This is a genomic window from Pedobacter terrae (assembly GCF_900100705.1).
GTDB lineage: Bacteria > Bacteroidota > Bacteroidia > Sphingobacteriales > Sphingobacteriaceae > Pedobacter > Pedobacter terrae.
Map to the genome: position 1 here is coordinate 1 of NZ_FNCH01000032.1, position 49,356 is coordinate 49,356.

37 protein-coding genes and 1 pseudogene are annotated in these 49,356 nt (G+C 38.4%); 15 read left to right on the forward strand and 23 right to left on the reverse strand.

Annotated features, from left to right (window positions below; genetic code table 11):
- Positions 1-305: 305 nt before the first annotated feature.
- Together BLR60_RS23385 and accD are read right to left on the reverse strand one after the other, a co-directional pair.
- On the reverse strand, positions 306-1,853 hold the full coding sequence (locus BLR60_RS23385; RefSeq protein WP_090504600.1) for a M20/M25/M40 family metallo-hydrolase: 1,548 nt from the start codon (positions 1,851-1,853) through the stop codon (positions 306-308).
- Positions 1,854-2,261: 408 nt separating this feature from the next.
- Positions 2,262-3,107 carry an acetyl-CoA carboxylase, carboxyltransferase subunit beta gene (gene accD / locus BLR60_RS23390; RefSeq protein WP_090504603.1) on the reverse strand — a complete coding sequence of 282 codons (846 nt, stop codon included), beginning with the start codon at positions 3,105-3,107 and terminating at the stop codon, positions 2,262-2,264.
- 309 nt (positions 3,108-3,416) lie between these two features.
- On the opposite strand from accD, the gene fbaA reads away from it, so the two are divergent.
- The 3 genes from fbaA (at position 3,417) to BLR60_RS23405 (ending at position 5,538) form a co-directional block, all read left to right on the forward strand.
- Complete coding sequence (fbaA, locus tag BLR60_RS23395; RefSeq protein ID WP_090504606.1) at positions 3,417-4,496, forward strand: class II fructose-bisphosphate aldolase; 1,080 nt, start codon at positions 3,417-3,419, stop codon at positions 4,494-4,496.
- Between the two features lie 138 nt (positions 4,497-4,634).
- Positions 4,635-5,141 carry a low affinity iron permease family protein gene (locus BLR60_RS23400; protein WP_090504691.1) on the forward strand — a complete coding sequence of 169 codons (507 nt, stop codon included), beginning with the start codon at positions 4,635-4,637 and terminating at the stop codon, positions 5,139-5,141.
- Positions 5,116-5,538, forward strand: a complete 423-nt coding sequence (locus BLR60_RS23405; RefSeq protein WP_090504609.1) for a GNAT family N-acetyltransferase — start codon at positions 5,116-5,118, stop codon at positions 5,536-5,538. Before BLR60_RS23400 ends, BLR60_RS23405 begins: the two co-directional genes overlap by 26 nt.
- Before the next feature lie 198 nt (positions 5,539-5,736).
- On the opposite strand, the gene BLR60_RS23410 is transcribed toward BLR60_RS23405, so the two are convergent.
- The 6 genes from BLR60_RS23410 to BLR60_RS23435 all read right to left on the reverse strand — a co-directional run bounded on the left by BLR60_RS23410 (position 5,737) and on the right by BLR60_RS23435 (position 13,758).
- Positions 5,737-6,597 carry a hydroxymethylglutaryl-CoA lyase gene (locus tag BLR60_RS23410; protein WP_090504612.1) on the reverse strand — a complete coding sequence of 287 codons (861 nt, stop codon included), beginning with the start codon at positions 6,595-6,597 and terminating at the stop codon, positions 5,737-5,739.
- Positions 6,598-6,722: 125 nt separating this feature from the next.
- Positions 6,723-8,054 carry an NAD(P)/FAD-dependent oxidoreductase gene (locus BLR60_RS23415; protein ID WP_090504694.1) on the reverse strand — a complete coding sequence of 444 codons (1,332 nt, stop codon included), beginning with the start codon at positions 8,052-8,054 and terminating at the stop codon, positions 6,723-6,725.
- Positions 8,055-8,385: 331 nt separating this feature from the next.
- Complete coding sequence (secDF, locus tag BLR60_RS23420; protein ID WP_090504614.1) at positions 8,386-11,367, reverse strand: protein translocase subunit SecDF; 2,982 nt, start codon at positions 11,365-11,367, stop codon at positions 8,386-8,388.
- 505 nt (positions 11,368-11,872) lie between these two features.
- Entirely contained in the window at positions 11,873-12,376 is a 504-nt protein-coding gene (locus tag BLR60_RS23425; RefSeq protein ID WP_090504616.1) for a dihydrofolate reductase, read from the reverse strand.
- A 91-nt stretch (positions 12,377-12,467) separates the two neighbouring features.
- On the reverse strand, positions 12,468-12,827 hold the full coding sequence (locus tag BLR60_RS23430) for a four helix bundle protein (RefSeq protein ID WP_090504619.1): 360 nt from the start codon (positions 12,825-12,827) through the stop codon (positions 12,468-12,470).
- A 109-nt stretch (positions 12,828-12,936) separates the two neighbouring features.
- Positions 12,937-13,758, reverse strand: a complete 822-nt coding sequence (locus BLR60_RS23435) for a thymidylate synthase (protein WP_090504622.1) — start codon at positions 13,756-13,758, stop codon at positions 12,937-12,939.
- Between the two features lie 246 nt (positions 13,759-14,004).
- Between BLR60_RS23435 and ispE the strand changes: the two genes are divergently transcribed.
- From ispE to BLR60_RS23450, 3 genes are all read left to right on the forward strand, one after another.
- The gene (gene ispE / locus BLR60_RS23440) at positions 14,005-14,808 is read left to right on the forward strand and encodes a 4-(cytidine 5'-diphospho)-2-C-methyl-D-erythritol kinase (RefSeq protein WP_090504625.1); all 804 of its coding nucleotides are present in this window, start codon (positions 14,005-14,007) and stop codon (positions 14,806-14,808) included.
- Positions 14,809-14,887: 79 nt separating this feature from the next.
- A complete protein-coding gene (locus tag BLR60_RS23445) occupies positions 14,888-15,307 on the forward strand; it encodes an OsmC family protein (RefSeq protein ID WP_090504628.1) in 420 nt (139 codons plus the stop codon).
- A 79-nt stretch (positions 15,308-15,386) separates the two neighbouring features.
- Positions 15,387-16,553 carry a trans-sulfuration enzyme family protein gene (locus BLR60_RS23450; RefSeq protein WP_090504630.1) on the forward strand — a complete coding sequence of 389 codons (1,167 nt, stop codon included), beginning with the start codon at positions 15,387-15,389 and terminating at the stop codon, positions 16,551-16,553.
- 75 nt (positions 16,554-16,628) lie between these two features.
- On the opposite strand, the gene BLR60_RS23455 is transcribed toward BLR60_RS23450, so the two are convergent.
- Positions 16,629-17,885 carry a hypothetical protein gene (locus BLR60_RS23455; protein WP_143009139.1) on the reverse strand — a complete coding sequence of 419 codons (1,257 nt, stop codon included), beginning with the start codon at positions 17,883-17,885 and terminating at the stop codon, positions 16,629-16,631.
- A 319-nt stretch (positions 17,886-18,204) separates the two neighbouring features.
- On the opposite strand from BLR60_RS23455, the gene BLR60_RS23460 reads away from it, so the two are divergent.
- Both BLR60_RS23460 and BLR60_RS23465 read left to right on the forward strand, forming a co-directional pair.
- On the forward strand, positions 18,205-18,927 hold the full coding sequence (locus BLR60_RS23460) for a pirin family protein (protein WP_090504636.1): 723 nt from the start codon (positions 18,205-18,207) through the stop codon (positions 18,925-18,927).
- Positions 18,928-18,985: 58 nt separating this feature from the next.
- The gene (locus BLR60_RS23465; RefSeq protein WP_090504640.1) at positions 18,986-19,291 is read left to right on the forward strand and encodes a response regulator; all 306 of its coding nucleotides are present in this window, start codon (positions 18,986-18,988) and stop codon (positions 19,289-19,291) included.
- A 219-nt stretch (positions 19,292-19,510) separates the two neighbouring features.
- On the opposite strand, the gene BLR60_RS23470 is transcribed toward BLR60_RS23465, so the two are convergent.
- From BLR60_RS23470 to tgt, 6 genes are all read right to left on the reverse strand, one after another.
- Positions 19,511-19,897: a GxxExxY protein gene (locus BLR60_RS23470; RefSeq protein ID WP_090504642.1), complete on the reverse strand. Its 387-nt coding sequence runs from the start codon at positions 19,895-19,897 to the stop codon at positions 19,511-19,513.
- A gap of 170 nt (positions 19,898-20,067) precedes the next feature.
- Entirely contained in the window at positions 20,068-20,346 is a 279-nt protein-coding gene (locus tag BLR60_RS23475) for a lipopolysaccharide assembly protein LapA domain-containing protein (RefSeq protein WP_090504645.1), read from the reverse strand.
- Between the two features lie 3 nt (positions 20,347-20,349).
- Positions 20,350-23,154 carry a TolB family protein gene (locus BLR60_RS23480; protein ID WP_090504648.1) on the reverse strand — a complete coding sequence of 935 codons (2,805 nt, stop codon included), beginning with the start codon at positions 23,152-23,154 and terminating at the stop codon, positions 20,350-20,352.
- Between the two features lie 2,238 nt (positions 23,155-25,392).
- A complete protein-coding gene (locus BLR60_RS23485) occupies positions 25,393-26,271 on the reverse strand; it encodes a DMT family transporter (protein WP_090504651.1) in 879 nt (292 codons plus the stop codon).
- Between the two features lie 2 nt (positions 26,272-26,273).
- On the reverse strand, positions 26,274-27,377 hold the full coding sequence (locus BLR60_RS23490; protein ID WP_090504654.1) for an LptF/LptG family permease: 1,104 nt from the start codon (positions 27,375-27,377) through the stop codon (positions 26,274-26,276).
- A 1-nt stretch (position 27,378) separates the two neighbouring features.
- Positions 27,379-28,509, reverse strand: coding sequence for a tRNA guanosine(34) transglycosylase Tgt (tgt, locus tag BLR60_RS23495; RefSeq protein WP_090504657.1), 1,131 nt, complete (start codon positions 28,507-28,509; stop codon positions 27,379-27,381).
- Positions 28,510-28,551: 42 nt separating this feature from the next.
- Between tgt and BLR60_RS23500 the strand changes: the two genes are divergently transcribed.
- The 3 genes and pseudogenes from BLR60_RS23500 to BLR60_RS25510 all read left to right on the forward strand — a co-directional run.
- Positions 28,552-29,769, forward strand: a complete 1,218-nt coding sequence (locus tag BLR60_RS23500; RefSeq protein WP_317039674.1) for a glycosyltransferase — start codon at positions 28,552-28,554, stop codon at positions 29,767-29,769.
- 25 nt (positions 29,770-29,794) lie between these two features.
- On the forward strand, positions 29,795-30,430 hold the full coding sequence (gene rsmG, locus BLR60_RS23505; protein WP_090504660.1) for a 16S rRNA (guanine(527)-N(7))-methyltransferase RsmG: 636 nt from the start codon (positions 29,795-29,797) through the stop codon (positions 30,428-30,430).
- Between the two features lie 102 nt (positions 30,431-30,532).
- Positions 30,533-30,670, forward strand: a pseudogene (locus BLR60_RS25510) (hypothetical protein); the annotation flags it as partial.
- Between the two features lie 32 nt (positions 30,671-30,702).
- Here BLR60_RS25510 and BLR60_RS23510 read toward each other — a convergent pair.
- The 3 genes from BLR60_RS23510 to BLR60_RS23520 form a co-directional block, all read right to left on the reverse strand.
- Positions 30,703-31,677: a M28 family peptidase gene (locus BLR60_RS23510; RefSeq protein WP_090504663.1), complete on the reverse strand. Its 975-nt coding sequence runs from the start codon at positions 31,675-31,677 to the stop codon at positions 30,703-30,705.
- Positions 31,678-32,254: 577 nt separating this feature from the next.
- Complete coding sequence (gene smc, locus BLR60_RS23515; protein ID WP_090504666.1) at positions 32,255-35,794, reverse strand: chromosome segregation protein SMC; 3,540 nt, start codon at positions 35,792-35,794, stop codon at positions 32,255-32,257.
- A gap of 520 nt (positions 35,795-36,314) precedes the next feature.
- A complete protein-coding gene (locus tag BLR60_RS23520; protein ID WP_090504700.1) occupies positions 36,315-38,618 on the reverse strand; it encodes an ATP-dependent helicase in 2,304 nt (767 codons plus the stop codon).
- A 450-nt stretch (positions 38,619-39,068) separates the two neighbouring features.
- Here BLR60_RS23520 and BLR60_RS23525 point away from each other — a divergent pair, with 450 nt between their 5' ends.
- A complete protein-coding gene (locus tag BLR60_RS23525) occupies positions 39,069-39,392 on the forward strand; it encodes a DUF493 family protein (protein WP_090504668.1) in 324 nt (107 codons plus the stop codon).
- A gap of 69 nt (positions 39,393-39,461) precedes the next feature.
- Here BLR60_RS23525 and BLR60_RS23530 read toward each other — a convergent pair whose 3' ends face one another.
- Positions 39,462-39,815: a winged helix-turn-helix transcriptional regulator gene (locus BLR60_RS23530; protein ID WP_090504671.1), complete on the reverse strand. Its 354-nt coding sequence runs from the start codon at positions 39,813-39,815 to the stop codon at positions 39,462-39,464.
- Between the two features lie 81 nt (positions 39,816-39,896).
- Here BLR60_RS23530 and BLR60_RS23535 point away from each other — a divergent pair, with 81 nt between their 5' ends.
- Positions 39,897-40,781: an NmrA family NAD(P)-binding protein gene (locus BLR60_RS23535; protein WP_090504674.1), complete on the forward strand. Its 885-nt coding sequence runs from the start codon at positions 39,897-39,899 to the stop codon at positions 40,779-40,781.
- 45 nt (positions 40,782-40,826) lie between these two features.
- Here the strand turns inward: BLR60_RS23535 and BLR60_RS23540 are convergent, their stop codons facing one another.
- From BLR60_RS23540 to BLR60_RS23550, 3 genes are read right to left on the reverse strand one after another with little or no spacing between them, the layout of a single operon-like run.
- Positions 40,827-42,332, reverse strand: a complete 1,506-nt coding sequence (locus tag BLR60_RS23540) for a PH domain-containing protein (RefSeq protein WP_090504676.1) — start codon at positions 42,330-42,332, stop codon at positions 40,827-40,829.
- Positions 42,325-42,879, reverse strand: a complete 555-nt coding sequence (locus tag BLR60_RS23545; protein ID WP_167354812.1) for a PH domain-containing protein — start codon at positions 42,877-42,879, stop codon at positions 42,325-42,327. Before BLR60_RS23545 ends, BLR60_RS23540 begins: the two co-directional genes overlap by 8 nt.
- A gap of 54 nt (positions 42,880-42,933) precedes the next feature.
- Positions 42,934-43,911, reverse strand: coding sequence for an SGNH/GDSL hydrolase family protein (locus BLR60_RS23550; protein WP_090504680.1), 978 nt, complete (start codon positions 43,909-43,911; stop codon positions 42,934-42,936).
- A gap of 284 nt (positions 43,912-44,195) precedes the next feature.
- On the opposite strand from BLR60_RS23550, the gene BLR60_RS23555 reads away from it, so the two are divergent.
- Complete coding sequence (locus tag BLR60_RS23555) at positions 44,196-45,566, forward strand: dipeptidase (RefSeq protein WP_090504703.1); 1,371 nt, start codon at positions 44,196-44,198, stop codon at positions 45,564-45,566.
- Positions 45,567-46,197: 631 nt separating this feature from the next.
- On the forward strand, positions 46,198-47,178 hold the full coding sequence (locus tag BLR60_RS23560) for a glycoside hydrolase family 43 protein (RefSeq protein ID WP_090504682.1): 981 nt from the start codon (positions 46,198-46,200) through the stop codon (positions 47,176-47,178).
- A gap of 52 nt (positions 47,179-47,230) precedes the next feature.
- Here BLR60_RS23560 and BLR60_RS23565 read toward each other — a convergent pair whose 3' ends face one another.
- On the reverse strand, positions 47,231-48,457 hold the full coding sequence (locus tag BLR60_RS23565) for an MFS transporter (RefSeq protein ID WP_090504685.1): 1,227 nt from the start codon (positions 48,455-48,457) through the stop codon (positions 47,231-47,233).
- Positions 48,458-49,356: the final 899 nt, after the last annotated feature.

Consider the following 49,356-nt stretch of genomic DNA (forward strand, 5'->3'; position numbering starts at 1 on the left):
CTGATTTTAAGAATGTTCTCACTTGTCAAGAGAGGAGAAATGTATGTCGAGAATTATAGGAGAGCATCATAAAAAATAAGAAAAACTCCAAAAAAAGAGTTTTTCTTAAAATAAATTTGCAATTGTGGTAAACCTAGAATACGACTGAAACGCAGTGGGATAGAAAGATCTAAAGCAATAGATTGATCTTTGCTGAGCACTATTTGGTTCTCCACTCAGTTACACTCCGCTCGAAATTATGATGTGAGTAAAAAAAAGAGCATCTGTTTCCAAATGCTCCTTTATGTTATATTTCAATTCTTTATCTACAACCCACCTTTTCTATTCGATTTTGTTTGTATCGGCCAGGTAGCTGGTTTTCCGGTTCTTTCATTTACAGGTAAGCTGGTTGCTTTTTCGTTTGAAGTTTTCTCCGGATCTTCACAAGCCATATAAACCATAATGGCAGCCAGGATTACATTGCTTCTGATTTCGTCGAAAACCAATTTATCATAACTGTCTCGGTTGGTGTGCCAGGTATATGTTCCGTAATCCCAACTGGTAGAGCTTAACGAATACCCCAATGCCCCGGCAGCTACAAACGATGCAAAATCTGATCCCCCTGCGCCAGGTGTACCCGGGAAACTGGTTTTGATCTGGTTTTTAATCGTATCCGGCACTGCAGCTAGCCACCGGGTGATATAATCTTTCGATTTGGCGAAACCTTGTCCGCCAATGTTTACCACACGGCCTGTACCATTATCCTGGTTAAACAAAGCCTGCAAGTTGTTCACAATCTCTGGATGATCTTCTACAAATGCCCTCGAACCGTTTAAGCCTTGCTCTTCACTGCCCCAATGTCCCACTAAAATGCTACGTTTCGGGTTAGGGTAAAATTTCTTTAAAATGCGCATGGCTTCCATCATTAAAATGGTACCCGAGCCGTTGTCTGTTGCGCCACTTGCCCCATCCCACGAATCAAAATGTGCTGAGAGCATCACATATTCCTTTGGTTTTTGCTTGCCCTTTAACTCTGCAATTGTATTAAAAGTTGGTACAACCCCTAGCTTTTTTGATTCTGATTCGATTTTGAGCATCGGTTTGTTGCCGTTTAAGGCCAAACGGTAAACCAGACCGTAATCTTCTACAGATAAATCTAAAGTGGGCACTTTGGTGGTGTTGGCGCCAAAAATCTTATCTACACCAAAGCCCTGCGACCAATTATTGATTACTACAGCCACAGCACCTGCATTTTCTAAAGCTACAGGAAGTGTTTTAGCGGTATAACCTGTTTTAGCCAGGCTTGCTGCCCATGCTTTAGTGGCATCAGTTTTTTCTTTTTTAAATTTTTCGAAAAGCTCTTTTGTGGCGAATTCTTCCCAGTCTTTTTCTGGTCGGCCAGAAAGTTGGTTCATGGAAATTAAAACAATTTTACCCTTAACATTGGGTAACCATTTCTGAAACGACACCGAATCTGTAATTTCCGGAAGGATAATGGCTTCAGCATTAATGTTTTTTCCATTTGTTGATGGACTCCAGGCCAATTGCGTGCCTTCTAAGGTTCTTAGCCGCGGACTTACTAAATCAATGTGTGTAACACCGCGTTCCCAACCGGCCCATTCGCCCCACTTTTCGTTTTTGGCTGAAATGCCCCAATCGCTGTATTTTTTTACCGCCCAATCGTTAGCCTGTTTCATTTGTGGCGAACCAACTAGCCGGGGGCCAACAACATCAAGCAATTCGTGCGCAAGTTTCTCTAATTGAGAGTTTTCATTTACTTCTTTAATGATATTGTCGATTACTTTTTGGTCTTGTGCAAAAAGACTGGCTGAAGCACAAAGAAATAGTGCAGAAAATAGTAGCTTTTTATTCATAATGAGTTAGGGGTAATGATTCAATGGCTAATTTATGAAATATGGGGTAGGGTTAGGGATGTTAATAGAAATGTTGCAGGAGCGGGTATTATCATCCAAGTACTTGCTGACACTGAAGGCACCTTTGTTCACCTCAATTAAAAATAGCCTTTCTCTCGCGTCTTTGTAGTAAAATTATACTCGCGGGAAAAAAACCAAAAGCATTACTGGCCATGTTAAATAAACCTGATCTGATAGCTGTCGGATGCTGCAAGAAGAACGGTATAGCGAGGAGTTGAAACAAAAAGCAGGGCTGAATTAACCGAAGTCATTCAAGCCCTGCTTTTCTCATTATAGTTCAGTTGTTCATTAGTCATTTGTTTATGGGTCGATTAAACTAACGAACCAATTGCTAATGAACTAAACCAACTAGTTGTTCATCATTTTAATAAAAGCGCCTAATTTAGCTTTCATGGCTCTTCTATCTACAATAAAATCGAGGAAACCATGTTCCAGAACGAATTCTGAGGTTTGGAACCCTTTAGGTAAATCTTTTTTAATGGTTTCTTTAATTACCCTCGGACCGGCAAAACCGATCAAAGCGCCTGGTTCGGCAATGTTGATATCGCCGAGCATGGCATAAGAGGCCGTTACACCGCCTGTAGTTGGATCGGTTAATAAAGAGATATACGGAACTTTAGCCTGACTTAATAAAGCCAATTTAGCTGAGGTTTTAGCCATTTGCATTAAAGAAAATGCGGCTTCCATCATCCGCGCACCGCCTGATTTAGAGATCATTAGGAACGGAACTTTATGTTTGATACTATAATCGATCGATCTTGCAATCTTTTCACCAACAACCGAACCCATAGAACCGCCGATGAAAGCGAAGTCCATACAGGCAATTACGATGTCCTGTCCTTCTATCTTACCAACACCTGCCCGGATGGCGTCTTTTAAGCCTGTTTTAGCCTGACTTTCCTTAATCCTATCGGTGTAGGGTTTGTTATCATTAAAGTTTAACGGGTCGCCTGATGTTAAGTTAGGGAACAGCTCTTTAAATTCGTTATGATCAAATAAAACCTCGAAATATTCTTTTGAGCCCACTCTCAGGTGGTAATTACAGTAATGACAAACGTATTTGTTTTCCTGAAGTTCTGCCTGATGTAGCGGTTTCTTACAATTCGGACATTTATTCCACAAACCATCTGGTGCTTCTTTTTTCTCTTCTGTTGTGGTAATGATACCTTTATTCTCTCTTTTAAACCAAGCCATATAATTTTTTGAAGAATTGGATTGCAAAGAAACGAAAAATAAAATAAAGTCGAACCTTATTAGACGTAAAAATAGTCGGTGGTTAATTGGTTGATGCTTAATCGCTAATAGCTGAAGTCATTTAAAACCTGTATTTGCCCATTGTGAACTTCGAATTGAAAACTGAAGTGTGTCTTTTTTACACTAAGGATAATGTGTTTTTTACACTAAACAGGCTTTATCTTGCTATTAGGCAAATAATTCTGTTGTTACAAAAGCTTGTAATGTTAATTTTTTTTATAACTTCGGACTTAATAAAATTAACAAGAAATGAGTTTAAAAGGCTACAAAGGCGTAATTTACGGAGATGCCGTTCAAGAATTATTTGAGCAGGCTAAAAAACATCAGTTTGCTTTACCAGCAGTAAACGTTACCGGTACCAATACGGTAAATGCGGTATTGGAAACTGCAAAGGCAGTAAATTCGCCTGTTATGATTCAATTATCAAATGGTGGTGCCCAGTTTTATGCTGGTAAATCATTAGATAACGAGAAATTACAGGCATGTATTTTAGGTGCTGTATCTGCAGCTAAACATGTACATCTATTGGCAGAACATTATGGTGTTGCTGTGGTTTTACATACCGACCACGCCGCTAAAAAATTATTGCCATGGATTGATGGATTATTGGATCACGGCGAAAAATTCTTCGCTGAAACCGGCAAACCTTTGTTTTCATCTCATATGTTAGATTTATCGGAAGAATCTATCGAAGAAAACATGGAAATTTCTGCTAAATACTTAGCGCGTATGGCTAAAATGAACATGACTATCGAAATCGAGCTTGGCGTAACAGGCGGTGAGGAAGATGGTGTTGATAATAGCGATGTAGACAGTTCTAAATTATATACACAGCCTAGTGAAGTGGCTTATGCTTACGAAGAATTAAGTAAAGTTTCTCCTCGTTTTACAGTTGCTGCTGCTTTTGGTAACGTACACGGTGTTTATAAACCAGGTAACGTAAAATTGCAACCGGTAATTTTGAAAAATTCTCAGGATTTTATCAAAGAAAAATTCAATTTAACTGCCGAGAAACCAATCAATTTTGTATTCCACGGTGGTTCTGGTTCATCTCAGGAAGAAATCAGGGAAGCCATTTCTTATGGTGCAATTAAAATGAATATCGACACAGATATGCAATGGGCGTTTTGGGAAGGTATTTTAGAATATTACAAAAAGAATGAAGGTTATCTTCAAGGTCAGATCGGTAATCCTGATGGCGATGATAAACCAAACAAAAAATACTACGACCCACGTGTATGGTTACGTAAAGGTGAAGAAACTTTCGTTAAGCGTTTAACTACTGCTTTCGAAGACTTAAACTGTATCAACGTTAACGATAAATTATAAGAGATTGAAATGTTGAAAGTTTTAACCTTGCAACATTTTTAACCTTACAACTTTCCAGCATCAAAGCAAAGCGCCCTAGGTTTAAAAACTTATGGCGCTTTTGTTTGTTTTATGGTATATTTAAGCAAACAAATTGTGATGGCAAAATCTAAAAGCGATACCAAAAAAAATAATTTTTTTGAGAAATTTGCAAACGCAGCAACCAAGTTTACAGGTAGTTCTGCAGCATTTATTAGTGCAACTGCTATTGTAGTGATATGGGCGTTGAGCGGCCCGGTATTCAAATATTCTGAAACCTGGCAACTTGTAATTAATACCGGGACTACCATTATAACCTTCTTAATGGTGTTTCTGATTCAGAAAGCACAGAATAAAGATGGAAAGGCGATCCAGTTAAAATTAAACGAATTAATTGCTGCACAACAGGGTGCAAGTAACAGGATGGTAGATATTGAAGACCTCAGTGAAAAAGAACTGGATCAATTGCATAAATTTTACGTTACGATTGCCGCACTTGCCAAAAAAGAGGCCGATATTCATTGCTCACATTCAATAGATGTTGCTGAAGCATTGAATGAAACAAAAGTAAAATCGAATAAACACTTTAAACACCACGATAATGAGTCTGCACGTTCAAAAAGTTAATCATCCCGAAGATTTAGATAAAGTATTTGCGATCCGTAAAATTGTTTTTGTAGATGAACAGAATTGTCCACCAGAACTGGAATGGGAGCATGAAGAAGAATCAACACATTTTCTGGCTACCAATAACGGGCAGCCTTGTGGTGCCTGTAGGTGGCGTAAAACGGATAAAGGTTATAAACTAGAGCGTTTTGCTGTTTTAAAAGAGTTTAGAGGGCAGGGGGTTGGCCGTGCGCTAATTGCTGAAGCCTTATCTGATCTGCCGGAAGATGCACATTATATTTACTTAAACTCACAGTTAGATGCCATGAGTTTGTACGCCAAGTTTGGTTTTGTAGCTGAAGGGGATCAATTTGAGGAGGCTGGCATACAACATTTTAAAATGGTAAAGCAAGTTTAAGGACCGTTAGCCACGGAAACGCGGAAAGCACGGAGTATTTTTCATAAATCGTCATTTCCACTGAAGCGCAGTCCAGAACGTTTGGGAGAGAAATCTTTGAATATAGATTTAGCTTCGCTGAGCACTTACGTGGTTCTCGATTGCGTTTCACTTCGCTCGCAATGACGACTTTTTTAATGGGATTGCTCTATAAGAAACCTACCCAAATATCTTTCCGGATAAAGCAATCGCCTCATTCCATTTATCCATATTGAGCTCCAGATTTTCGCCTTTTGTATTCAAAAAGCTAATTAAATCTTCTGTAGCGATGTTTCCGGTGAGGTCATCGGCAGCCATCGGGCAGCCACCAAAGCCCTTCAATGCGGAATCTATGCGTTTTACACCAGCAAGATAAGCAGCCGATATCTTTTCGATTCTTTCGGCAGGGGTGGAGTGTAAATGAATGCCAATTTCTGTTCTGTTGAACCTTGAAATTAACTTAGGCAATATGGTTCCTATTTTTTCTGGTGTGGAAACGCCTACTGTATCGGCCAGCGATAAAATTTCCACTCCTTTACTCACCAGTACATCAGCCCATTTTTCCACAATTTCATAATTCCATTCGTCGCCGTAAGGATTTCCAAAACCCATAGACAGGTAAATAACAGCCTTTTTGCTATTTTTTGCACAAAGTGAAACCATTTCTTCTACCGTATTCAGAGATTGTGTTATGCTCGAATTGGTATTACGCTGTTGGAAGGTTTCAGAGATCGAAAATGGGAAACCAAGGTAATCAACCGCCTCATGCTTTACAGCATCTTCTACGCCCCTTAAATTAGCTACAATGGCCAAGAGTTTTGTGCTAGAACTGCTTAAATCAAGCTGTGCTAAAACTTCAGCTGTATCTGCCATTTGCGGAATGGCTTTTGGCGACACAAAACTTCCAAAATCAAGCGTATCAAAACCAACCTGTAGCAATAGGTTTAAATATTCAACTTTAAGTTTAGTCGGAATAAAATCGTGCAATCCCTGCATGGCATCGCGCGGACATTCAACTAATTTGAAATTGGTTTGGCTCATATTTTTGGTTTAACCGCAAAGTGCGCAAAGTTTTTCGCAAAGAAAAGAAGAAACTGAAAACAAATTTTTAACACTAAAGTTACCTAAACCCTAAACCCTAAACCCTAAACCCTAAACCCTAAACCCTAAGACACATTAACCTCTTTTACAGCGGGCACTTCTTCCCGGTAATCCACACTTCGGTCTTTTGCAAAGGTTCTGATAATTAAACGGGTTCCACGATCATAACTAAAATAACTCCAAACCCAATTGACGAAAACAATGATCTTGTTTCTGAAGCCTACTAAAGTCATTAAGTGAACAAACATCCAGGTAAACCAGGCAAATACACCCTGGAAACGGATTTTGCCAATATCTACAACAGCTTTGTTTCTACCAACTGTAGCCATAGAGCCTTTATCGAAATATTTAAACTTCTCCAAAGGTTTATTTTCTTTAATGTTGATCAGGTTTTTGGCCAGGTGATGTCCCTGCTGGATGGCTGCGGGTGCAACTCCCGGGTGACCGTTAGGTGTTTCTTCGTCAATAATAGCGGCTACATCGCCAATGGCATATACATTTTGATAACCTACTACTAAATTCTGCGTATCAGTTTTCAACCGGCCTCCACGAACAACTTCTGCTTTGTCTAAACCGGCTAATACTTCCCCTTTTACACCTGCACTCCAAATTACGGTAGAGCTTAAAATTGGCGTTTTATCCTGCAGGCTGAGTTTAAGTCCGTCGTAACCCAATACCCGGGTTTCGTTCATAATCTGCACACCCATATCGGTAAGGAAATCTTTGGCTTTTTTCTGTGCCTGTGGCGACATTACACCTAACAATTCCGGTGAATTTTCGATCAGGTAAATGTTAACTTTGCTTAAATCCATTTCTGGATAATCGTTCGGAATAACGTGTCTTTTAAGTTCAGCAATGGCACCAGAGGTTTCAACGCCCGTTGGTCCGCCGCCAACTACCACAAAGTTTAACAGTGCATTTTTTTTATCCGGATCTTTTTCGATCAGCGATTTTTCGAAATTCTGTAAAATCAAACTTCTTAAATCCAGGGCTTCCGGGATAGATTTCATTGGCATGGAATTGGCCTCGATTTCTTTATTACCAAAAAAATTGCTGGTAGAACCTGTAGCGATCACCAGATAATCATATTTAATTCTGCCGATATCAGTTTGTAAACAATTTTCTGCAGCATTAACTTCTGTAACTTTGGTTACCCGAAAGATCAGGTTTTTTTGACCCTTAAAAATCTTTCTTAACGGGAACGCAATCGAATCGGCTTCTAAACCTCCTGTAGCTACCTGATAAAGCAAGGGTTGGAAAGTATGATAATTATGCTTATCAAGCATCACTACCTGAAAAGGTTTGTTCTTTAAACGTTTAGCTAACTCAATGCCGCCAAATCCACCGCCAACTATAACTACTCTTGGGTATTCGCTTTTAGGAAGTTGTAAATCCATTTTTATCTCCATTTATCTAATGTTAACTTAACAAAAAGATAGCCAAAAGGTTTAGAAAACGCGGTTTTTGGCGACGTCAATTATTCTTTTTCCAGAGATATAACGTTGCCATGACGAAGGGGGAAATTGTAGGTTTTAGCAATGATCAGGTTATAAACCCGATGGCAGTGAGCATAGCGAAATAAAACGGAGCAGGACTATCGGAAGCGAAGAACCACCGCCTTTGCTTTTCCAAAAACAAAGAAACTTTGTGCCGTCGTGGTAAAAAAGTCGGCACAAAAAAAGCGCCCCGATAAATCGAAGCGCTAATATATTTTAAGATTTTAATCTTTTATTTCTTTTCTGCAGAACTACCCAAATCGATTACGATAGGCGTAGAGATACATAATGATGAGTACGTACCGATGATACGACCGATTAACAAGGCAAAGATAAATCCGCGGATGCTATCACCACCAAAAATAAAGATAACCAATAACACGAAGAATACGGTTAATGAAGTTAAAATGGTACGGCTTAAGGTGCTGTTCAACGCGAAGTTGATTAAGTTGTTACGCGCCTCGCCATGTAAATCTTCTTTACCAGATTCCTTTAATTTCTCACGGATACGGTCGAATACAACAACAGTCTCTGTCATGGTGTAACCCATTACCGTTAAAATTGCAGCGATAAAATCCTGACCAATTTCTAATGAGAATGGCATCACACCGTCTAAAATAGTATAGAAAGATAATACCATTAAAACGTCGTGGAATAACGCGATTACTGCACCTAAACCATACTGCCATTTTTTGAATCGTACTACGATGTAGATAAACATGAATAAACAGGAGATCAATACGGCGTAGAAAGCTCCGTTTACAATATCACTTGCAATGATAGGGGTTACTTTTTGCGAACTTACAATTTCATATTTAGCACCTGCTAAACCTTTATTTAAAGCATCTTCTACAACTTTATCCGTTTTAATGTCCTGATCTTCGATGTGGAAAGTAGTGGTAATTTTTACCTGGCTATCTTCACCTGCAGTTTTAACCTCAGGCGTTTCGTTACCGAAAACAGGGTTTAACTTGGTTTTTAAATCTTCAGTATTAACTGCTTTATCAAAGTGAACCAAATAAGTTCTACCCCCTTTAAAGTCTACACCTAAATTTAAACCGCCATTTTTGAAGTACATACCAATACCCGCAATAATGATGATGGTAGAGATAATATAATAGATTTTACGACGGCCAACAAAATTGAAGGCTAAGTTTTTAAATGCATTACGGGTTAAGCTATTATCGAAACTTACTTCGATTTTGCGGTTTAATAACGATTCGAAAACTACTCTCGAAATGGCTACAGCTGCAAATAATGATGAAAGGATACCGATACATAAAGTAGTGGCGAAACCTTGAACCGGACCGCTACCAAAAACGTAAAGGATCGCTCCTAAAATGAATAAAGTAACGTTTGAGTCAATAATCGACGGCATTGCATGTTTAAAACCTTCTTTAATTGCCGTGGCCGTGTTCTTACCATGCGCAAGTTCTTCACGTACACGCTCAAAAATAAGGATGTTTGCATCTACCGATAAACCAATGGTTAATACGATACCCGCAATACCAGGTAAGGTTAATACCGCACCAAGTGATACCAGGATACCAATGATGAAGAATAAGTTGATTAACAAGGCAAAGTTAGCCACCCAACCTGCGCGGTGATAATACAACGCCATGAAGATTAAGATAACGATAAAGGCAATCACGAATGAGATTAAACCATCGTGAATAGCTTGTGCACCTAAAGTTGGACCAACTACATAACTACCGGCAATACGTGCAGGAGCAGGCAATTTACCAGCTTTTAAGATGTTTGATAAATCTTTAGTATCCGCTTGGGTAAAGTTACCGGTGATTGAAGAAACACCACCAGCAATTTCGTTCTGAACGGTAGGAGCAGAATAAACCTGATTATCTAATACAATGGCAATAGATTTTTTGTTATTTGGATCAGCAGCAGCTTCAGCAGTAATTTTTTTCCATTTGGCAGAACCTTCACTGGTCATGTACATGGTTACTTCCGGTTTACCTTTTTGATCGAAATCAGCACGCGAATCGCTGATGGCTTCACCACCTAAATCTGGTTTGCCATCGGCACTAACCACCTTAATGGCATATAATTCGAAAATTTTCGAACCTTCTCTAGGTTTAACACTCCACATAAATTTCATCGTAGATGGAATAGATGCAGCAACTTCAGGAAGTTTTAAATAAGCATTAACCTTTGCGGTATCTTTTTGTAACGACATACCAACTACTGCACCAGGCATTAATTGTTGTTGTCCGTTTTCGCCTTGGTAAATTGGAAGGTTAAGAACAGCATAAAGTGGGTTAGATTTAATCAATTCGGCTTTAACTGCGCTCGAATCTTTTTTACCCAAGCCAGCAAGTTTGCCACCTTTGGCTGTAGTATCTTTAGCAGCAGCTTTTTCTAGGCCCGCTAATTTACCACCTGCAGCAGGAGCAGCTGTAGTATCTTTTGCCGCAGGAGCATCAGTTTTTAATGTTGCTGCTAAAATTTTATTGATGTTTTCTAATAACGGAGCAACTTCTTGTACCTGGTATACTTGCCAGAACTGTAATTCTGCAGACCCCTGTAAAAGTTTAGCAATACGCTCTTTATCCTGTACACCTGGCATTTCGATTAAGATACGGTTACTACCTTCTTGTTTTTGCATGTTCGGACTAACTACACCGAAACCATCAATACGTGAACGTAAAACTGTAAATGAACGATCGATAGCACTGGTTGCTTCTTTCTCTAAGAAAGATTCAACTTCATTATTGCTTGCATTAGGTTTTAACTGAGATGCGTTATCTTGATTAGAAAAATAATCTGCAAGTTTTACTCCAGGGCTTAATTTTTCGAATTCATCAACAAAAATTTTGATGTAATCTTTACCACCGGCATTTAATTGAATCTGTGCGTTTTGAATGGCTTTGTTGAAGTTAGCATCAGTAGGGTTGCCCGCTAATGATTTTACCAACTCCGCTAACGATATTTCCATCGTTACGTTCATTCCGCCTTTTAAGTCCAGACCCAAATTAATCTCTTTCGCTTTTACCTCTTGATAAGTAAATCCAACAACCGGATAAACTTTTACGGTACTCATCGAATCTAAGTAAGCCTTTTCTTTGGCTAAATCACCCTTCGCAGCGTTTTTTGCGTCTTTTTCTACCTTGGATGCTACCAAAGTAAAAGAAAGTGCGTACGCACAAACGATAGCCAATACTATCGCTATAAACTTAATAAAACCTTTTCCTTGCATTGTTTGTTTAAAATAATTTGTCTTTCGCTGTTTTTTAACAAGTCGGCAAATCTAATTAAATTTTTAAATTATAGAACCCCTTAATTGATAATTTATTAACATTAATTTTTGTGGGGCAATAATCCTTCAAGATTCATCACGCAGAATTCATTTCGGAGGACTAAATTTTGAATGAAATAGATTGGAAAGCAATTATAGTAGCTTTTGGGCTTTGTTCTAGCCTACTAATGTTTTAAATCTTTTTCTGCTGTCATGCCCAGGCACGAAGCATCTTTCATATATGGGTTCTTAGAAAAAGACAAAATGATAGATCTTTTATTGAAAAGCAATACCTGTGTTTCTTTGGCTCCGATAGTCCCGCTGTCCGTTTTATTACGCTACGGTTCATGCTCACTTCCATCGGGTTTAGATAGGAGGGGTAGAGGTTCTATTCCCACAGTACAACTTGTAAATAAGATGCTTTGCATTCTTTGCGAAGTTCAGCATTCTTTGCGGTTAAATTGAGCTAAATCCTTTCTAAAACCTCAAAAGTATAATCGTACTTATTTTTTTCGTCGGCTTTGTGTGATTCACAGCTGATTACTTTCCATTCATTGCGGTCAATTTCAGGGAAAAAAGTATCGGCGTCAAAACTATGGTGAATGGTAGTTAAATAAAGTGTCTGCGTTTTAGGTAATGCTTGTTTATAAATCTCAGCACCGCCAACAATAAATACCTGTTTTTCTTCTGTTTTAGTAATTGCTAAAGCTTCTTCCAGACTATTTACCACTTCAACACCATCAATTTTTAGTTGTGAATCTCTTGTAATCACAATATTTCTACGGTTTGGTAATGGTTTGCCAACAGAATCAAAGGTTTTACGCCCCATAATAACGGTATGGCCCGATGTAGTTTGTTTAAAAAACTTTAAATCGGCTGGCATGTGCCATAAAAGCTGGTTGTTTTTGCCTATTGCGTAATTTTCGCCTATTGCTACGGCTATGGAAAGGTTTTTTGGTTTATTGGTCATTGGTCATTCGTTTATTAGTCCCTGCATGGGGTATTAAGCAAAGTTTATTATACCTGGTTTCGACATGCATCAACGATAAGTTAAAATTTAATTAGATTTTGCCAATATACTTAATATAAGCATTCAGTTTTAAATGGATAATTTGTAGTTCAGCATAAAGTTCTAAATAACAGTCTTCAGATATTAAATTTCTGTTCTTTGATTTCCTTAGAAAAGATTTTACTTCTAAAACGGAGCCCCTGCTATAGTAACAAAAGTTTTTGTTCTCTTTAAAATGGTATCGGCCATACCCTTCTGCAATATTTGCACTAATAGAATCAGCTGCCCTGCATATTTGCTTTCCGATGGTATCTTTCGCAAAATAATCCCATCTCATAACAATATCCCATATTTTATCAGAAATTAATTCTGATAGATTATAAACTTCTAAGTCCTCTAGTTTGTAATTCATTTTTCATACAGTTTAAGTGAATTTTATATTTCGGGATGATCTATAAAATCAACTGCTTAGTTCTGCACCCAAACAAATGAACAATTGGCTAATGACCAATAAACAAATATTACACCGCAACAATACCTTTAATATGCGGATGCGCTTCGTAATTTTCCAGTGTAAAATCTTCAAACTTAAAATCAAAAATGCTTTTCACTTCAGGATTGATCTTCATAGTCGGGAGTGGTTTAGGCGCCCGGCTTAACTGCAGGTTGGCCTGTTCAATATGGTTGTTGTATAAATGTGCATCGCCAAGGGTGTGGATAAAATCTCCGGCTTGTAAATCGCAAACCTGTGCCACCATCATGGTAAGCAGCGCATAAGATGCAATGTTAAAAGGCACCCCAAGGAAAATATCGGCACTTCGCTGATATAATTGTAAACTAAGCGTGCCCTTTGTTTCCCCCTTGAGGGGGTTAGGGGGTGCCACATAGAATTGAAAAAAAGCGTGACAAGGGGGCAAAGCCATATTTTCAATTTCTGCTACATTCCAGGCAGAAACAATAATCCTGCGGGAATCGGGATTGTTTTTGATGGTGTTGATGATATTGGTGATCTGATCAATATGTTGCCCCTCTGGTGTTGGCCAGCTTCTCCATTGTGAACCATAAACAGGTCCAAGATTGCCGTTTTCATCGGCCCACTCATCCCATATACGCACACCATTCTCTTTAAGGTATTTAATGTTGGTATCGCCGGTTAAAAACCAGATCAGCTCGTGAATAATAGATTTTAAGTGCAGTTTTTTCGTCGTTACCATCGGAAAACCTTCCTGAAGGTTAAAACGCATCTGATAGCCAAAAACACTTATGGTTCCGGTACCGGTACGATCGTGCTTTTGAGCGCCATGATCCAGTACATGCTGCATTAAATCTAAATATTGTTTCATACACCTAAACCCCTTGTGGGGCTTTTAATTTCAAATAAATAATTAATTACAAATATCTAAAATTTATCAGGTGTTGGGCATCATTTTTATACACACTGATAAATTACTAACATGGGTTACTTTAATATGGGTAGTCCCGGCCTCAAGCCAGGACCTACTACATAAAATTTGTATGTTTGCAAATGAGACGGCTGCTGGTTTCGGCACGTTGGACTCAGAACTTATGACTCACAACTCAGGACTAAAATGCTATCGTTCCCCAACGCGAAAATTAACCTTGGCCTAAACATCACCGAAAAACGTGATGATGGTTACCATAATCTGGAAACTGTTTTTTATCCGATCAATATCAAGGACGCGGTTGAAATTACTGATGCTGAAGTAACTTCCTGTAAAATACATGGCATTGATGTCCCTGGTGATCCTAATGATAATTTGTGTTTCAAAGCTTATCAGTTAGTGGAAAAGGATTATGATATTCCTGCCCAGCAAATTAGTTTATTGAAAAATATCCCGGTAGGCGCCGGTTTGGGTGGTGGATCTGCAGATTGTGCCTTTCTGATTAAACTGTTAAATGATAAATTTAGTTTGGGGATGTCTGTTGAGAGAATGGAGGATTATGCCCGCCAGTTAGGAGCCGACTGTGCTTTCTTTATCGAAAATAAACCAGTATACGCATTTAATAAAGGCGACGAATTTGAGAAGTGTGAAATAGATTTATCAGCCTGGTTTAAAGTTTTGGTTAAACCGCCTGTACATGTAAGTACGGCCGATGCTTACGCACATGTAAAACCGCAAAAACCTTTGCAATCGTTAAAAGAAATTATACATTTGTGTCCAACAACATGGAAAAATAAGGTTATCAACGATTTCGAACCATCGGTATTCGCAAAGTATCCCCAAATTCATCAAATAAAAACCAGTTTATATGATGCAGGCGCAACATTCGCTTTAATGAGTGGTAGCGGTTCGTCGGTTTTTGCAATTTTTGACCATCCGGTTAAATTGCCAGAGCTGGAAGAAAACAACGTAGTTTATTATAATATTTAAATAGAGCTTAAAGGTTAAAGCAGAAAGACTAAAGCAAATGCGTCTTGATTCTTGATACTAAATACTCGATACTAACAAAATGAATATTAATCTAGTCCGCAAGAGCGGTAAATTTAATTTTGAAGCAGAAAACGAAAACGGTTTTACAGTAGAGTTGGATGCAAAAGCTGCCATTGGTGGCGAGGGCAAAGGTTTCAGGCCGATGGAAATGCTGTTGATCGGTTTAGGTGGCTGCAGTGGTATTGACGTGGTAAATGTATTAGCCAAACAAAAAGAACCACTAAATGACATCAAAATTGCCATTAATGCTACGCGTAAAGAGGAAGAAATGCCCCCGATTTTTGATGTAATTGATATACGCTTCGATTTATTCGGCGATTTAAGCATCCCAAAGGTGGAGCGTGCATTAGCCATGACTTTCGATAAATATTGTTCCGTATCAAACATTTTAGGCCGTTCAGCCACAATTAATTTTACTTATACCATAAATAAGGGATAGAAAAGGTTTAAGGTGTAAGGTGAAAATCTCTATCTAACATCTCAAATCTCATTTCTCACATCTCATATCTCAACATAAAATGAAATCCGAAAATTTTGAAACCATAGCTATACGCACACAAACCGAGCGCAGTTTACATAAAGAGCATTCATCGCCGATTTACCTTACTTCGAGTTATAAGTTTGATGATGCGGAAGAAATGCGTGCATTGTTTGCCAATGAAAAGGAGGGAAATGTTTATAGCCGTTATTCAAATCCAAATACTTCAGAGTTTATCGAAAAAATGTGCCTGTTAGAAGGTGCAGAAGATGGTTTTGCCACGGCGACTGGTATGGCCGCAATTTTTACCACTTTTGGCGCGTTTCTGAAAAACGGCGACCATCTGGTGTCGAGCCGTTCTGTTTTTGGTTCTACACACCAATTGCTAACCAATGTTTTTTCCAATTGGGGGGTGACTTTTGATTATGCTGATTTAGATAAACCACAGGATTGGGAAGCTCTGATTAAGCCTAATACTAAAATGATTTTTGTTGAAACTCCATCCAATCCGGGTATTGATATCATCGACCTTGAATTTTTAGGTAATCTGGCCAAAAAACACCAAATTTTGTTGGTTGTAGATAATTGCTTTGCCACACCATATCTGCAACAACCCATTAAATTTGGCGCACATATTTCTATTCATTCCGCTACCAAATATATCGATGGACAAGGTCGCGTATTGGGAGGGATTATTTTAGGTACCAAAGAACTGATTGCTGACGCGATTGGTTTTGCCCGTCACAGTGGGCCAGCTTTATCACCTTTCAACGCTTGGATATTATCTAAAAGTTTAGAAACTTTGGCCATCCGCATGGATCGCCATTGCGAAAATGCTTTAAAAGTTGCCGAGTATTTAGAAAAGCACCCTAAAATTAAATTGGTTAAATATCCGTTTTTACCATCGCACCCTCAATATACTATCGCTAAAAAGCAAATGAAACAAGGTGGGGGTATTGTAACCATTGTAGTGGAGGGTGGTATAGAGGCGGCACGTAAATTTATGGATGGTCTGCAAATGTTCTCTATTTCCGCAAATCTGGCCGATACTCGCTCTATAGCTACACACCCGGCTACCAGCACCCATAGCAAACTTACCGAAGCGCAACGTAATGAAGTAGGGATCGAACAGGGGTCGATCCGTTTATCCATCGGTTTAGAACATATAAACGATATTCTAGCCGATATTGAGCAGGCCTTGGCTTAGTTTAATCTCAAAAAATAAATAATGAAAAAGGGAGCTGTATTTACAGCCCCCTTTTTTTGTTTTGAGTTTATATCGTTATTCGTATTTAGAGAAATCAACAGCAAATATGCAGCGGTTAACCTGACTTCCATTTTTGGCACCTGCGTTGGGTTCGAATTCTGTTAAACTCCATAAGTATCCGTATTGGTTCTCAAGATATAAGGATTCGGAGCCATATGGCCACCTGTATCTTACCGTATTGGTGTCGCCATCGGTATACCTGGCCAAACGGGCGGTAGATCCGTACGATTCGCTGGGGGATCCCGTGCAGGACAGCCAGGTTCTGTTGCCTTTTCTGAAAACACCCTGTATGCCATGTGCATGATCGGAAGCAAACAGACTGTTTTTAGGGATCACCGTTTGTATACCCGAATTTTGCAATTCTCCAGAGCTGTTAATTGGAAATCCAAATATTTTAGGTACAATTGAGGCTTCGGCACTGCCAGCATAATACTGGCCCGTCCATAGTTGGTTATTTTCGTAATTTACCTGTACGGTAGAGAACGGACTTGCCTCATTGATTTTATAGTAACCTATCTGTGGAAGAATATACCTGTAATTAAAAGCATAAAGATTGCCACTGGCATCTTTGCCACATTTATTTTCGGTGCCGGTTCCAGAGCTTACTTCGATAATTTTATCTAAATCGAATACCCTTAAGCCTAAACTCGTGCTGCTTAAATAAATTTTTCCATTAAAATAAGCGATTCCACCTGCATGTACATTTAATGGTGCATACGAACCGTATTGTGTATAATCTAACGTCCCGGTTGGAAGGGTAGGCTGTACCAGTAAAATGTGTCTGTAAGTTAAGTAAGTACTAGAGCTTGGACTAATATCGATGAGGCTTATCCTCGATCCCTTGCTTTCAGCCGCATCTTTGGCATACCAGCTCACCAGCAAATAACGGACGCCATTCCTGGAGAAACCTGCGATACCCTGAGGGCGCCAGATAGAAGTGGTTTCATCATCTTCATTCCACCTGATGCCCCTTACCCGGTTTTCTTCCGGAACGTTAAAGCCATATACCTCAGTATAGGCATTACCACCAATAGCCTGGCGGTTTTTATCAATTTGCGTAGGGTTTAGAAAGGTAAAACCAGAGCTGATGTAAGCCGATGTATTAGAATAAGTATTTACGCTTGCAGAAGTGCTAGCTGCGGCCGTACCGGCCATCAACATTTTTTTGTCGTGATTTGTTGTACTGGTCTGATCTGCTGTCAAGGTGTTCTTTTCGCAGGAGAATGTAAATAGGCAGGACACTAATAGCATCCCGATCATGTTTTTTTGCATGAGTTTATAAGGTTGATTGTTCTGGTTAAATTAGCGCAAGTTTAAAGGGTACAGATAAACTTAAAACTGAAACCATGTTAAGTATAGATTATCTTTAATGATTTGAATTTATATGCCTTTCGATTGATGCGGAAAGAATTCAATGCGATGATGTATTAGATAGCTTAACCGAGGTAGTATGCTTATAAAGCTCAATGCTGAGTTAAATCAATGCCAGAGGTTCTCTGCTCTCCGCTCCACGCAAAACTTTCTTACCCTACATCAATGCCTGCTAAACATCACTGCTGTAAATTTGTATCATAAATAAGAAAGGAAATTTATGTCACAGTTTATTTTGCACAAAGAAAATACCCGCGGTCATGCTAATCATGGCTGGTTAAATGCACACCACTCATTCAGTTTTGCTAATTACTACAATCCGGAAAGGATGCACTTCGGGGTTTTAAGGGTTTTAAATGATGACTTGATTGATGGTGGAATGGGCTTTGGTTCCCATCCACACGATAATATGGAAATTATTACCATTCCATTAGCCGGTGCAATTGCACACAAAGATAGTATGGGCAATTCGGCCGTTATTAAAAATGGAGAAATCCAGGTAATGAGTGCCGGCACAGGCGTGAGCCACAGCGAGTTTAATGCCAATGCAGATGAGCAATTGAATTTATTACAGATCTGGTTATTTCCAAACAAGAAAAACGTTACACCACGATACGATCAGCAGACATTGGATGTGGAAGCCAGACACAATAATTTTCAACAGATCTTATCTCCAAATGCTGATGATGCTGGTGTATGGATTCATCAGGATGCCTGGTTCTCTTTAGGTAAATTCGATGCCGGATTTGAAACTGAATACAAAATCAAAAAAGCTGGCAATGGCGTTTATGCTTTTGTAATCAATGGAGAAGTAACCATAAACGGACAGGTGTTAAGCAAAAGAGATGGATTAGGGGTGTGGGATACCGATAGCATCAGTTTTAAAGCCAATACTGCAGATGCAGAGGTTTTATTGATGGATGTGCCGATGGAATTGAATTAAAATATTTAACCAAACCTCGCAGATTTTAAAACCTGCGGGGTTTATTTATGTAAAAAATATGCAAACTACCATACTTTATATCGGCCGGGATACTGAAATTACGACGGTAATGAACCGTTTGTTAAATGCCAGGCCTGAATGGAAAGGGATCTGTGTGTGTACGGATGATGAGGCCATTTCCGTTTGTAAGGAACAGCAGATTGATCTGGTTTTGCTCGGAAACGGGATTGATGCCGAATGTGAAAAGGTGTTAAGGACAAAATTGACAGAAATTAGACCTGAGTTGAAAATTATCCAGCATTATGGAGGGGGAAGCGGACTTCTTTATGGAGAAATTATGACAGCGCTTAGCCAGGATTTTTGAGATGATAGGATTTCAAGATCAGGGTTCGTGACGTATTTTTATCAGCATTCATCTCACTATCCTTATAAGGACTTATAAGATGATAAGATTTCAGAATTAAGTTTCATAGATGTTTTTATCAGTATTTAAAATCCTTTTACCCTTGAATCACATTAATCCTGGCCAATTTCATCCTATTTGTTTACGTTTTAATCTTATCATCATTAAATCGTACCAATCCTAGCTCTTGTTATCTGGATGTTTCGTATTATAAACCCTTTTAAAGGTCAAACTCCGACTTCCAAAATTGATCAATAATCCTACTGGTAGCTTGTAGGCTTCAAGGTAATTAATTGCTTGCGCAAGATGTGCATCATTTAATTCGGATACGGCTTTTAATTCGACCATGATTTCGTTTTCGACAAAAAAATCTACTCTTCTAAAACCGATTTTTATGTCCCGATAAAAAATGGTCATTGTCATTTCTTCCTTATAGGATAATTTGTCAATTCCCATTTCAATGCCCAAAGCCCTTTGATATATCTTTTCCTGAAACCCCGAACCTAAATAAGAATGGACTCTCATTGCACACCCAATGATTCGCCCGGTTAAATCTCCATACTTCATATTAATAAATTAAAATTTATTGTAAGAAATAGGGATGTTTTTACGACTAAGTTAAACTATAAAATTTTGAAATCCAATAATATTGAAACATCATAATCCCGAAACACTAACACATCACGCATAATTGAGCAACTTGATCTTAAAATCAAGTAATCTTACTAATCCTGGCCCTAGCTAATGTAATCTCTATCCTCATCACTCAATTCTTTTTTATTCGAAACCGGTTGGTTCCTCTCGATCTCATCATCATAACTGCTAACCGTTTTTCTTGGTCTGCCTACTACGAAGCCGATAATAAAACCGATAATAATACAAACTCCTATAACCAAAAGTTTAGAAACCGGAACCGTAGTAACCAGGAAATTGAAATCAACGGGCTCGGTGTTCACCATTAAAAATATGGTAAGTAATGCAGTAAGGATAATGATCGAAATTGTTTTTGCGCTCATGGTTTAAAAGCTATAATTAAATGAAAACTCTAATATCGGATTTTGATTGTAAATCTGATTAACAAAAACCAATCTAGCCCCTAAATCTACAACAGGTTGATAGCGTAAAATGTTTACGCTGGTGTTTAACTCTACACCATAAGTTTTCGGATCATTAAAGGTTGTGCCTTTGCGGATATTCTCATAATGGCAGAATAATCCAGCTCTAAAATTTCTAACATAGGCAAAAGGACCTAATTCCCAATCGGGAAAAGCAAAAGGAAAACGGTAATTGAAAAGCAGACTGTTTTGAAGTTTGCTTTTAGCTAGGATATTGTTGTATCCATAAACGGTTGCGATCTCCGTTGCGTACTGATTTACCCCGGTTGCTTTTTGATAATTGAAGCTGGCCAGGAAGGAATGGTTTTTTGCAAAACCTGGAAAGTACAGGAAGCTTTCCAGCGCTAAAATTTCTCCTTTTAAATTTTTATCGAAGGGCTGGTGATTGTAAGTTACCCTAAATACCTGCGCCCATTTGGGCGCAATGTCTCTTTCGGTAGTGCGCACACTGTGGTTGAAAGTGAAATTGTATTCCATCGGGAATTTAAGTTCGCGGATAAAATTGGTCGGCATATTTTCTGGCATGTACCTTTGCGTAAAACTGGTTGCCGTATTGAGTGTAAAAGCATAGTTGTTGTTGCGCGCATTAAATGATAAGGGAAGTGATGCATTGAGTTTGATATAGTTCTCTCTCCAATCGCCTTGCTGTACCGTGTTTTTAACGCGATAGAACGTTCGTTTAGGTCTGTTCCGGTATAAGATGCTCAATACGGGGTAAAGTGCCTTATAACTAATATCAGCAGTGTACTCAAAACGTTTTAAATCGCGATGGTATTTTGTACCGGTATAGAAGTCCATCGTGTTGAGTAGATTGTTTGATTGCAACTCCAGACCGAAAACATATTCATTGTCGATTACAGGGATAATGCTGTGGAAACTGAAAAGATTTAAAGCCTGATGATAGCGCTTGGTTTGGTAGGTACTGTCGGGAATATTGTCGAAAACATTTCCTATGTTTTCCTGTTGTTCTGCAGCTGCCGAGAAATCTACAAAGTTATTTTCGCCAACTGGTTTTTCTACAACTGTGGTCTCGGCAATTTCATAACCATTTATTTTGTAATCGTTAAAAATGATTTTTCCATCAGTACTTTCAGTAGGATTAAAGGCACCATATTTGGATGCGCTTAGTGCGGTGATTTTTTCTGAAATCGGATCAATTTGGTAAATGTTATTGATACCATTGAAATGTGCATTAAAGACAATTTTATCATTGATAAAAACCGGACGGCTTAACTGTTGACGACTGTTAGAAATCAATACTGATTTTTTTTTCCCATCTATCAGCCACAGGCTTTTTCCTTTTTCCGTTACGCTGATGTAGGCAATTCTATTTCCTGATTGATCGAATGAAGGTGTTTGCAGGATCTCATTTTCGGGATTTACATATGTCTTTAAAATTTTTCCAGAGCGGGCTTCGATCTCTACTAAATTGAACTGATTATTGAGTTCAACTTGGGCTGCAATAATTTTCTTTCCGTCTTCGGATAAGCTGGGAGAGAAGAGCCTGCTTTTACTGCTTACTTTATTGAATTTTTTAGTCTTCAGATTATACGAACAGATTACACTATAACTCCGTTGTTTATACCTTGGATCGTAACGGATTTCATCCCAAACCAAGAGGTCATTTTTTAGGCTAAACCAAGGCTGCTCCTGATAGCCAATTCCGAACAGTTTTTGCTCCGATTTATCTTGATTAATGATCACGAAATATCTGGCATCTGTCTTACTTTCTTTTAGTGCTAAAATCTGATTTTTATTAAGTCTTACAGGAAGGAAATAATCGGTTGCTAAATCTGTTTTTTTGTTTAAGCTTTCATAACTTTCTGTAACCGATTTTTCTTGTTGAATTTTCCATTCTTCAGCAAGCTTATTTTGAGTAGACAAAAAGTAAGTTTTGGAATTTTGCTTTGTGAATTTTTTTAAGCTCTGCGAAAAGGGATAAAGTCTTAGCGGTCTTTTTCTAATGTCGCTCAGTATGCTGTCTGAAATGAACTGCCCATATTTTTCTTTCATATCCGACACCATCAAATATCCGGTTTGGTAGTAGCCAGGAGTTGCGTCTTTGTTCGAACCAAAATAAGCTTTACTGTAAGAGATTTTTCTGCCTTCTAAAATTGAAGTCCGATAAGGCATGATCCAATTCGGCTGCTTGCCTCTGCCCGAATTAGTCAGAGCAGTTTCGTTCACTACCGCATCGCCCTCAAAAAACCAGGTGGGAATACCCGCACCAAAGTAAGCGAAGTAAACCAGCTCAGGAAAGGGGTGTGCTCGGTTTCCTGTCAATTTGTCAAACTGTGCAATGTGCCTAAGCTCATGTACCGCAAGGTTATTTAGCCAGTCTTGACTATCGAAAAATTGAGGCGGGGTAGCATAGAATTCTGACTTTTTGGGAGCAAGTTGTACAAAGCCATTTGCAATGGTTCCGCGGTTCTGAAGGAGCACGGGAATGGCCGTTTTTTGTTGCCTTAAACTGAGTCCTACTTTGGGGTAAATGAATGGTAGGGTATTGGCCATTCTTTGGGCTTCTTTCTCTAGTTCCCGAGGGTAAATGATTTTAAAGCCTCCGGATGAAATGTAGTTCCATTTTACACTAAGTGGGTTTTGCGCGGTGCTAAAAATCTGTCCAAAAACTGATGGTGAAATAAAACTTAAAGTAATTGCACTTAAGTAATTGATAATTAGTTTTTTGTTTGCTTTTTTAAAATTCATCTAAATTCTTTGCTAAAATATTTAGTTTTTTAAAATTTATAGGTATTTAATATTGTATATTTTTAATTTATATTAAACTAATTAAATTGCTGATTATTAATTAATAATGAAATTTATACAAAATGGTAAAATGTCTGTTTTATGAACAAAAATTAGTACAAATAGATAGCTTGTCATCCCTGCAAAGCTTGTTTCTATTTTGATCAGTAATATCCAATTAATTTACACTTATTAATCGATTTTCCTGAAAATTTTTTCCTTCAACTTTAATCTTTGTATACCTGACTGAAAATCTTTCCTATACGGAAAGGCAAAGCTTTACTGTATAAAAATCGATCGTTGCTCTCCCGATTTTAATAACATTAACAAACGCTTGGTGTTTTGGTTGAATGAAAGGAATTCTCTGCAGTTAAATTAATTTTTAGAACAGTAGAAATTGACTTAGACGGATCAATAATTTCCGGCGTTTATCGCGCTGAATTTTAAAATTGAAAAGGAAGAAAACATTAACTTTTGACGAATGATATTTTCTTGGTGACATAATGTCTTATTTTTTAATGAAAGCTTTACTTGATTTTGCGGTATTTTGGACCCCGACTTTGGTTAAATTGATTGAAGTTACTTCAGCAGATTAGTTAAATAGAACATCACGGATTTCCTAAATCTGTATGTTTTCACCTTTAATCAATGCTTTTTAGTGATGAAATTTTAGCTATAGACTGCGTTCAAGGCTACTGATTTGTATGCTTTTTTCGTTATTTTAAGTCTAAAAACCACAATTTTTGAGCCTGTTAATGCAATTTCCTGACGATATTCGTGGGTAAAGGTGTTTTTAAAATATTTTATTGTAATTTCTGTTTTTGCATAAAAAAGTGCGTTATTTGATATTTAAAGGCTGTTTTTTTATTTGAAATGGTCTTTTTCTTTTAACAGCTGAAATTGATGGATCTTTCCTTTTTTATATAAAAAACATACCATTAATTGCCCTTAAAAATTAAATTTTGTCGGTTTTTTCTATTCCATCTTACCTTCCAAATGACTTTTGTTTTGTGTTCACTGATGATGTTTATTTAATATTTGAAACCCCATGCTGAAGCAGGAAGTTATAAATTTTGAGATATCACATGTTGTTTTAGGTGTGTATACTCATGCTATCTACATAGGATCTGGATGTAAAATATCACAGATTAACAAAGATTTTAGGGGTTATTCTTTAGTCTTTTTCCTTTTATTTTTCTAGCACATTGTGCTGTATTTAATTGATGTTTTTTTGAAGGTTTGGATGATATTAAATGGTGAACTTCTGTGCTGTATTTCGACTGATTTTAGTATTGGTTTTTCCTTACCTCAGGATCGATTTTCTTATTTAAAATGAATTAATATTTTGTTTATGTTAAGGCTTGATATTAGTCTAATTTTATACGTTGTAATGTTGGATCTTTTGTTCGTTTTTTATATTAATTATTTAGTTAAAATTAAATCTATTTTCTGTTTTAAACTTTAGTTTTTTGAGTGGCGAAAATGCGCTATATTATTCCGTAAAAATTTATGTTTTTATCAGTTTTATACGTTGCAATATGAATCTTATTGTAGTAGGTAATCGACGGTTTTTATATGATTTTATTTTCGCTTATATTTTGATGTATTGTTGAATCCCATATCCTCTTCTTCATAAAGAATGTAGGATTTATTTTTTCTTAACTCCCATCTCGCAATGTGTTAATTTTAACTTCGCATATTGGCATCATATCATTGTTCATTATCTCAAATCAATTAATGCAGCTGTAGTTTTAGCTCGATTCTTTCTATTGATATATGAGGTGTATAACAGATTCATAACACTAATCTGATAGCTGTAGTATTTATATCAATCAGTATCTTTTTAATAGGAAATACCTTGAATTAAGTTACCTTATGGCGTTCGGTTTAAGCGCTCAATTTTGCTGCACTTGCGGTTTTATTGGCGATCACTTTAATAGAAAATACATTCGCTGCCAGACTCTATTTATGAGTTCCCTTACCTCAGGTTGATGAGGTAATCATTGGATCTGAGTTACCTGCTTTTAATTTTTTAGGTTAGCTGGTATGGATAATTTATCGAAAAAACTTTAGCTGTCTTGACTATTTTTTGCAGATGAAACAGGTTCTCAAAATAGACTACCAGAATGGAAATTATAACAGATTCTTTAAAAAAACAGAAAGCTTATTTAAGCCGTAATGAATTTTTTGTGCTGTTATTTAGAGCTGGTTTTTTCGCTTTTTATAGATCGGATAGAGAAAAATTGAAGCCAGGATAATGGTTGCACCGATATAAAATCCACCTGTCATTTGCTCTTTACTTTGAAAGAAAATGAAGGCGAGCACGATCCCATATACAGGTTCCAGATTGGTAATTAATGCGACTCTAAAAGCAGATAAAGTTCTCATTACAGCAACACCTGCAACGTAAGCAACCGACGTGCAAAGTGTGCCTAGCAGCGTAAGGTAAAACCAGTTTTGCGCACTTAGATTGAATGCGGTATGCAGAAGGGAGCCATCATATAAACGGTATAATGTGATCCAGAAGAATGCACCAACAAGCTCGTAAAAACTGATAATGGAAGGCTCACTTTTTTGCACCAGTGTAGAATTTATGGTTGAAAAAAGACTAGATGCTACTGCCGCTAAAAGACCGAAAATAATTCCTAAAGTATACTGGCCTTCGAATTTAAAGATCATATATATTCCTACAATGATTAATAAACCGATTAAGATATCGCTTAGTTGTATCGGTTGTCTTTTGATCAGTGGTTCTAAAATGGCCGTAAATAAGGTGAAAGAAGAGAGGCATACCAGCGTTACCGAAACGGTAGAAACTTTAATGGCATGAAAGAAAAATATCCAATGGATCGCTACAGCTCCGCCCGTTAAAAAAAATTGGATGAACTGTTTTTTACTAATCTTAATGTTCTTTTTAGTGATTAAAAACCATGCTAAAAGTGTGGCCGCTGCAATTAATACTCTATACCAAACCATGGGTACTGCATCTATGGAAATTAATTTACCGAGCACGCCTGTAAAGCCCCAAACAAATACAGTAAGATGGAGGATGAGTAAATTCTTTTTGGTAATGTCCATTACTATTTAGGTGCTTTTCTTAAAAGGTAAAAACCTAGTAAGCCAAAGAATATGGTAGGCATAATAACGGCTGCAAAAGGAGGTAATCCGCCTTTGGTAGAAAACATCTGTGTGAACTGATTGAATACGATATAAGCAAAGCTAATGAAGATCCCGATACCTAAAGATACACCAACACCCCCGCGAACTTTTCGCGACGAAAGCGCTACGCCAATCAGCGTTAATACAAAAGCAGATAGTGGGTGTAGGTAACGTTTATACTTCTCAAACTGAAGGTCGTTCATCACGCCTGTCCCGCGGATTTTTTCTTTCCTGATTTTCTCTGAAAGTTCTTTAGTGGTTAAATTTTGTACCACATTGTCATATGCCGAAAAATCATCCGGGCGCATGTCCAGGATGGTATCCTTAAGCTTGCCATTGCCATAAATCATGGTTTCTTTCAATCCATCTATCTTACGGATGGAGTAGTTGCTCAATTGCCATTTACGCTTGAGTGAATCCCATTTGATATTTTCTGCAACGATCTTTTTGGTCAGCACGTCTCCACTAAAGTTATCGAGAGAAAACCGATATCCTGAATTCGTTTTGTTGTCGAAATTATCAATATAGATATAGGTTTTGTCATCCAGTTTCATATGGATTTTTGATTTTGTGGAAGGATCATTACGTTTTACATAAGTGTTCTCGAAGCTATTCTTTAAGGTATTGGTATAAGGGAGGACGTATAAATTTGAAAGTAGGTTGGCCGAGAAAATAATGGTGGCCGACACCAGGTAAGGAAATAAGAACCGGTTAAAACTTACACCGCCACTTAAAATTGGTACAATTTCGGTTTGATCGGCCATTTTAGCGGTGAAGAAAATTACGGCAATAAAATTAATCAGCGGCGAAAGCATATTCACATAGAATGGAATGGAGCCAGCGTAATATTTGGAGAGGATTCCCCAAAAACTCAGGCCGCTTTTCATAAAATCATCCATCTTTTCCGATAGGTCGAATACAACAATAATGATCACAAAAATGGCAAGGGTATAAATAAATGTACCCAGGTATTTCCCGATAATATACTGATCGATGATTTTTATTCTCCCTTTTAACAGATTCATTTTATAGCTTATTGCCTAACACTTTAACCATTTTGTTTTTCCACTCGTAAAATTCACCTGCAATGATTTTTTCCCTGGCCTGTTTTACCAGCCAAAGATAGAAATGCAGGTTATGTAAGGTAGCAATTTGAGCGCCAAGCATTTCATTGCTATGTACCAGGTGCCTCAAATAAGCTTTCGTAGTTACCTGATCTGCATGTAGGTCGCTTTCTGCATCTAATGCAGAAAAATCATTCTCCCATTTTTTGTTCCTGATGTTTATAATACCATTTCTGGTAAATAGCATGCCATTTCTTGCATTTCTGGTTGGCATCACACAATCAAACATATCTATACCCAACGCAATATTCTCTAATATATTGATTGGTGTACCAACTCCCATTAAATAACGTGGTTTTTCCGCTGGTAATATATTACATACTACTTCCGTCATGGCATACATCTCTTCGGCAGGCTCGCCTACTGATAAACCACCAATTGCATTGCCTTCGCGACCCATGCTGGCAATAAATTCTGCCGATTTAATTCTCAGATCTTTATACACAGAACCTTGAACAATAGGGAAAAGTGTTTGATCAAAACCATATTTGGGCTGAGTATTATCAAAATGGGTGCAGCAGCGCTCTAGCCAGCGATGGGTCATTTTGATGGATTTGGCAGCGTAAGTATAATCGCATGGGTATGGCGTGCACTCATCAAAGGCCATAATGATATCGGCACCGATGGTCCGCTGAATATCCATGGCATATTCAGGTGTAAAAAGATGTTTTGAACCATCAATATGCGAACGGAAAGTAACACCTTCCTCCTTAATTTTACGCACTTTACTTAATGAATATACCTGGTAACCACCACTATCAGTTAAAATAGGGCGGTCCCAGCCTATAAATTTATGTAAACCACCTGCTTTTTCAAGGATATCAAGACCTGGTCTTAAATAAAGATGGTAAGTATTTCCGAGAATGATTTTTGCATCAATATCATCTTTAAGCTCGCGCTGATGTACGGCTTTTACCGTTCCAGCTGTGCCTACAGGCATAAATATCGGGGTTTGTATTTCGCCATGGGCAGTAGTTACTGTTCCGGCCCTGGCTTTAGATAGTGGATCGTTAGCCTGTAAACTAAATTTCATCATGTATTTTCCTCGTCAAAAATCTGCCAAAAATAGCAAAAATTGAGGGCATATTTTTGTTTAATTTTTTATCCACATAAAAGTGATTTACAGATTAAAAATGAGAAATTTGCGCCTATTTATTTTACCATCGTGATATTAACCCCGCTTGAGATTATCCTGCTCTCGATATTGGCTTTTTGCTTATTGGTTCAGCTTTATTATGTATTGTTTGTTCATTTAAAGCTGGCCAGGGTAAGCATTGAAGAAGCGCCTTTTTCGGCGCATAAGCCAATAAGTGTTATTGTTTGTGCCCGGAATGAAATTGTTAACCTGGAACAGTATCTTCCTTCGTTATTTAGTCAGAATTACCCTGAATTTGAAGTTGTGGTGGTTAATGACCGCTCCTGGGATGGTACGGAAGAGTTTTTAGAGGCTTTTGAAAAGAAGCACCATAACCTTAAAGTGGTTAAAATTTTAGATAACGATAAATTTATTGCCGGCAAAAAATTTGCTGTTACCATGGGTATAAAGGCAGCTAAATATGATTGGCTGGTATTTACAGATGCCGATTGCATGCCTGCATCTGACAATTGGCTGATGGATATGCAGCAACCTGCTGATGAACAGACCGAAATTGTATTGGGTTACTCGCCCTATATAAAAAAACGAAGCTTGTTAAATGCTTTAATCCGTTTCGAAACTTTTTTCACAGCTGTTAACTACCTTTCTTTTGCCCTTAAAGGAATGCCTTATATGGGCGTTGGGCGGAATATGGCTTATAAAAAATCCCTGTTTTTTAAGAATAAGGGTTTTGCAGCGCATATGCATATTCCTTCCGGAGATGATGATTTATTCATTAACGCACATGCCAATAAGTTTAATACCGAGATTCGCCTACATCAGGATAGTCATGTGTGGAGCGAGCCAAATAAAACCTGGGCAGGTTATTTAAGACAGAAAAAACGCCATTTTGGTGCTGGGAAATTCTATAAATCGAAACATAAATTTATTTTGAGCCTGCAAATTATCGCTCAGTTTTTGTTTTATGCTTTTTTTGCTGCTTGTATGTTTCTAAGCCGCGAAGCGCAATACGTAGCGCTAGGGATTTTTGTATTAAGCATTATGATCAGGTGTTTTGTTTATCCAAAACTACTTAAGCGATTAAACTATCGCGATTTACGTTGGTGGTTCCCGATTTTAGATATACTTTTGTTTCTGTTTTTAACCCTAAACGGATTTTTATCCATGTTTGGGAAGAAAAATGTAAAATGGAAATAGTTCATAATCCTTTAGTTGTTGCAATATGCCTGATGTAAAGCCAGAAATCATTTTAAAATATTTTCCCGACTTAAGTGAAAAACAGCTTGAGCAGTTTTCGCGGTTGTTTGAGTTATATAGCTTCTGGAATGCACAGATCAATGTAATTTCGAGAAAAGATATAGAAGAATTATACGAGCGCCATGTGCTCCACTCCTTGGGTATAGCTAAAACATGTACGTTTAAGGCTGGAGAATCAGTTTTGGATGTAGGAACAGGAGGAGGCTTTCCCGGTATTCCTTTAGCCATTTTATTTCCTGAAACGCAATTTTACCTGGTTGATTCTATCGGAAAAAAAATCAAAGTGGTAAAAGAAGTGGCGTCGGCACTTGGACTGGATAATTTGCGTGCCGATCATTTAAGGGCTGAGCAGGTTAAAGAGAAATTTAATTTTGTAGTATCAAGGGCAGTAACCCGTTTGGGGGAATTTTATCCATGGATACAGGGGAAATTTAAAAAAGATTCCATAAATGCCATTCCAAACGGCATTCTGTACTTGAAGGGAGGAGATTTGGCAGAAGAGATCAAGGAATCGAAACTGAAAGCAGAATTATATCCGCTTTCAGCTTATTTTGAGGAAGATTTTTTTGAAACTAAATATGTGGTTTACGTACCGCAGTAATTAATTTCTTTTTATTTATTTGTTGATCAGGTAATTACAAATTTATTTTGTCCTAATATGGAATTTAATTCCTGATTTGTCCAAGGCTTTCAGGATAATTTATATTATTGGCGTGATAGAACAGGGAATGAGTTGGATGTACTACTTGATACAGCTACAGCCGTTATTGCCATAGAAATTAACGCTGGTGTTACAATGAATGCAGGTTATCAAAAAGGCTTATTGTATTTAAAGGAATAACTAACGAAAAAAAGCTTTAAAACGATGGTTATTTAAAACCTTTCTGATTTTCTTGGATTATCCATCATAATCATCTTATCCTTTAACAGTTGTTGTAAGCCTGTTTGTTTATCAATATTTTTTACAACATCCAGTACAGCACTAGCTGCATTACTAAAGAATTGCTTCGTGATAGTAGAATATTCGTCACTGGCTTTATGATAATCTTTGTGATCTTCTACACCGAAATATAGGAATGGGATATTTTTTGCATTAAATGCTCCCTGGTCGCTTTGGTTGGTCCAGTCATCGTGACCTAGTTCGGGATCGTCATGGCCAAAAAGCAATTTGATATTGGTTTTAGTTGTATCTACATATTTCTTTAAATCTGGATATTTAAATGTTCCGCATATGTACAGCTCACCTTTATCACTATGGCTGATCATATCCATGTTTAAATCAATGGCGATCGTATTAATGGGCACTGGTGGATTGCCAACAAATGCCTTGGCGCCTTGTAAACCCATTTCTTCAGCATCAAAAGATGCGAAAATGATGGTGTTATTGGGTTTGTATTTCGAAAAATAAGCAGCGATTTTCAGTAAACCTGCTGTTCCTGATGCATTATCATCGGCACCATTAAAAACTTCGCCTTTAATTACCCCCAAATGATCGTAATGTGCCGAAACTACAATTACATTGGTTCCCTTGCCTGGAATGTAACCGATAATATTGGTTCCGTTTATTTTTTGACCATTTCTATCATTAAAGGTGAATTCCTGGGCATAATTTACATGTTGCGGATAAGATTTTAATCCTAATTTTTGAAATCTTTCTATAATATAGGTTCTTGCCATTTCTGCCCCCTTTGTACCTGTTTTACGGCCCTGGTAAGCGTCAGAAGAAAGTACTTCAACATCTTTGAGCAATTGGTTATCTAATTTGCCAGAAGCTGTATTATTTTGATTTTTTACGGATGAACAGCAGCTGAACATCATGGCTAAGGGAATGATATAGAGGATTTTCATGATTTATTGGTACTTATATAAGTCGTCATGCTGAATTTATTTCAGCATCTTTCCTAAAATATAGACCCTGAAATGAATCCGATATCTATCGGATCAGGGTGACGGATCTAAGTTAAAATATTGCTTGGAGATTTTTTAATGCGTTTCGTTATTATACGAAGCCTTTAAAAGTCATTCAAATCATCTGTAATTGATATCTTGCCTTTAAACGCACCAAGGATCCTTTTAGCGAGAAGTAGCTTATCTTCCGTTAAAAGGTCACTATAACTTCCGTTTTAATCTGTAAAGGGGCTTTTTCTTTCAGTGTTATTTTTCCTTTCGTAATATCCTTCTGTGGCTAACATATCTTTGGTATTATTAACAAATATACATTTTTCAGTACGCTATTCCAACGCTGTTTTTTATACTGTATTGCGTTGCTAAACCTGATGGAAACGGCAGCCCGAGCTTTTCGCGAGGCTACAGTGTACAGCAGGGCTGAAGGCTGCCAAAAGCTGTTACTTTCATTTTCGAATTGAAAAAAAATGTAAATAAAGATTGTTTTATCGTACCTCCTCGCAATGACGGAAAAGTTGAACTAGGCTGCCACTTCCCTTAAATCTACGGCTACCACCCTCGAAACACCTTGCTCTACCATGGTTACGCCATAAATAATATCGGTGCTGGCAATGGTGCGTTTGTTGTGTGATACGATGATAAACTGCGACTGATCGGAGAATTTGCGGATAATATTATTGAATTTATCGATGTTGGTATCATCCAAAGGGGCATCAACCTCGTCGAAAATACAGAAAGGTGCAGGTTTTAACAGGTAAAGTGAAAACAATAGGGCAGTAGCGGTTAACGTTTTCTCTCCACCGGATAGCTGATTGATCGATAATGGTCTTTTCCCTTTCGGGCGGGCAACAATATCAATATCGGCCTCTAAAGGATTATTAATATCCGATAAAATCAGGTCGCAGCTATCTTCTTCGTTAAATAAAGAGCGGAAAACCGCAATAAAATGTTCACGGGCCTGGGTAAAGGCTTGCATAAATTTATCCTTAGCCGTATCGTCTATCTCTTTGATGGTTTGTAAAAGATCGGTTTTGGCGGCATTAAGATCCTTTTTCTGGTTTTGGATAAAAGTATAACGCTCTTCCATTTCCTTAAAGGCTTCCATGGCCATAGAGTTGATGGCGCCAAACTCATCCAACTGGCGCTTCATTTTTTCTACTTTCTGGCGCAGTTCAAATTCGCTTTCCAGTGCTTCAATTTCAGTCTCAGTTTCTAAAAGATCATTAATATCAATATTGAATTCTACCGCTAAACGCTCTTTCAACGCATTCAGATCGATTTTTAAAGCATTCTTTTTATCTTTTACTTCGGTTAAGAGGAAATCGGTTTCTTCGCGGTTTTTACGGATGTTGGTTAAATCGGTTTCTACCTCGTTAATACTGCTCTTAATTTCAAAATACTCCTTTTCTGCCTCTGCAAGCCCTTTTTCCATCTCCTCACGTTGCTGATACATCTCCAGAAGAGTATCGTCGCTCAGATCGGTGTGTTGTAAAGTTGCTGTAATCTGTAACAGCGTTTCCTGTAATTCCTTATCATTTTGGGCAATGCGCTTATTCAAGGCTTCTTCCTGTACAAAACGGTAATCTAAATCTTTTTCCAGGCCCGATAACTTATTTTGCTGCTGGTGAAAACGGATATTATCCTGATTATACTTTCCCGCGCTTTCATTTACCTGATCGGCAATATCCTGATAATTAAGTTGCTGCTCCTGCAGATTCACATGTGCTTCCTGCTGCTCTTTTTGCAATTGAACCAAGGCCGGTAACTTCTCTGATAAAGCTTTTTCTATTGATACGATCTTTTGCGCGATATCCGTTTTGCGGTTTTCGCTGGTGGTGATAAACTCCTGATATTGATCGCGGCGGGTCTGAACAGAAATGTGTTCGTTGTTTAAACGGTTCATTTCCTGTTGTAAAGCATTGATCTGATTGATTTTAGAAGCCTCTTTCAGGTTAAATATGTTGTCTGTTTCGGCTTTTATAGCTGCATTATACTGATTGATCAGCGATTCTGAGGCTTTAATTTCTTTTGCCAGATTTTCTAAATTCTTAGCACGACCAATCCTTTTACCTTCAAATAAACCTACCGATCCACCTGCCAAAGTAAATTTGGTTTGCGCATATTTGCCATTTTTGGCCAAAATGGTTAAACTATCGGTCGGCGTGGTTTTAAAGCGGTTTTCTTGTTCGTTTACCGCGATATAAACGTTTTGCAGCAGTAAATTGCAGAGGTGCTGGTATTTTTTGTCTACTTCTACCACCGATAAAGCAGGTATCAATCCTTCATGACTGCTTACAACAGGATTTTTATCGGGAACATTTTCTAAAATAAAGAAGTTTGCCCTTCCCCGGCTAGCATCGGTTAAGAGGTTAATCCCCTGCACGGCATCTGTATACTGATCAACCACATAATGGTTCATTACCGGTTCGAGATAATTCTCAATGGCTATGCGATAATCCTCATTGCAAAATAAAATATCAGAAAGGAGTAGGGCACTTTTGGCAAAAGCATTGTTTTTCTTTAAAAAACGGATCGATTCAGGGAAGCCTTCCAGACTATCAACCAGCGATTTAGTAAGGTTATATTCGTTTTGCCTGGCATCTTTTTTACGGTTTTCGGCCGTTAGACTTTCCTTATTCGAACTCAGGTTAGCTTCTGCGGTGGCCAACTGCGTTTTTAATAGCTCTTCTGCTTCGGTGAGATTTTTAATGTTGGCCTGTTTTTCACGTACCCGGATATCAAGTTCGGCCAAAGCATGATCAAAAGCTTTTAATTCTAAGGTTTTGGTTTCGGTATCATCTACATTGCGGTTACTTTCCTGTACCAGGGCATCTTTCTGGATGTTCAGAATATCAATTTCTTTTTGCGACTGGTAAACGGTATTCTGCAGTTCGTTAACCGATTTGATTAGGTTATCAATCCGGTTTTTTTCAATCTGCTGTTGCTCGCGCAAAGTATCCAGTGTTGATTTTAGCTGTTTTAAGTCAGATTCGAGGCGGTTAAATACCTCGGTTTCTGTTACCACTTCTTCATTTAAACGTTTGATGTTGTATTTGATGTGGTTAACCTGGTTTTTATCTTTTTCCAGTTCGCCCGATAAACGTGTTTCTTTTTCCTGCAAAAAACGCACCTGCTCATTTTTTACTTTTTTCTCACTTTCGTAAGCGCGGATTTTGGAAACAAACTCATTGGTGGCTTTTTGTTGTACGGAAAGGTTTTTCTCCTGACTGATGCTTCCCAATTTAAGTTTTTGCAGATGGGCCTCACCCGTATCTATTTTGGTGCTCAGTTCGGTGCGATTGAACATTTGTTGGTGCTCCTGGGTTTCTAGCGCATTTAAATCGGTACGGAAAAAGGCGATACGGTGTGTGGCCAGTTGGACGCTTAACTCGCGGTACTGTTCTTTTAATTTGTAATAACGTTCTGCTTTGCGCGCCTGGTTTTCTAAGGTTTTAAGGTTTTTTTCGATCTCGAATAGTAAATCTTCAACCCGTTCTAAATCGGCTTCTGTATCTTTTAATTTACTGAAAGTCTGTCTTTTGCGTAGTTTGTATTTAGAAATGCCGGATGCTTCTTCAAATAGCGACCTTCGGCTATGCTCTTTGTTGGTGATAATTTCATCGACCATTTTCAGCTCAATAATGGAATAGCTGTCAGAGCCGATCCCGGTATCCAGAAAAAGATCGGTAATATCTTTTAACCTGCACTGCACATCGTTTAGGCGGTATTCGCTGTCGCCGTTTCGATACAGTTTTCGTGTTACGGTAACCTGCGAGTAGGCGGTAGGAAGGATGTTTTTGGTATTGTCAAAGCTTAATGAAACCTCGGCTAGCTGTGCCTGTTTACGGTTTTTTGTTCCATTAAAAATAATGTTCTCCATCTTTTCGGAACGTAATGCCTTGGTGCTTTGCTCCCCCAAAACCCAGCGCATGGCATCAATTACATTAGATTTTCCGCAACCATTAGGACCAACGATAGCGGTAACCCCCTCATTAAAGTTGATGGTTACTTTATCGCCAAAGCTCTTAAAACCTTTAATCTCTAACCGGGTAAGTTGCATGGTTTGTAATTGGGAGAACCGAACCCAATATTAAGGATAAATTTAGGTTTTTTCAAGTTTTTAAACAGGGTGTTTTAACTACAAAGAATGCGCAAAGAAAAGCGCAGAGGGCATAGCGTTGTGAGCAATTTTCAAAAGCGATTGTCTTGCTGATCCGATAGTTAGTTATCGGATTTGAACCAGCATCTGATCAAATGTTTATCCGTTAAGATCCTGAAACAAGTTACCATTGAAAGAATCCAGTAGTTCGGTCGTCATCCGATAGTTATCGGATCTCGCGCATGCGGGAATCTTACTACAATCGTTTTAAGATTATTCATAAGTGTTTGCTTTTATATAGCGGCATTCATGAGCACTTCGTGGTTCCCAATCAAGTTGGGAATGACGATCACTCAAGAATGTTACCAAATAAAATTTCTATCACCCATATCGATTTTTATACTATAAATTATCCCTCAGGATTGACGAGTCTTGTTATTTCAGCGTCTCTGAATTTCGGCGGCTAAATCGAAATCTACATTTATTTCACAATCATCAATTTAGCAAACTTCAGAAGCAGTTGTTTATTGCCTAAACCCTGAAAAAATACCGTTGCTTTTACATCTGGCAGCGTGCCTTCCAGGCTGATAATTTTTCCAAAGCCAAATTTTTCGTGTTCCACTTCCATACCACCTTGAAATTCGTGCGGTTGTGATGGTGTAAACCCTGGTGTTGGTACGTGGGCTTTCGCTAATAGCGAGGTTGTTTTCGGACGTGCAGGTGGGGCAGAAGTAGTTGCGCCGGCTGCAGGTTTTGGTTTGCTAATAAAATCGCGTGGCTGCGAAGTCCACGATTTGCGCTCACTATCAAAACTACCATCAAAACTGGTTGATTTGGCTGGTTTAACATCCAATTCTAAAAATTTCGGGTTAATTTCGTTAATGAAACGGCTGGGTTCGCAGTTGGTTAAAGTTCCCCAACGATAGCGTGAAGTGGCATAAGTGATGGTCAGTTTTACCTCTGCACGCGTAATGGCCACATAAAACAAACGGCGCTCTTCCTCTAAATCCGTGCGGTTGGTTAACGACATTTGCGATGGGAACAGGTTTTCTTCCAATCCCACAATAAACACGTTTTTAAACTCCAAACCTTTGGCCGAGTGAATGGTCATCAAAGAAACCGTATCCTTATTTTTATCACCGTCCTTATCATCGTTGGTTAAAAGTGCAACATCCTGCATAAAAATATCAAGGCCTTTTTCTTCAATATCTTCGCGCTCGGCAAACTCTTTTATACCGTTTAATAATTCCTGGATATTTTCATATCTCGCACGCCCTTCAACGCTGTCATCCGTATACAACTCTTTTAAAATACCTGCATGTTGAGCAATAAATAGCGCTGAATCGTATGCATCAAGTTTTTTAGCCTCTGCCTGAAAGCTTTGCACCATCATGGCGAAATCATTCAATTGATTGGCTAAACGTCCATCAACATATTGGTGTGCATTCGAAATGACATCCCACATGGTGAGATTATGCTGATCAGCAGCAACAATAATTTTATCAATAGAAGTGTCGCCAATACCACGTTTAGGATAATTGATTACACGTTTTATCGCTTCTTCATCTTTCGGGTTAAAAGTTAAACGGAAATAGGCAATTAAATCTTTGATCTCTTTACGCTGATAGAAGGATGTACCCCCGTAAATTTTATACGGAATATTCAGTTTACGTAAACCCTCTTCCATTGCACGGCTCTGTGCATTGGTACGGTAAAGTATGGCGAAATCGTGATAGGTATAACCTTTTAAACTGCGCTCCTGGATGATGGATTCGGCAACCAGTTTACCTTCCTCATTATCAGTAAAAGCACGAGCAACTTTAATTCTATCACCTTCAACATTTTCAGAAAAAACATTTTTTTCCAATTGGTTTTTGTTGTTGGCAATGATACTGCTCGCTGCATCAACAATGTTCTGGGTAGAACGGTAATTCTGTTCCAGTTTGTATACTTTTAAATCAGGGTAATCGCGTTCGAAATTCAGGATGTTCTGGATATTTGCACCACGGAAAGCATAAATACTCTGGGCATCATCACCCACCACGCAAATGTTCTGATAAGCAGCGGCCAGTTTTTTCACAATGGTATACTGTGAAAAGTTGGTATCCTGGTACTCATCTACCATCAGGTATCTAAATTTTTGCTGGTATTTATTTAAAACATCCGGATGTTCTTTTAACAGGATATTGGTTTTGAACAATAAATCGTCGAAATCCATTGCGCCTGCCCTGAAACAGCGTTTGGCATAGGTTTCATAAATTTGCCCAATTAATGGACGTTTATTCTGGATATCTTCAGCCTGAATCTGGTCATTAGCCTGGTATTCTCCCCATGAAATGAGGTTGTTTTTTGCCGAAGAAATCCGCCCGTAGATAAAATTTGGGGCGTATAACTTATCATCCAACTGCATTTCTTTCAAAATTGCACGGATTACACTTTTACTGTCGTCGGTATCGTAAATGGTAAAATTGTTCGGGTAACCAATTTTTTCGGCTTCCACACGCAAAATTTTTGCAAAAACAGAGTGAAAGGTGCCCATCCAGATATTTTTCGCCTCTGCGCCAACCACTTTACTGATCCGCTCGCGCATATCTTTACTCGCTTTGTTGGTAAAGGTTAACACTAGAATGTTAAATGGGTCGGTACCGCTTTGGATCAGGTGGGCTACACGAAAAGTAATTACCCTGGTTTTGCCCGAACCTGCACCCGCAACAATCATTACCGGTCCTTTTGTGTTCTCTACTGCTGCTCTTTGTTGTGGGTTTAATCCTGCTAAATAATCCAAATCGGCTCCTGTTTTTTTGAGGTTCAAAAATAACAATTCCTATCGCTTTTTGCCAAAGTTGTTAGTAATTAGTTAAAAACCTAACCAGTCGCCCTAACCGTTCGTCATTCTGAACTTGTTTCAGAATCCTTCACGCCATAAACTTGTTCAAAATCATTAGTATAATATGCTAAAGAGAACTTATTTTGATTGATTTTGAGGAAAGCTATATCAGTGTTTCATGGCATTCTGTAGCCCTTTGCTTTGCTCATACCTGCCCGTTCGTTCAGGCGGGCGCCTGCAGGCCTTACGCACCAGGCCGGTATCCGCTTCGCCAAGGTTTATTTAAATTGAGTTTGTGCTGCTATTGAGGGTTTAAAACCCAAAGTCATATTTATTCGGTTAAATAAAGTATTATCCTGTCAGAATTGCACCCTGTTTATTTGGGTATAGAATTTGATATGCTTCGTTATGGAAGAGAAAAAAACAAATAAGGATATTGAGTTTACCGATATCCCGGAAGGGGCCAGCCCAGATATTTATGTGAATTTAAAAGAGAAACTGGAAAGTGTAGAAAAGTTTCCAGGTGTTTACAATTTTAAATTCATCATTACCGGCGGTTTAGATAAAATACAGGAATTACGTAACATTTTACCTAATGATGAGTTTATTGAGCAACCCTCAAAAACAGGGAAATATGTTTCCATCACGGTAAAGAAGCCAGTACAAAATGCTGATGAGGTGATTGCTGTTTACAAGCAGGCAGGCAACATCAAAGGGATTATGATATTATAGTTTATTACTTCATCCGGTAATATACTTTGCTAGCGATTCGGTTTAACTTAAAACTCATTTTAATTTGAGTTAAACCGATCCGTTTTTAATGGCCCAATCAACCATCGAATCTAATACCTGAAACAAATCCTCTCCGGATTTTGTAAGGCTGTACGTCACCACGGGTGGGATAACGGCCTGCGCGTCCCGATGAACAAGGTCATCATTTTGCAACTGCTTTAAGTGTTGTATCAGCATTTTCTCTGTAATCTGTGGTATAACACGTTTTAACTCGCTGTAACGTTTTGGCCCACTCATTAAATGAAAAATAATAATCGGCTTCCAATAACCACCAATTTTTTCCATTACAAAAGTAACAGGGCAGCTGGTTAGCGCTACACCTTTATTAAAATTACGGGTCGAACTTTCTTTAATGGCTGTCATGGTTACATACTTTGGGGTAAGTACTTGTATAAAAGTAAGCACAAATATAGCTTTGTACTCAGTAATTAAAGATAAAAAATCATGAAAATAACATTAACAGGATCAACCGGTAATATTACAAAACCATTGACAGAAATATTAGTGGCTAAAGGCCACGAAGTAAAAGTAATTAGCAGCAGTGCCGATAGAGCAGAAGCAATTAAAGCATTGGGCGCAGTACCTTTAATCGGTAGTGTAAGCGATACTGAATTTTTAACAGGTGCTTTCGCAGGGGCTGATGCCATTTACACCATGGTTCCGCCAAATTTTGCAGCACCGAAATTTAGGGAATATATAAAAGGTATCGGCGAAAATTATGCTGCTGCCATAAAAAATTCAGGAGTTAAAAAAGTAGTAAATTTAAGTAGCGTAGGTGCGGATCTGCCTGATGGAACCGGTCCGATTGCCGGTTTGCATGACGTAGAAAATACTTTTGCCGAACTAAATGAGGTAGCCGTAAAACATTTACGTGCGGGTTATTTCTATATTAACTTTTTAGCCAATATTGATATGGTTAAACATGCAGATATATTGGGTTCTAATTTTGGTGCTGATGCCAGACTTGTTTTGGTACATCCTGTTGATATTGCGGCGACAATTGCAGAAGTTTTGGAAAGCAATTTTACAGGTAAAACCATCCAATATGTAGCCAGCGATGATGAAAGTACGCCGGCTGATGTTGCTAAAGCATTAGGTGATGCAGTGGGTAAGCCCGAATTACCCTGGGTAGAATTTAGTGATGAAGATGCCTTTAACGGAATGGTAGGCGCAGGTTTGCCTGAAGAAATAGCCAAAAACTATGTAGAAATGGGCGATGCGATCAGGAGCAATAAACTTTTTGTAGATTATTATAAAAACAGGCCTGTTTTGGGCAAGGTTAAACTTCAAGATTTTGCTAATGATTTTGCTGCAGCATATCACAACTAATTAAAGTAAACAGTTGTTCGGTTTAGCCGCCGGACAACTGTTTGGTTACATCCAATTTTCATTTCTACTTTCTACCTGGTACAGCCAGTAATTTACAAGCTGCTTAATTTCGGTATAATTGCCATGCTTGAAGTGAATCTGACCGGCAGCCGTATGTAAAGTGAGGTGGCCAACATCCACACCTTTATGCCAGGGGTATTGAAAAGTAGTAATGGCCTGAATTTTATTCGGCACTACAATTTCATTCGCAATGTCCCAGATTCCGCTGGTTTTAATAATAAAATCCTGACTTACTGAAATCCGGTGCCGACGGTAACTGATGTAGATCATGAATACACCTATCATTACATATAAGATGGCAGCACTCATATAAGGTTTTAGTTCTGGAATATTAAATGCCATGATCAAAAAGATGGAAACGGGTAAAACCATTTTGAAGAAAATTGGCAGGTTTAAAAAACGCCAGTCGGGAATAAAGGTTTTTTCCTTTAATGGTACTTTAGCCAATATCATCTTCAGCAATTCGTCGCGTTCGCCAGCATTACACCCCGGAATTTCTAAAGTGTTTCCCTGCATTTCGTGCCCTTTTTTACTTTGACCAAAATGAGCCTGCTTTAAACTCATATTCAGCATGTTCAGTTTTTTCTGAAAGTAATTCTGGCTGTATGTTGTTATCTGTACCTTATCTGGACTAACCAATGTGTTTTTCTTGGCAATTAGTCCCGATGAGAGCAAGAGTGTATTCGAATGCTCACTAATTTCGAGCTCAAAATACTTGTAAGAGGTTCTAATCAGGTTAATTATTAACAGTAAAATTAAAAGGCAGGCAATTAAAATAAAAACCGTAACGATGGTGAGCATACCTGTTACTGTGCTCTGAATTTCATCTTTATCAATTTTAAAAGCATCGAGTAACTGTCTGCCTTCATATATAACGGTATAAAAGAAAGCAACCAATAAAGCTAAACTTTGGCCATAGTTCGAGGTTAATCCAACTTTAAGCAATGTCCACGAGCTTAATTTTAAAAAAGGTGCCGCTGCTGCTTTGTCGTTATCCTGTTCAACTTCACGCTGTGTTATGGTTGTGTTTTCTCCATTTAACAGGTGTTCTTTAAGGATATAGGCCGAAATTTCATCAATGGCTTTTATGCTTACTTCTTCTCCATGGGCACCGGCGGTATCGATTTTTAATCCATAAACGCCGATCATTTTCTGCAAAATATTCTGGTTAATGTTAACCTGCTGTATTTTATCGAGCTGAATAATGACCTGATCGCGATTGAGGATTCCCTTATTCACTACAAATTCCTGCTTTTCTTTATCTAAAAAGAATGTGAATTTTAGGTACCATAAATACGCAAATATTAAACTGAATACGATTATTGCAGCAATACCTAACATTAGGAAAGTGAAAGAACTGCCCGACATTTTTACAAAAGCAATAACGAATAAGAAAAAAGTAGCCTTGCCAATTTTCAGCATCGTATGTGCACCCATAATGATGATACCAAAGGCCGATTCGCGCTGCGGTTTACTAAAATCGTTATTCATTAGGATTCAGTTCTGTTGACGGATTTTCAAGCTGCTCTAATTTATTCAACAATAGATCTCTAATACGCTTTGCCTCGTCAATGGCAATACCCGAAATGTGGATATGCCCCGTTTGGCCACCCGCGGTAAATAGCTGTAACGATCCCAATTTGTATATTCTAGAAAACAGGCCTTCATTTAATTCGATATGTTGAATCCGGTTAAGGGGAACAATTGTAGTCGATTCGGCAATAATCCCACTTTTGTAAATTACATCGTGTGTACGGATCGCATAACCCCTTTTTTTGAAACTCACTCTAAAAAGTAAAAAGGCGCTAACTAATAAAGTGATATAAACAGGAATGATCCATTTTGCATTTGGCTTTACCTCATCAACAAACCATAGAAGGGCAGCTATTGTTATTCCCAACAGGGCAAAAAAGATCAATAGATTGATGCAAATGATTTTCCAATAATCTGGATGTAAACGGCTTAACTGAACATTTTCATATTTTGGAAGAAGATCGGGATTTATAACTTCGTTGGTAAAAGTGGTCTCCGTATGCATATTTAAAGGTATAAACATATTCATCTATAAATAGTCTCCTATTTAAATTTTTTGTTACCTCGCTACAATAAACTTTTTGCTGGTGTTGTATTGTCCAGAATCAGAAGAAATTTTGAAGAAATAAATGCCTGGAACAAAAGTAGCGGTATTGATTTCTAAAGTGTGTTTGCCTACATTCAGGTATTCATTTACCACTGTTTTAACCAACCGTCCCATTAAATCGTAAATCTGGACGTTAATTCTGTCTGTTTCAGGCAAAACGACATCTATAAATGTTTGCATAGCTGCCGGATTCGGATAATTCTGGGTAACGGTAAACTTCAGGAATTTTTCGAAAATGGCTTTGTTAATCGCGTCGAAAATAACATAACTAATTAATCTGTAACCGCGTGCATTTGGATGAAACGGGTCCTGATAAAGGGAAAAATCGCGTCTCATTGCCGCATTTACATCAGCCAGGTATATTTTATATTCAGTTGCTAATTTTCTGTAGGCTGCATTTATATTCCTGATGTTGGTATTTACAGCAACATTACCTTTATTGGTCCTGTCATCAATAAACTGTAGCGTGCATAAAATAGGAACCAACTTCTGTTTAAGGCTCACCATAATTAACGACCGCATATTGGCAACTGTTTCGGCTACGCTTCCTTTGCCCGTAGTCATTGCAACAGCATCATTAATGCCCATATCAATTACAATAAAACCTGTTCTGTTGGCTATGGCGTTGTCTATTCTAAGTAAGCCCTGAAAAGTAGTTTGGCCACCAATACCATGATTGGTAATGTCTACTATTTTGTTGGTGTAACAATTTATAAAATTGTTCTGCAGCATGTTCTGGAAACCAATACCTTTTACGCCTTCTACGGTGCTGGCGCCAAAAGTTACGATATTGATACTGTCTTTAGAATAGTATTGCGCAGCTTCCGGGCAACTTACGCGGATAGGAGATGATGGATCCTGGGCGAACGAAGAAATACGGATAACCAGAAGCAGCAGCATAGATAGAAATACTTTCGTGCTAAACTTCATTGTTAAAATTCTTTCGTACAGGGTTTAAAGGATATTTGGCGCAAATTACAAAAAAGTAAATATAAATAATATGGTACTATTCTTTTTTACAAACATAAAACGATTTGTATGGTTTAAGAGACCGTTTTTGAACTTTAATATCACCAGGTGATTTTAGATTTTAATAATTAAATACAGTAGCCATCTGGCTGGAGGCTAAGTTTTATAGCTGTATGGATGATAATTTAATCGTTTACTGTGCCTTTTATCTGGTAAAGCCTATATTTGCCCAAACTAATTTTGTTATGCAAGAGATTAAAAAATACGTAGAAACGCACAAACAACGTTTTTTAGATGAATTGTTTGAGTTATTGCGTTTTCCATCGGTTAGTGCCGATCCTAAATACAAAGGTGATGTTTTAAAAACTGCCGATTATGTAGCACAAAAATTGAAGGATGCAGGAGCTGATCACGTAGAAATCTGTCCGACAGCCGGATACCCTATTGTTTATGGCGAGAAAATTATCGATGCTGCTTTACCAACTGTTTTAATATATGGCCATTATGATGTTCAGCCTGCTGATCCATTAGAATTGTGGCATACTCCACCTTTTGAGCCAACCGTGCGCGATGGCAAAATTTATGCCCGCGGGGCCTGCGATGACAAGGGCCAGTTTTACATGCATGTAAAAGCTTTCGAACTGATGATGCAAACCAACACGCTGGCTTGTAACGTTAAATTCATGATTGAAGGTGAAGAAGAAGTGGGTTCTGCCAACCTGGGTATTTTTGTAAATGCGAATACCGAGCGTTTAAAAGCAGATGTAGTTTTAATTTCTGATACTTCAATGATTAGTATGGAGCATCCATCAATCGAAACCGGTTTACGTGGTCTGGCTTATATGGAAGTTGAAGTAGTAGGGCCAAACCGCGATTTACACTCTGGTGTTTATGGTGGCGCGGTGGCCAATCCGGCTACTATTCTGTGTAAAATGATTGCTTCTTTGCACGACGAAAACAACCACATTACCATCCCTGCTTTTTACGATAAGGTGGTAGAATTATCAGATGAAGAGAAAAAAGCATTAAATGCCGCACCGTACGATGAAGCGGAATATAAAAAAGATCTTGATATTGAAGAAGTTTGGGGCGAAAAAGGTTATTCTACCTTAGAGCGTACCGGTACACGTCCAACTTTAGAAGTAAACGGAATCTGGAGCGGTTATATTGGCGAGGGTGCCAAAACCGTTTTACCTAGTAAAGCCAACGCCAAAATTTCGATGCGTTTGGTACCTAACCAAAGCTCAGAAGAAATTGCGGAGATTTTTACCAAACATTTCGAAAGCATTGCGCCTAAAAATGTAAAGGTAAAAGTTACGCCTCACCACGGTGGCGAACCTGTGGTAACCCCAACTGATAGTATAGCTTATAAAGCTGCTGAAAAAGCGATTGAAGATAGTTTCGGTAAAACGGCTATTCCAACCCGTGGCGGTGGCAGTATCCCAATTGTAGCCTTGTTTGAGGATGTATTGGGTATTAAATCGGTACTTTTTGGTTTCGGTTTAGATAGCGATGCGCTACACTCGCCAAATGAGAAATATGATATTTACAATTACTACAAAGGAATAGAGACTTTGCCCCTGTTCCACAAATATTTTGCAGAACTGAGTAAATAAGCCAGATTTTGCCATCAATCTGGCGTCGTAAAAGTTGTCAGTCTGAGCGGAGTCGAAGACCATCCCTGCCTATTTTTTTTAATAAGCAGGGATTTTTTTTGGAAACGAACGGTCTGTGTTTCATAGGTGCTTTCGTCCCGCCATTCGCTTCTAGTCCTCATTTCGTTTCCCTCCATTCCGGGCTATCCGCTGCTGTCGGGTTTAATTAACAGCGGGCTGTACTTTAAAACAAAGCCTGTACCTGCATTCGCTATAAAACCTTTTATAGTAGCACCAGTTTTGCCGCCTAAACCCCTGCCTGCAGCAGGCAGGCGATCTAAGTGGATGCTCCCGATTCTTCATCGGAGCAGGAACGGGAGCGGGACTGGCGAAACCGATAAGCACTGCATCTGCTTTTCCAACAAACGTTCTTAAATTTTAATCTCAGCGTTCTTTGCGCCTTTTCTTCGCACCTTTGCGGTTAAATCGCTCGTATGGCCAAACTCAGTTTTCTCTGTGCCCATCTCAGTTTCCTCTGTGGTTAAAACAATATGCCTCCCAACTCTGCTTAATTGCGCCTCTTCTTAGCGCCCTTTGCAGTTAAACCAATCAACAAATTTTTAAACCACATATTTTTTTCTAAATTGTACCCATGAAATATTTATTCTCATCTCTTTTACTTTTATCGGCGCTTACTTCTTTTGCGCAGGATACTAAAACGATTAAGCAATCTGGAAATCCTATATTTCCCGGATGGTACGCAGACCCTGAAGCTGCTGTTTTCAATAATAAATACTGGGTTTATCCAACCTACTCTGCAAAGTATAAAGAACAGGTTTTTTTGGATGCTTTTTCATCTGACGACCTGGTAAAATGGAAAAAACATCCTCATGTTTTAGATACTGCTGCGGTTAAATGGGCAAATAAAGCCATGTGGGCACCGGCCATTGTGCAAAAGGATAAAAAATATTATTTGTTTTTTGGCGCTAACGATATTCAGAGCGATAATGAGGTGGGCGGAATCGGTGTTGCAGTGGCCGATAAACCAGAAGGTCCGTTTAAAGATCATTTGGGAAAACCTTTGGTAGATAAATTTCATAACGGCGCACAACCGATTGATCAGTTTGTGTTTAAAGATAAAGACGGGCAGTATTATCTAATTTATGGCGGATGGAAACACTGCAATATAGCCAAACTGAATAAAGATTTTACCGGCTTTTTGCCTTTTGATGATGGTAAAATTTTTAAAGAAATTACGCCTGATAATTATGTAGAAGGGCCTTATATGTTCATCAGGAATGGTAAATATTATTTTATGTGGAGCGAAGGTGGCTGGACCGGCCCAGATTATTCTGTAGCCTACGCCGTAAGCGATTCGCCATTTGGTCCGTTCAAAAGAGTAGGTAAAATTTTACAGCAAGACGCAACTATCGCCAGAGGGGCAGGGCACCATTCTTTAATCATCAATGAGAAGAAAAATAAATATTATATTGTTTACCACCGCAGGCCGTTAACCGAAACTGATGGAAACCATCGCGAAACCTGTATAGATGAAATGAAATTTGATGCTGATGGTATGATTTTGCCAGTAAAAATTACCAAAGAAGGCGTTAAGGCACAGAAATTTAAATAGTTATTTGCCGCTTACCATTTTTAGTTTACAGTTGGCCATTGCCAATTGTAAACTAATTCGCTTCTAATACCGTTTGTTGCTGGCGCTTATCCATTACACTAAAACCATAGGCACAAAGCAATAAAATACAGGCCAGGCCAAACCACAACCAGTTATAAACCAGGTGTTTGGCAATATAAAAACCCGCAAGCGGACCTACCACCTGTGCACAAGACCAGCTTAACGTATAACCCGCTGCATATAACCCGCGGTTATGTTCATTACTTCTGCTAATGACAACGGTATTGATAAACGGGAGTACAAACATTTCGCCAACGGTAAAGGTAACAATGGTTAACACTGCCGATAGCACGTGGAAAATAATCGGTGCGCTTAACAACAGGTAAGATACCGCAAAGAAAACGGAGCCGATAACGATGAAAAACATGGGCGATCTTTTCTTTTCAATCTTATTGATCATGATCATTTCTAACAGCGCAATGATGGCCCCGTTTAAGCCGATAATAATCCCGATGGCAAATTCATCGATATGCCATTCCTCTTTAAAAAATACCGGTACCACCCTGAACATTAAAAAAGCGCAGGTAATAAAAAGGGTAGTTAAAAGAATAAATTTTACGTAGAAACCATCTTCCCAGGGTTTTAAAATCACCATGGTGCTGCGGTTTTCTTTTGCTTTTTTAATAAAATCCTGCACTTTAGGCAGTAAAAACAAAATCGAAAGTCCAACGAGCATACTTACCGATCCTTCTACAATAAACAAAAGTTTGTAATTAATAGACGCAATAATCCCGGCCATGCTAATCCCTGCAGACCAACCGATATTAACTGCCAAACGGTTAAGTGAGTAGGAGCGGGTAATGGTATTTTCTTTTGCATAATGTGCCACAGCGGTGAAGTTGGCCGGACGGAAAGCTTCAGAAAAGAAACTGATCACCACAGCCAGTACACACAGGGTAGAAAAATGGCTGATGGTTGAGAATAAGATAAACAGCAATCCGCCAATAATGGAAGAGAGAATCTGTACCGGCCTAAAGCCGATTATATCGGTTAGTTTCCCGCCGGTTGCAGAACCTAAAATAGAGCCTACGCCAAATAAAGTGATAATTAAACCAGCATCCATTTCAGACCGGTGCAGGCTTTGGGTAACGTATAAACCCATAAAAGGTACAGCCATGCTGCCGCAACGGTTAAACATCATTACAATGCTCAGCAGCCAGGTTTCTTTGCTTAATCCGCTGAATGATGTTTTGTAACTGTTGAAAATTTGTTTGAACATGTTGTGTTTAGATGGCGTAAAAGTACCAAAACCCAGATGTTATTTAAAAATCTTAATTTAATTCTTTCGTTTGACGCTTTTCATTATTTTCTGTCTTCCTGGAGGTACGGAGGAGTTTTTGATTGCTGTTAAAACGAAAAATCCGTCATTTCGACCGTAGCGGAGAAATCTTTTAAGTTGGTTTAATAGCTACAGTTTTATCCCTTTGCTCAGCCTTGCCTTGGTTAGCCGCCGATGGGCTCTTTCTTTTGGCTTGGCCCAAAAGTAACAAACCTGAGCGCAGCGAAAGCATGCCTGCAATTAAAAACAACAAACACAAAGGCATAACTGAAAGGCTTGCATCCGTTTTTTATTTGATCATATTGTTTTTATCGGTATAAAAGATTGCTACGCAATTCTTGTAAAAAACTACGGAAATCTGATAGCGGCAGCATCGAGGCTCTTATCCTTGCTTATCCCACCGCGCCCGCTTTGATCCTGCCTTGGGCTGTGGGGTTATTAGGGGGGAACTGCAAAGATTTCCGTGCTTTTTCCGGCGGAAATCTGCCAGGCCGGGTAGCATGGTGCAGATCGCATGGTGTATAGGATAGTTTCTAATATGGTCTTTGTTCCATCAATAAATCCGTCATCCGATAGCTATCGGATCCCGCGCAGGCGGGAACCACGGAGTGCTCAGCGAAGCTAATCTTAATGCGTGCGGTATCCTTTTCTCTTTTCATACTTGCTCAATATTTTCTATCATCCTGAGGAACGAAGGATCTTTTAATTGCCGTTATCCGAAAAATCCGTCATTTCGACCGTAGCGCCTGCCCGTACAGGCGGCGAGAAATCTTTTAAGTTAGTTTATTAGCCACAGTCAATACGCGATATAGTTTACTTCGGCTCATTGCCGCCGGGGC

What these genes read in the sequence shown, in the direction of transcription:
- secDF (WP_090504614.1), bottom strand. Translation starts at nt 11,367, where the DNA reads ATGCAAGGAAAAGGTTTTATTAAGTTTATAGCGATAGTATTGGCTATC.
- BLR60_RS23465 (WP_090504640.1), top strand. Translation starts at nt 18,986, where the DNA reads ATGCAAACTACCATACTTTATATCGGCCGGGATACTGAAATTACGACG.
- BLR60_RS23560 (WP_090504682.1), top strand. Translation starts at nt 46,198, where the DNA reads ATGAAATATTTATTCTCATCTCTTTTACTTTTATCGGCGCTTACTTCT.
- BLR60_RS23450 (WP_090504630.1), top strand. Translation starts at nt 15,387, where the DNA reads ATGAAATCCGAAAATTTTGAAACCATAGCTATACGCACACAAACCGAG.
- BLR60_RS23540 (WP_090504676.1), bottom strand. Translation starts at nt 42,332, where the DNA reads ATGAATAACGATTTTAGTAAACCGCAGCGCGAATCGGCCTTTGGTATC.
- BLR60_RS23435 (WP_090504622.1), bottom strand. Translation starts at nt 13,758, where the DNA reads ATGAAACAATATTTAGATTTAATGCAGCATGTACTGGATCATGGCGCT.
- BLR60_RS23510 (WP_090504663.1), bottom strand. Translation starts at nt 31,677, where the DNA reads ATGAAAATCCTCTATATCATTCCCTTAGCCATGATGTTCAGCTGCTGT.
- tgt (WP_090504657.1), bottom strand. Translation starts at nt 28,509, where the DNA reads ATGAAATTTAGTTTACAGGCTAACGATCCACTATCTAAAGCCAGGGCC.
- BLR60_RS23405 (WP_090504609.1), top strand. Translation starts at nt 5,116, where the DNA reads ATGAGTCTGCACGTTCAAAAAGTTAATCATCCCGAAGATTTAGATAAA.
- BLR60_RS23550 (WP_090504680.1), bottom strand. Translation starts at nt 43,911, where the DNA reads ATGAAGTTTAGCACGAAAGTATTTCTATCTATGCTGCTGCTTCTGGTT.
- BLR60_RS23490 (WP_090504654.1), bottom strand. Translation starts at nt 27,377, where the DNA reads ATGAATCTGTTAAAAGGGAGAATAAAAATCATCGATCAGTATATTATC.
- BLR60_RS23470 (WP_090504642.1), bottom strand. Translation starts at nt 19,897, where the DNA reads ATGAAGTATGGAGATTTAACCGGGCGAATCATTGGGTGTGCAATGAGA.
- BLR60_RS23535 (WP_090504674.1), top strand. Translation starts at nt 39,897, where the DNA reads ATGAAAATAACATTAACAGGATCAACCGGTAATATTACAAAACCATTG.
- BLR60_RS23455 (WP_143009139.1), bottom strand. Translation starts at nt 17,885, where the DNA reads ATGCAAAAAAACATGATCGGGATGCTATTAGTGTCCTGCCTATTTACA.
- BLR60_RS23485 (WP_090504651.1), bottom strand. Translation starts at nt 26,271, where the DNA reads ATGGACATTACCAAAAAGAATTTACTCATCCTCCATCTTACTGTATTT.
- BLR60_RS23525 (WP_090504668.1), top strand. Translation starts at nt 39,069, where the DNA reads ATGGAAGAGAAAAAAACAAATAAGGATATTGAGTTTACCGATATCCCG.
- fbaA (WP_090504606.1), top strand. Translation starts at nt 3,417, where the DNA reads ATGAGTTTAAAAGGCTACAAAGGCGTAATTTACGGAGATGCCGTTCAA.
- BLR60_RS23410 (WP_090504612.1), bottom strand. Translation starts at nt 6,597, where the DNA reads ATGAGCCAAACCAATTTCAAATTAGTTGAATGTCCGCGCGATGCCATG.
- smc (WP_090504666.1), bottom strand. Translation starts at nt 35,794, where the DNA reads ATGCAACTTACCCGGTTAGAGATTAAAGGTTTTAAGAGCTTTGGCGAT.
- BLR60_RS23565 (WP_090504685.1), bottom strand. Translation starts at nt 48,457, where the DNA reads ATGTTCAAACAAATTTTCAACAGTTACAAAACATCATTCAGCGGATTA.
- BLR60_RS23400 (WP_090504691.1), top strand. Translation starts at nt 4,635, where the DNA reads ATGGCAAAATCTAAAAGCGATACCAAAAAAAATAATTTTTTTGAGAAA.
- BLR60_RS23475 (WP_090504645.1), bottom strand. Translation starts at nt 20,346, where the DNA reads ATGAGCGCAAAAACAATTTCGATCATTATCCTTACTGCATTACTTACC.
- BLR60_RS23385 (WP_090504600.1), bottom strand. Translation starts at nt 1,853, where the DNA reads ATGAATAAAAAGCTACTATTTTCTGCACTATTTCTTTGTGCTTCAGCC.
- BLR60_RS23545 (WP_167354812.1), bottom strand. Translation starts at nt 42,879, where the DNA reads ATGCATACGGAGACCACTTTTACCAACGAAGTTATAAATCCCGATCTT.
- accD (WP_090504603.1), bottom strand. Translation starts at nt 3,107, where the DNA reads ATGGCTTGGTTTAAAAGAGAGAATAAAGGTATCATTACCACAACAGAA.
- ispE (WP_090504625.1), top strand. Translation starts at nt 14,005, where the DNA reads ATGCTATCGTTCCCCAACGCGAAAATTAACCTTGGCCTAAACATCACC.
- BLR60_RS23480 (WP_090504648.1), bottom strand. Translation starts at nt 23,154, where the DNA reads ATGAATTTTAAAAAAGCAAACAAAAAACTAATTATCAATTACTTAAGT.
- rsmG (WP_090504660.1), top strand. Translation starts at nt 29,795, where the DNA reads ATGCCTGATGTAAAGCCAGAAATCATTTTAAAATATTTTCCCGACTTA.
- BLR60_RS23445 (WP_090504628.1), top strand. Translation starts at nt 14,888, where the DNA reads ATGAATATTAATCTAGTCCGCAAGAGCGGTAAATTTAATTTTGAAGCA.
- BLR60_RS23530 (WP_090504671.1), bottom strand. Translation starts at nt 39,815, where the DNA reads ATGACAGCCATTAAAGAAAGTTCGACCCGTAATTTTAATAAAGGTGTA.
- BLR60_RS23555 (WP_090504703.1), top strand. Translation starts at nt 44,196, where the DNA reads ATGCAAGAGATTAAAAAATACGTAGAAACGCACAAACAACGTTTTTTA.
- BLR60_RS23415 (WP_090504694.1), bottom strand. Translation starts at nt 8,054, where the DNA reads ATGGATTTACAACTTCCTAAAAGCGAATACCCAAGAGTAGTTATAGTT.
- BLR60_RS23425 (WP_090504616.1), bottom strand. Translation starts at nt 12,376, where the DNA reads ATGACCAATAAACCAAAAAACCTTTCCATAGCCGTAGCAATAGGCGAA.
- BLR60_RS23430 (WP_090504619.1), bottom strand. Translation starts at nt 12,827, where the DNA reads ATGAATTACAAACTAGAGGACTTAGAAGTTTATAATCTATCAGAATTA.
- BLR60_RS23460 (WP_090504636.1), top strand. Translation starts at nt 18,205, where the DNA reads ATGTCACAGTTTATTTTGCACAAAGAAAATACCCGCGGTCATGCTAAT.